A 55,251-nucleotide genomic window follows, 5' to 3' on the forward strand; every position below is an offset into this window, starting at 1 on the left:
CCAAGTCTTCAGAAAGTGTTGTCTGCTCACTTGTTTCCACTGTTTGGGCATGTGCAGTATGAATAATGACTCCAGAAAATAATACAAGTAACAGTGTAAAAACCAAAAATTTAGGCATCAATGATCGAAGCAATTCTTACTACTTGATAAATAATTCGCAGTAATACCATGTATAGATATTAAAGATGTGGTGACTATACTTGAAATTTAGACACTATTCTTTGAGATTATTCTTCATCAAGTATGGTCCATGACAATCCGTATAGTTGCTCCCAAGATTCAGATTTATTTTCATTTGACATGTTTAGCATTGGTAAAATTTGCTTAAAACGCTAATGAACAAATGATCCATGCCATAATTTTTTGGTTTGAAGTTATATTGCCGTCTTGGATTTCCCACTTAAAATCAAATGGGATTCGCCTCTGTTAGTTTTGTATCCACCAGATGAGTCACTTGTCTCAAATGCCCTCAAATAGGCAGGATCTATGCCAGTCTGACCTTCATTTTTGTCATTTTTGAGTTTTCTATTACTTATCAAAAACATCACAATTCCACCAATTACTGCAAAGCCTGCCATTCCATACATTACAGTTGCAGGAAACTCATCAGTGTCAGGTTTCTGATTAACTAATGATTTCAAGCTTGTCTCAAACACATCATATCCATCAATTTCATTAGAATCAACATATCCTTCAAAGGAAATTGATGCGTCATCACGTGATTCTACAATTTTAATTTTGTATTGCTCATCAAGATTTTTTTCTTCATTCCATAGTCTATCACCACAAAATCCTACTCCAATACTACACTCACCCATGGTGTAATGTGTAATTACATATTTTCCAGTATACTTGTATTCTACTGCACCAGAAATGATTGCAGTGTTATCAAAAAGAGAATGCCATTTAGATAGTTGAAGTTTCTGAATTCCACTTGCATCAATTAATGGAATTTCTAATATTGAGACATCATAGAGTTTTTTTGAAACATCAGGAACCATTACATCTATTGCAGATTTTGGATTATTGATATCAAATGAACCATAATCAGTTTCAAGAATCATTGGTTCCTCAATTGATATTCCACGCCAATTTGCATCAATAGTTCTTTTTTCAAATGATTCTTTTAGAATATGGTTAGTGATGGTTGGGATTAACTCTACTTTGTATTCAATTACTGCAGAATTCTCATTTCCTTGCAATTTTGCTTGATAGTTTATCTTAGCATCAGTAACTATTGCATTACTTGGAATTTCTTTTAGGTTTTGATTTAATTGATGTAATAATTTATCCATTCCAGGTGTATTACTATCTGCTACAAAAGACACAGCATGTGTTTTTCCTCGTAACAATTCGGAGATTTGACCTCCATTAGGATATTCAATGTATATAATTCTCAAAAACTGGAAAGATGGTTCTACTAATTCATCATCAAAAAAGATGGCAGCATCAAGTTGTGCAGCTGATGCATATGGAATCATCCCAGCAAACAAAATAAATACAAAAATGACTTTTTTCATACATATGTATCCATAGAAATGGATATATTCATTATTATCAAATACATAGAATATGACGGATATATCCACAGCCGCAAGCACTTCAATGGATATATTCAGAGCTGTAGTTGAGCACGGGCCGCTTACACTGTATTCTGCAAATACAAAGACACGAATGTCAATAGGTACAATTCACAGACACTTCAAGCAGTTAGAAAAATTAGGAAAAATTCGGGTTTATGATACAAACAAAAAAGGTAGAAAGAAGATAGAATATGGTCCTACAATTTACGGGATGGTTAGCTTTTACAAACAAGACAAAGAATTTGCAGAAAAGATTGAAAACTATTATCTATTATGGATTGAAAATAAGGAATTCCAAAAAGAGTTAGAATCAGAAGGATTTGATGTATCAATTAATAATTTAAAAAAATCAAAACATGTCTTTAGAAAATATATGGATTATTTTAGTGCTGTAGAAGAGCAGATTGAAAAAATAAAAAACGGTGATGATATCATTTCACGAAATCTTCAAATTATTTTTAGCTCAATGATGCTATCATCTAATCCACATTATGAAAAACTTTGGAAGGAATTGTATGCAGAACTTCCAGGAATGCAAAAAAGCTTGGAGGATCATATGAATACAATGATAAAATCATATAGAGAGTTTAAAAAATCTCTTAAAAAATAATCTCATTTGAAAATGAAAAAAGTATTGCAATAATAATCAGTGTTGTTGGCACAAGATACAAAAATGGATTGATTTTATTTTTCTTGTTTTGATATGCCAGATATAATATAATGCCTATAGAAATTGCCATGATTATATTTAGAACATCATTTACATCATTAATCACACTACACTGACGCAATCCCAACATACAATAAAACATCAAAAATGAAAAATTCCATATGGAATGAAACAAAATTGCAAACCATCCTTTTTTGCTAATCCATGTACGTACACTAAAAAAAATATGAGGAATGGTTAGTAAAAATCCCCCATATGCAAGAGTTTCAAATGAGAAAACACCTGAGCTAAAAAGATGAGTAACAGACCAAACAACTCCAGTTCCCAAAAGGATCAGTGGATTTCCAGTCAAATAATACGGAATGCCAAAGAATACAGATTCCTCCAGCAATCCCGAGCTTAGTGCAAGTGAGATTGAGACTGGAAATGAAGGTATTTCATAATCTGAAATTACACTAGTTGCAAAAAAAGAGCCCAAATACATCAGAATCAGGCTTAATCCATGATAGAATAGACCCATTTTGAAGAGATAAAACACATTTGTTTTTTGGAATGGTTTTAGCCATGATCGGGGATTAAGATCATGAATTTCTGGAATCATTAAATTTGGATTGAATTTCTACAATAAATCCGCTCTTAATTACACTTGATTAAGCATTGGATATATTTTCAAATGAATCTTCAGAGATATTTTTCTGAAATGTACCAATGACTCTGTTAAAAACAACAAATGAAATTGCAGCACCAATTCCTGCAAGAGCAATCATTGTAATGGTGAAATCAGCTCCTGTGAAATCAAGAATACTAGAGTATGGATCAAGATAAGGAGTTCCAGAACCTGCAGCAGGATTTGAAACTACTGAATCGACTTTAGTTTTTGCCATATACAATGACTCATCTATTGTATTGACTAGTCCGGTTCCAGAAATTTTTACAGGTAAAGCAAATTCAGAATACCAATTCTTAATTGGATCAAGAAGACGGCTTTCAGCTGAAACCATTACCAATGATAAGGCAGTTATTGTTGAAACTAGTCCCATTCCAAAGAATTTTGAAATTGAATTAAAGGAGCGTACAAGAAGTTTGCTTTGCTTTGTTTTTTCAGTAATCTTGGAAGGAGTAATTATTATCGCAAGTTTTGATGCTTTGTAATAGTTCATGTCTCGTGCTTTGGAATTTTTTTCAGTTTTTGAAATTTTGATTAAATCAATATGTTGCATTTTATCCAAATAGTATTTTACAAGTTGTAGTGACATGCCAGTTTGTTGAGCAATTTCATTTGCAGTCATCTCACTGTGAAACAATAAATTCAAAATTTCAATACTTGAATCATTAGAGATAATCTTTGCAAGAACTTTTAGCTTATCATCATCAATTGAGAAAACATTTACAGCATTGACTGTATCTAAAGTTTCATCATTCATAGATGCTATATTATACGGCATCATAGTATGTAAGGATTAGTAAAATAATAATTTCATCAAACCCTTTATGCAATTTTCACGTATTGTATTCAATGAGTGAAAAGAAAACAATCATCGCAGCAGGAGTAATCTTGAGTATTTTGATAGTACCTTCTGCCAGCCTTGCATCGGCACAGTATGTTCCACATGATGGAAAAACTGGGCTTGATGACCTAATGAGACTCTCAGAAGAGAGAGTCCGAATAGCAAATGAGAATCCCCATACAGGCTCTGGAACACCAATGTTTGCAGTAGATGGAGTTCTGGGAGCTCTACTCTTGTCAACAGGAGTATTTGGGGGAATTGCCTCAGCATTCTTTGTAAAGGGTCGCAAGGGAAAATATGCTGCAATGGGAAGAGGATAGAATATTCTCTTTTCATTTTTATTTACAATCCAAAAATTTATTTTTAATATTTCAACATCATGGCATACCACAAGTTTGAGGGTACCAAGAAATAACTCCAAAACAATTCAGAATTATGCATACTGCAAGTAAGTTCAAGTACGTCCAAATGTCAAATTCAGTTAAAGGAGAGCACCTACACTCTCCTCTAACTGAAAATAAAATTAATCCTGATTTGATGGGACTCTCATGTATATTTTCAATTAATTCCTTGGATGATTATGCTTAATCAATTAAAAAAAGATGAATCAGTAATGATTTATGATAATCTAAAAGAAATGAAAAAAGACATTCCATCTAATGTTTCTAAAATAAAATCAAATATTTTGGCACCTACACATAGACTGGTAAAACCAATTGACTTTGCAATAATCAGCATAATCATTTTCTTGGCATTAGCAGTAATGTTTGTACCATCAGTATTTGGTTATTCTCAAGATGAAATTGACAGAAACGGGATTAAAAAAATCACAGCAAATAACTTGGGTCAGGATACAACCAGAGTGACATTTGACTTTTGTCATAACAAGTATAGTATGAACTCTGTTGGAGCACTTGTAACATCAAATCTAGATAGTGTTCCAGTACCAATAGATGTAGGCAATATCAAATACAAACAATGTGTTACATATGGAACAAGGATCCTGTCTGACTCCAATTCGATAAAAGTGACATTGTTCAAACATGTTGAAATTGACTCGCTTGTATTATCATTTAACCAAAAAATTCATGACTTGAATAATAAATTAGCTCAAACCCAACAAAAAATCACATCATATGACAAGCTAGGTAAATCAACAGATGCTCTAATCAAAAATGCAAATTTGTTAGAAAAACAGATAAAATCTGCACAAATCAGTCTTAAAATGCTGATTATGATGAAGAATAGTCAATGACTATGATGTTTTTATTTTAAAAAACATAATAAAAAACACTATACAGGTTCAGATAATTTTTTGATATGACTAGTACTATTTTGTACTGCCAAATTTACAGCTCTTTGAATGTCAGCCTTGTATGCTTCAATATTTTTAACATCTTTTTTCATTACCTCACATTCTTCTACTATTGGCAGGACTTGGAAATTCTTAAACTGCTCATACGTCATGATGCATGAATAATATTTTGTTTCGTCCTTGAACCTATATTTTATTTTAAATGCCAGATTAGTATTAGATGAAAATTGAACTATTTAACAGAATTATAAAAAATGATAATTTGCGATCAATGTGACAATTTTTATTTATTTAAAAACAAAACGTTTGGGCATTAATGCAATTCCAATTATTATCAAAAGCCTATCTTTCATTTTCTTCTCCAAGTGTAGATAAAAGCCCCAGTAGCACAGATTAGTATTAATGCAGATAGGATTAGAAATATCGGAATATGATTATTACAATCATCAATTGCATAATCTAAAATGTAGTAGACCCTGCAATCATTTTCAATTTTTACGCAAACACCGTCTTTGAGAATTACATCATCACTCTCACAAAGTGCCTTTGCTTGTTCTGATTTTTCTTCAGAAAGTGGTTGAGAGTAGACTGTTCTATCCAAACTTACTCCGCTGTTTGTTCTTGTATCCCATTTACAGGTATCAAGATCTATCAAGTGAGTGTCGTTGAGAAATCTTAATTGTCCAACATAGTCAAGTGGTCCATGTCTTTCACAATGCTTTAAGATAAATTCCAATCTTTGAGGATCGTCAGGATTTGACAAGCTGATGTCTCTTAGGGGATTTGCCAGAGGCTCATCATAACAGTTGTATTTCCAATCAGTAGGGATTTGATTTTTCACTGCTTCCCTGCAGTCAAAACTAGGATTTGCAGCATCTAGGGATTTTGGAGGAAACCACTTGTCACACATTGAGTCATTTCGATAATCCTCCAAGCTTGAAATTCTATAGTCGTCTTTCCACTGCAGCATTCTGTAATGAGTCTGACCTTTCCAATCAAAGGCAGTGCATATTATTGTTGGATGATCATAGCCTTCATCGTTGTTTGACCAATTTCTATCAGTTTGAGTCCATCCCTTGTAGTTTGTATCAATGTTTCCATAGATTGAATCCATGATTAACTCCTCTGTTAGAGGAACATGGGATACACGGAAGCTATCAAAGCATGGTTGCGGAAGAATCGTTGCAGTACATCCTGCATGGGCATATTGTGTATCAGAACTATTCGCAATAACAAAAGACAGTGCAAGGATTCCAGATATTATCAAAAACCTAGTTCTCATTTTCTATTCCTCTTGTTCACTAAACATTTCATACTGTATGAAATCCATAATTAATCATTGAAAAGTTCTTCTGATGTTTTATGTTTGAATTGTTTTCTTTATTTTTATTTTTAAAATGATGAGAAACAGAGTTGAGAATAGAATTATTTTTTGAATCACACAATGTAGAAAAATAAGAAGAAAGGAGTTCAGATAATACTAAGCTCTTCTTTTTCTAACTGTTCGTCTTGCTGCTTTGCCATATGCTGCTTTTGTAATGGCTTTGCCTTTCTTGGCAGGTTTCTTGGATAATTTTCTTGGACCTTTACCACTTAGGGTAACTGTTCGTCTTGCTGCTCTGCCATATGCTGCTTTTGTAACGGCTTTGCCTTTCTTGGCAGCAACGGTTCTTCTTGGCTTTGGTTTATTTTTTGATGTTTTGACAGTTCTCTTAGCAGCACGCTTCCATGCGGGTTTTGCCCCACTAGTTGTTTTAGTTGTCTTCTTTGCAGTTCTAGTTGCTTTCTTTGCAGTTCTAGTTGCAGCTTTCTTGACTTTTTTCTTTATTTTTTTAATTGCCAATATGAGATATTATTTCTGATATGCTTTAAGTTAGGACTAATAAATAAAATTGAGGATTTGTAAATAAAATGAACCCAGATCAATTCTATTTTGTAACGTTTCTGAAATTTACTTGTTATTTTCCTATAATATCAACGATAACACCACTATAGAAACAGCTGCAATAACATAGAATCCATAAAACGCCTTTTTGTGGCGAGGTATTGCAAGTTTTACTTTTTGTTTTAGTACTAAATTCATGATATTATCTCCATTAGTGTAAAGCGAGAACATTGTGAAAAAAATTCACATAGTTCTGGTCTAGGGAAATGTTGTTCTCGCATGACATTATATTGTGATTTAACATGATATAGTATAGTAAGCTGTTAAGCTTACTGGTAATCTTCAAGAGAGAGGATATTCTATGTATCACAATATCAAATCATAATCATGAAAACACAACAAACCCGAATTTGGGACAAAATGGTTCATGCTCCATTCAAAAAGGTCGTAAAGTTTGATCTTATCTGTATGGGAATAGGGGTAGTGATAGGAATCGGAGCAGGTGCATATCTTGTTGCTAGCGGTTTATTAGGCTAGTAACAATTTTTTATTTTCTCAGAGTACAAACAAAAAAAGATTTGGAAATATCAAACATCATACATTATTAATGAAGAAAAATTGAGGGGTATAATTGAGCACTAGTCAAAAAAAGAAAACAGATACAATGTCATTTAGGTTGGATAGTGAAATTCTTGATAAAATTAGAAAAGAATCAGAATCACAAGGAATAAGTCTGAATGTTTTGGCAAACAAAATTTTTTCGAGATATGTTGATTGGGATATGTTTGAGCCTAAAGTAGGCATGGTTCCTATAGCAAAACCCATTGTTAGTGCACTGTTTGAAAAACTTTCAAAACAGGAAACAATTGAGCTTGCAAAACAAATTGGTCAAAGCATAGTATCAGATATTGCCACATTCATGAAGGGTTCTATGGACATAGATTCATTTGTTTCATGGTTTGTAACCAGAATGAAAATATCAGATTTTGAGATTAATCATTCTGTAAAAGATTCAAAACATAGTTACATCATAAAACATGATTTAGGATACAACTGGTCATTGTATCACAAAACAGTGTTGGAATTAATTTTCAATGATGCATTTGAGAGAAAAATTGATTTGAACATAAAAGACAGGATGATGGAGTTATCCTTTGAAAAATAATCACACAGATTTTACAGTCCCAGTCATCCAAGGATGAAGCATGCAATAGTATTCATACAAACCTATTTCTTCAAATGTCTGCTCAAATGTATCTCCAGGCATCATCATTCCTGAATCAAATAAGTCATCATTACTGGTAACAGTATGAACTGAGATGTCTTTGTTAGTCCATGTAATACTATCACCAGCTTGAATCTGCGTAATCTTTGGATAGTATGACTTGTTTGAAGACTTTACTGCAGAGCCTTCTTCTACTTCACAAATGGTGGTCTCAACTATATGTGACTCATCGGTATTTAGATTTGCAACTATAGTGTGTTCTTCATGACTGGATTTGCTTGCAATAGTTTTTGTTACTTTTGCAGTTTTGTCAGATAGTTGCAATTTTGTAAGGAGTTCTTTTTGCCAATTCCACATATCAACAGATTTAGTCTTTGCAATAGTTTCTCCATCTACTGCAGAAGCAGAAGCATCCCTAACGTCAAAGTATGCCATGGTTCCCTTTTCTTCAGGAACTCCATGTAGATGGAAGAGATATCTTCCTGGTTCTTTCCATTTTGCCTCAAATATTGCAGCATTACCAGGTCCAACTTCCCACGTCTGAGTTTTTATTGGTTCATTTTCCCATATTCCTGATACTATTGTATCAAAGATTGTTCCGTGAATATGAAACCCAAACGCAGGAATTGCACCCATGTCAACATAGTACAGTCTTACCAATTCGTTAGTATTGGCAGGTAAGGGATTCATCCAATATTGATCAGCGTAACCATTAAAGAAAACATAATCAGGAGTCCATGTCTCTTGATCTTCCAAATCATATTCTCCTTTGACTAGTACGTATTCTCGTGCAGGCTCCAATCCTTCCTTAGGATCTATAATGAATACACCATACAAGCCATTTCTAACATGTTCAGAGACTGGCATGACATGACAATGATACATGAAGACACCTGCTGGTTCTGCAATAAAGTCATAGGTATATGATTCTCCTGGAAGAACTTCTTGGAACACTCCATCATTTTTTTCATTATGATCACCATGAAAATGCATAGTATGAGGAAGTTTTCCATTGTTGATGAAATTGACAATAACTCTGTCACCTTCAGTTGCACGTAATGTAGGACCCGGAATTGTTCCGTTATATGTCCAAGCTTCAACTCGTATACCTGGAGAAATCTCCAATGTTGTATCCTCAGCAACTACAGTAAATGTACGTGTTATGGGGGAATGATGGACAGAAGTGTCTTGAGCAAATGATTGTAAAGGAAACTCAGCATTTAAGAAAAAAACCCCAAGTGTTATTCCAAGTGAGATAGCTCCTATAAACATAACAGTTGTTCTGTCCACGCGATGTTATACCAAATGTTGGTTTTAATTATGAGGTTTATTTTGCAATCATTTGCAAACACTACAATACACTGATCTTATGTATGATAATTTTCTTCAGTTCATCTTGGCACCAAGATGTAAAGGATATTGTGTTTGTTTTAAGGTAAAAAGATTTGATGGAGGAGTAAAATATCAAAATGGGTTAAAGTGGTGTTCTATATGCACACGATTTATTCAAACAGATTTGATTCGTTGTTCTTGTTGTAATACAAAATTACGAGTAAGGGCTAAAAATCGAATTTATCAAAAAGTAAGTCATAGATTTTAAGAATGTATTCTGCAAATACTTGAGAAGGTTTGTGTCATTTTTTTAATTTTCAAAAGAAGGATTCGGCAATTTTGATTATTTCTTCTTCACCCAAACTACTCTTTATTCGAATTTGCTCTTCATCAAGAAAAATCTCCAATCTGTTAAATGATTGTTGTTTTCCATCTTTCCAAGAATACTCCTTAATCATAACTGCAGGTTGATCTGAAATGGTAAGCGTTTTTGATTGTGGATGCTCTGAATTTTCTTGTGCTTTTTCAAACTTGTCATAGTTTGGATCTTCAATCCAACCATTCCATGCCTCATCATAATAATCAATTACCAGACCACCATCGGAGAAAAATTCTCTATCAAATGCAGAATTATGAGTGTCAGGAAACTTTGAGCGTTGCTCATCAGTGAAATAAACAAGATGCACATACGCGTTTGTATTGTGCACTCCGCATTCAAAAGAGTATCCCTCTGGCAGATACTTTGGAAACTTTGGATAGACTTTCACGGTTCCATAAAGGGAGGTCACATCATTTTCTGTCATGCATCGAGGATATGGTTTTACAGTAACACTTCCTTGAAGATCAAACGGTTTTACAACATATGAGATTGGTTCGTTATTCTTGTCATCATATGGAGAGAAATAATACGAGAAAAACTTGCCTGGAGGAATTACTGTTTCAAATTCATTTAGTGTTTTTGCAAATCTATTTTCATGAACATCTCCATCATCTGCATCAATAAAATTCACTACAGGATCATTTGAATAAAGAATCACGTCTTCATCCAAGTTATTGTGAAACAGAACTGTGCTGTTAAATCCACCATAAAATACTGTGATGTGTTGATTCTCTATGTGTGGAAATCCAGAATTTTGGGTGAAATTTACATTAACAAAATTCCCATCAGATATTTGATTTTGAAATGATATCCTCAACATGTATTGCTTGTCTTCATATTCAAAAAAACAATCAAATTGGTACTGTGCATCAGGCATTGAAGCAATATTGTCTGAAAAGACAGTTTTTGTCTCATTAAAGTTGTATTTTGTTAAAAGGTCCAATGCCACTTCTTTTTTTACAGTCATCCCATATCCAGTATACACGCCTGGAGGGTAGATTTGCGGAGAATCATGAAATTCCTCCTCAGAAGCACTTTTCAAATCGTCTAGAAAATCATCTGGGAATTTTTCTACTTCTTGTGAAGAAAGTTGAAAGCAATCTTGGTTTGGATGATTCTCTACTGTTTTGTATACTGACATACCCACACTTCTTACAAGTAGATCATCATAATCTACCAAATATTGGAATGTTTGTTTTTGAGTATCAGTAGAGTTCCATATGCCATAGACTGTAAATAAGGCAATTCCGATAATTGTAAAAGATAGTAAAAGTCTAGTTTTCATTTTCTACTCCACAGAAACGTATTCTATCTTCTCGCCGCAAAAAGGACAGTAATCAATCGGTGTAAGAGTCTCTTTTTCTACAATACAGAATTTTCCAATTTTACTGCTCCAAGCTTTTACAATTGAAACGTATCTCTTTAGTTTCTCACAGCAAAAATCTAATTCATTTTCATTTTTAAATTCAGTAAAGAAAACATATTCAAATGCATGAACCTCTTTGTGTACATATACTTGCATTAGTCAAACTTGACATATGATACTCATAAAGAGTCCGAATAATTTACAGCAGTACCAATAGTTAATTTTTTGTTAGTCGGGTCAAAAGCTGACCCGACTATGAAGTACTATGGTCTGGTAAACTCGGATGAAACGACTCCTCATCGGTATGACTATAGTTAGAACAATTTTACTTATAATTATCACTGAGAAATCATTCATACAAATTCTCAGTATTCCCTTAATACTAAATTGCCAACCAAGAATAGAAACTGTCACCAGACAACTAATCGTTGTTGGTCTCAAGTTTCAATTATATTATTTTAGAACAAGTTTTGAAAGCCAGATTGATTATTCTTCACCTTTTACAATTCGACTGTCTTAGTTGATACTCCAGAAAAAGGTAAGTCTGGATATTTTGAATACAATTACCTTTGTTACACAATACTAAATAAGATACCAAAAAGAAGTCAAGCTAAATGCCAGAATCAGAATCTATCCCAGATGTTCTAAAGTATCGAGTTTCACAGTACATGAAAAGGACAATCACAATCATGCATGAATCAACACTCATACCTTCTGCCTGTACACAGATGCAAAAACAGCATTCTGATGAGATTATTGTAACAAATTCTGTGGGAGATCCTGTAGGGATTGTAACTGATGAAGACATTCTAAGAAAGGTAGGAGAGCAACATGCCCGTTCATCAAGAACAAAACTAGAAGATGTCATGTCGTTTCCTCTAGTTTCAATATCCCACAATTCATCATTAAAAGATGCACTAGATAAGATGAGAGAAAACAAAATCAGAAAACTTGCAGTAATATCAGACTCTAACAAAGTAATCGGACTAATATTTCAGCATACCATTGTAGAGTTGATTCATGGCTCCATTGAAAGAAACAAAAAACCAATTTCATCTGTAAGATCAATTTTATGGAATCTGGGATCTGTAACACAGTTTGCAGGATTACTCATGTTAATTCCAGCACTTGTATCCACCTTCATGTTTGAGGTTCAGGTAGCATCTGGAATATTTATGATGGCAACAACACTGCTGGCATTGGGATTTTTATTAAACTCGTATGGTGAAAAACATCCACTTAGCTTGCAAGCAATGACCATACTTGTATTTTCAAGCTTTGTAATTCTGGTTATTGTTGGAACCATACCATACATGTACATCTCTCCGTATGGTGAGATGGGTTTTGTAGAAGAGTTTTCAAACAGTCTTTTTTCAAGCTCGGCGGCATTTACAACAGCTGGCATATCTCTGTTTGCTACACCTGAAGATTTACCACAAAGCTTTACCTTCTTTCGTGGCTTCACGCAGTTTGTAGGGGGCCTTAGCTTCATCTATTTGATAATGACTGCATTTTATCCTGAAAGCAAACTGCACAACATGAGAGGTTTCATTTCAGGTACAACACCTAATCTACGAGAATTGTTTGTGACAATTACCATAGTTTTTTCCATTTATGTCGTAATGATTGCAGGTTTGTTTTGGGTGTTTGGATCAGATAACATGCTGGATAACTTTTCGCTTGCATTTAGCACTCTTTCCACTGGAGGGTTTTTACCAAATTCCAACATGTTCTCAGAGCTTCAGATTGGTGGCGAAATAGTACTGGTAATAGGCATGATACTTGGCACGTTACCATTTGGGTTTCATTACGGATTGGTAAGGACAAAGTTTCTTTCAGTAAAAACGGGACGAGAAGTCACGGTATACCTCCTGATGCTTTTAGGTGCAATAATTCTGTTTTCTGTTTTGTATGGTACAGATCCAATGAGCAACGTGATAACTGTCGTTGCAACAAGTACAACAGCAGGTTTTCAGGTAGTGGATATGAGTGTGCTTGATGCAACACCCAAAATATTTCTCACATTACTTATGATAATTGGAGGATGTGGATTTTCCACAGCAGGAGGAATCAAGATATTTCGTATACTGAATATGTATGATCTTAGAAAGTTACTCAGACCAAGTGGTTGGAAGAAGGGGTTTGCAGAGGACAAAAACGAGCTTGCAACAACCCTTCTGATATTTGCATTGTTTCCAACACTTCCGCTTGTAGGTGCGTTGTATCTGTCAAGTGAAGGATATGACTTCTATGATTCTTACTTTGAGACTATTGGTGCAATAACTACTGCAGGTCTAGGCTCTGGAATACTTGGAATTGATCTTGATCCATTAGGAAAGATAATTGCAAGTTTTCTGATGATACTTGGTAGATTGGAGATAATTCTTGTCATATTCATGTTTGTTCCAAAATTGATAAGACAAAAACAGTGACAGATAATGTATTTTTGTAAATTTCATTCAAAGTAGGAACTCTACAGATTCAAACTGGTAGAGTTACGGGGAATGAAATTTATAAAATTAGTTTAACATTCTAATGAATATGAGTATCTCTAATACTTGATTGAGTATTGTCGCAGTTTCGTATTTTAATTTAGACTTTAAAAGGGACTATAGATTTTAGTTCAAGACTCTAACACTAATCTATTAAGATTCGATTTTTGAGATTTGATTATAATCTAGAATGATCTAGCATAATCTATGTCTACAATTTCAGCCAATGTGACAAAAAAGGAACTAGATGCAATTAGTGAATATGCAAACACATGTGGTGAAACGATGTCTAATCTTATCTGGAAATGTGTGATTTCTGAATCTGTTTTTAGAATGTATTATGGAGATGCAAAAGACTACAATTTTGAAATACAAACACCTTATGGGGTTTCAGGAGAGAGAAAGCAAAATTGTATTAGAGACATACAATAAAGTAAGAAGAATTTTAGGATTGCCTGAAAATAAAAACATCTAAAAAGATCATATGTTCATTATTTAGTAAAATATGATCTAAATTTGAGTATTTTTCGATATGTTTATTTTAAGAATAAATTTGTAAAAAGGTATGGGAGATGCCAAAATAAAGGTCAATCTAAAAGAAGGAACTGTGGAACTTGAAGGTTCTGAAGAATTCGTTAAAAGTTATTGGGAAAAAATTTCAAACTCACTAAAAAATATGCCCGTAGTTCATTCCACAGAACCACTACCAACAATTAAACCCAAACAAAATTCATCCCCAAAGAAAAAATCAAAACAAAAACAGAAAAAAATTAATCTTTCATTAATTCCATTAGATCTTAAAGAAAAAGATAATCGACCTTCATTTTCTAAATTCTTTGAAGAAAAATGTCCAAAATCCAATCAAGAAATTGTCACTGTGATTGCTTATTACCTTAAACATTACCTAAACATACCCGTTTTGAAATATGGTCATGCCTTATTCTGTTACAATGAAATAAAAAAACCAAAGCCTCTCAATATTGTTCAGCTTTTTAGAGATACAGTATTTTACAAGAAATGGTTAACAACTGGAAAAGAAGTTGGAACTGTTGAATTATCAATTGCAGGAGAAAATCTTGTAGAACATGATCTTCCAGCAAAAGAAGTTAAAAAGAAATAAGAAAATTTCCTAAATATATGTAAATTATAGAAAAACAATACTATGGCAAATTTTACAACAACATTAAAAAATATTGGAAAGGATGATCTATCTAGTTTTCCAGACATAATGATTTTTGAAAAAGACATGGACAAAGCATTATGGGTACTTTGGGTTTTACAAGAAAAATATGGTTTTGATGATGATTATTTTACCTCAGAACAAATATCTGAAGTTCTTAAAAAAAGAAAAATCCCTTTATCGCCTAAAGCTGTAGCTCTTGCATTACGTAAAGCAAATGCTAAAAGTTTCATCGACAAAAAAACTGAGGAAAAAACTAATTATTACATGCTTATGCGTCCGGGAAAAGAACATCTAGAATTATTTGGGAATGATCAAAACTTGAAAATGGTGTTTATTGAAAAATCAACTCCACATACGGCTCGTAAAAAAATTGAAGAAATCCTCTCACAAACTAAAGGTGAAATTAAAATTGTGGATCGATATTATGGTCAAAAATCTCTAGACACAATTCAAAAATTTGGAAAAAGTCGTACAATAAAATTTTTGACAGCAGATCCAGGAACAGGTGAAACACAGCAAAAATTTTCTCGGGATTTAATTCATTTTACAAGAGAATTCAAAAATGTCCATGTTAGAAAGATAAACAATGGTAAAGAACTTCATGATAGATATATCATAACTGGTGATTCTTTGATTCTTTTAGGTCATGGAATAAAAGATATTGGTGGTACTGAATCATTTGTGATTTTTTTCAAAGGATCCGAAGTATCTGATATCAAATCCATGTTAGAAACCAAATTCAATCAAAGATGGACAACTGCAAACACATTCTAAGAAAAATTTAAAGATACTAGAATCAATTTTGTAGTGTGGATAAAATTGATATTTTAGAAAATCGCATATCTGAATTAGAAAATCGTGTTACTGAATTAGAGAAAATCCCTGAAACACATACTGGATTAAACACAGTAACTGAATTTCCTAAAGATTTAATTAAAAAAATTGATAAAACGCCTACTAAAAATTTAGTTTTAATTTTGTTAAAAATTGAACCTAATCAATCAATATCGGAAATGACTAAAAAATTGTTAGATCTTGGTTGGATGCAAGATACTTTTTTTAAAAAAAATTTTGGTACGTCTTTAGCAAATAAAGGATTAATAAGAAAATCTGGAAATGATGAATCAAAAAAAGATCGATTTAGCCTGACAGATAAAGGAAAAATAATTGCAGATGAATTATTTTTAAAATATCAGTCTTGACAATAATTTCTGAATCTCTTTTTTGAGTTTATATACGCACGGAAACCATCCGATAAGAATCGTTATGGGTTTAAACCTAGAATGATTTGAATCACGTGATCTTCTTATTTAGAATCTTATTTTTGAACCGTTATAAGCACTCAGACGGTCAGTTTAGTTTTGATTAAAGTTTGAATCTCTCATAGAGATTTGTAATATTGGTTCAATTCCCCAATAAGATCATGACGTATGTCACACGTACGTAAATTGGACATACCAGTTACTTATTGTAATTTTAATGGTAGGGGGATTGTAGTGTTTTTTGACAATACAACATCACAACACAACAAAAAACACTATAAGAAAATCGTTGTTGTGTTGTGATTTAGGTATAAAATTTTGTTAAAATACAACAAAATCACAACACCAACTGGTTGGTACTTACGCCTAAAATACAACAAAACTGGTTGGATTTGTGGTGGGCTTTTACTGAATTTTATTCCTAAAATCTAACCAACCAAGTTACCTATACTATCGGATTGGGTTGACATGTTGGAATATGAAAAATCAAATGAATTTGGTTGTGTTTTGTAGAAATAAGGAACTAGCATATCCAATTTTTGCGTCATGTAACACACATACATCTCAAGATTTGTTTTTCTTGATGAATTTTTCATCCATTTCATCAAGCCGTTCAATTAGTGACTCGTTTTCCTTATCATAGATCTGCTCAATCTTTTTGATGAATTGTTTGTTGTATTCATCCAGTTTTTGCTGAATTATGTCATTCATGTTCTCCTTAAGATCATCAACTTCTTTTTTGAGGCTATTTCTTTCGTCTAGTTTTGCTTGAAGTTCTGATTTCTCTTCTGAAAGCCTGAGATTTTCTGCTTGCAGTTTCAGTTCTTCAGAGATTGTCAGTGCTGGAACTGCATTAACATACTCTTCAATCAACTCACCAACATGCGACTTAAAATAATTCTTGTCTAATTGGATTAGTCCACCATGTCCCATCATAGTCTCCTTGAGAATTAGAGATGCCAATACAGATGTGCTTGAGAGTGATTTTTTGTTTGCCTTGTTGAAGAATCTCCTAAAGCCATTAAATGCAGGTACTTTATGTCGCCTCATTCCGTTTGGCAGTGGTGGACGAATTCCAGACTCTTTTAGAACACGCTCCAATCTCTTACGTAATCCCATCTCAGATAATTCCCGTACAAATGGACCGCTCTTTTTGAAGAAAGGATCTTCAGGTTTTGGCTCATGACCAATTTCTAAAATCCATTGTTGTTTGTACTGTTGTATAGCATTCCAGCATTCAGGGGTTGTAAAGGCAACATATTCAGAACTAGAGTTTGCATATATCCTAATCATGGCAGCTGCAATTGGTGCCTTTTGAGAGACAGACTCTGTAACGTCTTGTTCTTCCCAGACAAATCTGTCTTCATGTAGATAGATTGGAACAATATGTTTCCATTGAAATGTAAATGCTCCAGCCCTGATTCCAGAGGATGTTGCAAGCAAAACAAGAACCTTGTCCATGATTTTACAGTTGCGCAACATCTTTTGGATTTCAGCATAAGTATATTCACGAGTCTCATCTCTTCCTTCAATTTCAGGAAATGTTGAACGGATTCTCTTCCATGATAAATTGACACGGTTCATCTCAAGTAATTTCTGGATGGGAACAAAATAGTTCTTCAATGATACGGGATTAATGTAATTGGAATCAGTTTTTGCAAGGTTTGCACGTTCCTTGAACTTTTCACCAAGCTTCATCATAACATCTTCTGCCCAATCAGGATCTTGTTTTGCTCTGTTTACAAATTCTGCAGCCCTTACCTCAAAGTCTGCATCAGAGAATTGTCGTTTGACACCTTGTTTCTTTGCTTTAGGTTCAGATTCTTTTCTTTTTACAAGTTCAGGATCACCTTTTAGAATTGGTTTGAAAAACTCACACAAAACTTTGCGAAGTTTTCTGTCATAATCAGTTTTTGTGGCTTCTGCTCTTAATGATGAGTAGAATAATGTAAGTGGGTCATTTTTTGTTCTGGTAATTTCGTCTGGGTGTATTTCCACGATACTAGTATAGAATTAAAGTGCAGATAAAGGACACGATTGTCTAAATACCAAAGATACTTTATATTTGGTAAATTAAGAATTTTACTGTTTGGCAAGTTATAAGGGAGCATATTCAAATGAGCAATCACTTAATTTTGTTATTCCAATTATAGTGATATTATTTTTAGGAATCATCTACATTATGACTCAAAGAGCAGATTCTGGATTTGTCAGTTTTATCTTAATTGGAGCAGCAGCAATTACAATGTTTTATTGGGTTAGGGTTTTAAAGAAAATGACAAAGGATCAAAAACCATCATACACTCAATCAAGAGAACAAGAAACAAAGAATTGGGTTTATGACTTGATTAAAGGAGAGGGAGAGTTTGTATTTGTGGCCGAAGTTCCTGGACCCGAGGATAAAATTTCTGTAAGATTAATTGATGGTATGTTATACATTCGTGGTACTGCTGGATTTTCAAAAGAGGTTCCAATTGAAGGTGCAAATAATATGCAAATTTTTGATTTCAAATATAGAAATGGTGTTTTAACACTACGAATAAAATAATCAGAGACTTTTTGCTAGTTCCAATTTTTGTGGTAAATATTTCTCTGTGATATTTGTCAAACCATACTTTGAAAAGGCTTCCAGTTCAGCTTTTCTTTTTAATCTCAAAAACACATCTAGCTCTTTTTTCCAAATTCCATCTTCATATCTTGGATCTTTTTGAAGATCATAACATCTCTTAATGTCCGATTCAGTCATTGGAATTGTTGGGAGTTTGTATTTTTCAATATCAGTAGCCCAAACACCTACCCATTTTGCATCTGGAACAGTTAGCTCTCTTAAATGTGCAGCATTTGCAGAACCAGATTTTATTACCATGGCAATATGTTCTCCATACACATCCCCATCAGTTAAAACAATTACAGGCAATCCCATCTCATCATGTAATCTTTTCAATAATGTTCTAGTTGAACGAGGAGCTTGACCACCAGTATTGATAATTATAGATTTGAATTTTTTATCAATTTGTTCTTCTACAAATCGAGTAAATAATCCACCTTTTTCAATTGCAATTACAATTTCAGCACTAGTATCAACTAATTCAGCAGTAGTCAAACTTGGACCAATGGAATAACCATCAGGGTGATTTGAAAGATTCATTGTTTTACCTTCATAACCTGGAATAGTATATTCAATATTCAAATCACCAAAAATAGAGCTTCTCTCTTCAGGAAAAATATGAAAATCTTCTCTGGGTTTTGAAGTTACAGCCTCTAAATCCACAATAATATTATCAGATTCAGATTGGTCCTCAAATTCAATAGCAAATGCCTGAGATGAATAATAGACATCTCTTAAAGTGGAGGATTTTTTTTCTTGTGTTAATCGATTTGCAAAAAATGCCAACCACATTAATTGAGTAAAGGAACGTAGTTGTGACGAGTTTCTTGAGCTACGTAAAGCAGCATTATTTCCCAAAATGTATTGTCTAAGTTTTTTATCATAAACAATGTTACTTACGGATCTGCTTGGAATTGAAAATTTGGGAAATTGGCCATGATCTAAATCATCATAAATTTTTGCGCCATGACTTTTAAGCATCTCAAGAATACTTTTTTGTTTTTCGTCTGCCTTCTTACTTCGTTCTTTGATTTTATTCGTTTTCAACTTTTGTCTCCTTTACAGTTTTTGAAGTTTCTACTGGCATTTCTTCATCAATTAGTTTCTTGTAATTAGGTTCTTTCTTTTTTCCTGCAAGCTCAGTACAAAATTGTGCAATTAACGGGATATATTTTGCATACAAATTGGCTCGTTTTTTTGCCATTTCAGCTTGTCCTCTTTTTGACATATATGCTGCTAATTTTCTTGACAAGAATTGTAATGCTAATCTAAGCTCTCTTTCAATTTCAGGTCTGTCAGCAACATTTTCTTTTCCTGCAGTTTTGTATGGAATTCTAGTTGAGCAAATATGAGATACAATGATGAATGGAGGATCGCCTTTGACTTTGTAGCGACCCCAATCAGTATCATTTACAACTTTTAGAACAACATCACTACCCTCATCATATAACAATGGGATTCTATTTGCATATCGGTATACATGAGGCCCTCCAGTTTTGATGTCTCCGCCATAGGCAATTCCCATTTCAACAATAAATGGAAATCCTGAGTATGCTGAGGCAGGACGCTGGACTACAGCAGTAAAATCAGGATTAAAGAATTTTTTAATGCCTTTTTCAAGTGGTGCTTCGCCCAATGGAGCAAGACAACTAGGATCAGGTGCTAGAAAATCTTCAAATTTTTGCAAAGAATCACTAAGTTGAACTAGTTCCTGATTAGACATTGTGCCCATTCTTTTTTCTGGCTTAAATCCTGAAAACTCTGCAAATTTATTTGCAGTTGTAGGTCCAATTCGTTGAAATCTTTTTGTTAAGAAAGTAGTTAATGGTTCACCCTGAACAGTATTTGTTAATTGTTTATAGTATTGACTTTCAGGATCCATATCAATGGATTTTGATTGAGACTCACCAAAATCCCAGTAATGTAATTTTTTGTTTGGAATATCTAAATCTTCTATTGTGATTTTACTTAATTTCTCAAAATCCATTTTAAGAAATGACATCAAGGCAATAACAACTCGAACTTGACGTGGTAAAGTTTTCCATTTTTTTCTTGCTTTTTCCATTATTGCAGTAAAGCTTAGATTTTTTTTTGATAGACCCAAATCCTTTCTAACTTTTTCAATCATTGCATCATCAATTGTTGGTATTTCAAATTGGGATTCAACAATCATTCTTCGGATTCTTTCAACATCGATTCCATGTGGATGTGGTCTAATTATTGTAGGAGCTGGTGGGATATCTTTAACAAATCGCGGATGTTGAAATTTTTCTCCTTTAGGATCATCAAATGTAATTGATGCATAAGGAGTAATTAACGAAGTTTCATAAACGTAATCACGAATTTTATTTCCAGCTTTTGAGTAATCTCCTTCTAAACAAATACTTACTGAAAGACCATGTTTTGAAGTCTCTTTTGTAGTATGTTTTACAATTACAGGTTTGTTTTTTTGAATGTCTAGCAATAATTCAAACTCATCTTGGAGTTTTCCATCAACTGAACTTTTAACAATTACAGGTTTGTTAGTTGTAATTTGGCCATACAGTATTGCCATAGTTGCACCAAGTCCAAACATTCCCCTTGCTTGTTTTAAGCCAAATTTTGAACCATAAAGAACTGTACCAAATGCAAGTGGAATATGTTTTGAATCTACACCCGGACCGTTATCTTTTACAGTCAAAATATAGGGCTTAGGATCAGGTTTTTCAGGCTCAACAGCCTTGATTGTCAAATGAACATCAGGAAGAATTCCCTTTTGGTCACATGCATCTAAAGCATTTTCAACAAATTCTCTAACAGCTGTATAAAGTGAGCGAGTTGGATTACTAAAGCCCGCTAAATCACGATTACTATAAAAAAACTCACTAGGAGAAATTTGATTAAATTTTTCTTTAATCAAAGACATCTTGATCTTCCCATAATTTCATTTTTTCTTGTTTAGCTTTTCTATTTGCAGTTTCCAATTTATCATAAACAGCACCATGCATACTTCCACTTGATATTGAAGAAATTGCATCAACTGCTAAACGTAATTTACTAGCATCACCAATAATTGAAACAGTTTTTCCATAAACTGAGATATGAGTACCACTTAGATTTTCCATATTTCTTCTTGCTCTCCCACCTTCTCCAATAATTCTCCCTTTTATCCTTTCAACATTTGCATTAGATTTTCCTGCAAACTCTCTAAGATCTATTACATGCAACGCATTTTCTCCTTTCAACAAAGTCAAAGCATTTTCAGGTGAAAATCCTCTACCAATTGCTGTAACTATTTCCATAGCTTTGAATGGTTGAATTTTTTCAACATCACCTTGAGATTTAATAAGGACTTCACCTGTGTCACCATCAACATCTAATGAAACATGACATAACTTTTCAATGTTAGATTTTACTACTCCTGATTTTCCAATTAAGACAGCAATTCGATCATTTGGAATGCGAAGTAGTTTTTCAAAGCTCATTTAGTTATCTCCTCAAATAATTTATCTGGATCTTCAACAGATATTCCCCTTTTATTGAAGAATTTTGTAATGTTCTTAATATCTCTTTTAAGAAATTCCTGTGAATTTGGATGTCTAAGATCAACTGCTGAACCCATATCAAAAACAATCAAGCCATTTTTAGTTTTGAAAATGTTATACTCAGAGTAATCACCATGTACAAGTTGTGCTTTGTGATAGAGATCTTTGATTATAGAGATTGCCTGCTTATAATCATCTTCATTAACCTCAGAATTAAGTAATTGTTTTGCAGGAGAGCCATTTTCACCAACAAATTCCATTGCAAGCACATTTTTAACAAGATACAATGGTTTTGGAACAGGAATTCCTAAATCATAACACTGAATTAAGTTTCGAAATTCTTTTTTTGCCCATAAATAAACAAGGTTTTTTGTTCCTTTTTTTAAATTAGAAAATCTAGGATCTCCAAGAATGTAGGGTTCACGTTTTTTAAAATTAGATGTACTTACAAGATAAATTTTTAATGCAACATTATTATCATTTTCATCAACTGCCCAAAAGAGTACTGATTCTTTTCCAGCACTAACTGAACCATTAACATATGCAATAATATGATCAGTAATCATTTTGTATAGTGTCATAACAGTTGGTTTATCTAAAACTTCATTGATGACTTTGCCTTTTTTGAAACCATCTTCCAAATGCTTTCTCTTTGATTTTGAAATTAATTTATCATCTAATCTAGATTCAAGTTTTTTACTTAAACTATCAGTCATTAGCTAATCATACATCCACTAGATAAAAGAGGTTTCTTTATGAAAAAAATTGTATGAGATGAAAAAATAGATTTATTCAAAATATTACATTTTAAAAACAATTAGAAATGGAACACCAGAAATGGTCTTAACCCCAGCTTCAGAACCAATTCCAAGTTGCAAACATAGGGAAATGGTTTCTTTCCCAACCATATTAATAATTGAGGAGTTCTTTAACAAAGATTTAGCTTCTTCTTTTTCAACAAATTTTTCTCCATAATAGCTTTCACTAATATGCATATTCAATTCATCTTGGACAATATTTTTTCCTAAAAGATTAGCATCACAAATATTGAGCATTACATTTTTTTGATAATCAGTAACTCTTACTGAAAATTGCATTACGCATATTTACCTTTGAGAGTAGACTTTGCACCACATGCTTCACAAATCAAAAAGGAAATTCGATTTTCTTTTAGAATTTTAGTATCTGGACTTTTACATGTAGAACATTCAAGATAATCTTTAACATAAATTTGAAATAACCTAGTAAAATCATCAGGTGCACGTCTTCCAATAAACATAGCCTTATCTCCAAGTCTTTCAGCTGGCACAGCAAATTCTTTTGATAGGTATTGAAGAACTTTATCTGGATCTCTACGTAAAACCTTTGGGAATTCTGAAAAATTTCTCAAGAAGGTTTTCTGTCCTTCCCACATTACGTCAACTACGGGTAACTCGAATCTAGTAGAGGTTTCCTTTTCAGTACCTCCAAGTTTATCCTCAATGCGTTTAAGCAGATTTTCATATTCTGTTTTGGTCAATGAAAAACAGTACATACTAGACCCTATATGGGTTTTGAAAAAGAGAAATCGTGTGGACTTTTGTTCTTAACTATTCCATCTTGCCAATACGGAAGACATTAGTTCCACATGTAGGACATGTACCTTTTACGGCAGGACGTCCATTCTTTAGTTTAGTTTCTTTGGGATCTTTGATATCCCTTTTTGCTCTGCATTTTACGCAATATGCTTGAACCATTCTAGAATTTGTCAAACTTTGTGGTATTTAGGAAGAGGCTGTGAAAATTATTTAACTATAGACTAGATGAACGTAAATTTTTTTAGGCTTCAAAAAGCAAAAATTCTTAATAATTTCAAGGAATTCCTTGATTTTATTAAATAATTATATTTAGAATTCTTTAATGAGAGATTTTTTCTATTATTTGAGAAACAACCAATAATTATTATAGAAATTATCAATTATAAACTCCTTTTTTGTTACATTCAAAATGGCATCAAAAAAAGGAATTATAATCACGGCCATAATTTTAGCTGGAATTACTGGAGCTAGTTTTCTATTATGGGTAGTTCCTCAAGATTACGAAACAACGTTTGTGGTTACTGATTATGGAGACTACCTTGATGAAGTAAAAAATATTCATGAAGTTTTACAAGAATCAATAGATATTGAATTTAAGAATTTAAAAAATGGCAAGATATCGCCTGAAGAATACATAGCAATTACTGAAGTAACATCTTCACAAGTAACTGCTCAAATTAGTGAGTTCATTACTTCAAAACCACCAGAGCAATGGCAATCAAGCTACATTAACTATATGGAGGGAATGAAAAAATTCAATTCCTATATAGGAGAAACCAAAGTTTTAGCAAAATTAATCGAAAATGGTGGTTCTGAAGAGGAAATTTCCAAAGTAATGGAAAAAATTGAATTATTAAAAAAGGAATCACTTGAACTAGTAAAAAATTCTGATGAGTTAAGACCATAGCCTCAAAGCCGAATTATACTAACTTCAATAGTTGGAAATCGTTAAAAAGCAATTCTGCAATTAAAAGTTAAATGTCTCAGCATGCAGATAAGGTAGAAAAAGACGTTAGTGTTTCTGCCTCAAATAGATTACTAGTAATTTGTATTGATAGAGATAACGATGTTGGGGAAAAAGCTGGCATACTTACACCGGTTATAGGTAGAGATGCATGCATTGAGGCAGCTCAAAGATTGGCTCTAGAAGATCCAGAAGATGCGGATTCTAATTCAATTTTTTCAGCAATTAAAACATATGAGGATTTAATCAGTAAAGGATACCAAGTGGAAGTGGTAACTATTGCAGGAGTTAAAAGTAAAGGAGTTCAAGCAGATGAAAAAATACTAGCAGAAACAAGAAAAGTTCTAGAAAAATTTTCTGCAAACGGTGCCGTAATTGTTTCTGACGGAGAAGACGATGAAAGTGTCATTCCAGTAATTCAAAATGTACTTCCTGTTGTGTCAGTACAAAGAGTTGTGATGAAAGTAAGTAGAAGTGTAGAGTATTCATATGCAGTTTTTGGGAAATATCTTAAAATGATTGCTTATGATTCAAAATATTCAAAATTCTTTTTGGGTGTTCCAGGTATTTTATTATTAATTGGTGGAGTTGCAACAATATTTGGTTATTCAGCAGAAATTTTTGCTGTTCTTGTAAGCGTGTTAGGAGGTGCATTTTTGATCAGAGCATTTGACATCGATAGAGCATTATCAAATTGGTCAAAACCGACACCGATGGGTTTTATCCGGATTTTTACAATGGTTACAGGTATATTGTTGATACTTTCTTCATTTCCAGCTGGATGGAGTGGAATTGATGTAGATTTACTTGAATCAGAAGTAGAAATACTTGGAAAAATTTCTGATAAAATAATTATCGGACAATTTGTTGCAGGAGCATTACCAATTCTATGGATTGGTTTAGGAGCAATATTTGCAGGCACTTTACTTAGTAATTGGATTGGAGGTATACCTAGACAGATAAGTGATATTCTAAGAATTATTGTATTAATTGCACTATATCCTACGGTTGCGCAATTTACCAACATAATGATTTTCGATGAGAGTTCTTTTACTTTGATTCCACCTCTCCTAGGAGGTTTAGCAGCAACACTGGTATCAGCCACAATTCTCTTTAAGAAATATAGAAAACATAAAGAACAAGAGATGGTTTCAGACTAGAATTAACCTCTAGTATAATATAACAACAATTTTTTTAAAAAACACTGATATCTTCTATTTGATGTAATATCAGAGGTGATAAAACATTAGTAAAATAAAAGATGTGATTTTTCAGGTATCTGGCCTATACAAGATCTATGGAAAAAGATTAGAGAGTGAAATTAGAAATGGAGATATTCCAAATCATGTTGCACTAATTTTAGATGGTAATAGAAGATGGGCAAAAAGACACCTAACAATTCCAAAAACAGGTCATTGGAAAGGGGCTGATGCAGTTGAAAATCTTCTAGACTGGTGTGAAGAATTCGATATTAAGATCATTACATTATATGCATTATCAGCTGAGAATTTAGATAGAAATGATGAAGAGTTAGAATATCTTTATGATTTAATTCATCAAAGATTAGAGAAACTATACAATGATCCTAGAATTCATAGAAATAAAATGAGAGTAAAGGCAATTGGTAGAATTGAATTACTTCCAGAACACATCAAAGAAATTTTAAGCAAACTAGATGATGCAACAAAGAATTATGATAATCATTTTCTGAATATTGCTTTAGCTTATGGAGGACAGTATGAGTTAGTTGATGCTGTAAAAAAAATTGGAGAGAAGATTAAAGATGGCTCACTTGATGTAAAGGATATTAATAAAAAAGAAATAGAATCCAATCTCTACACATCCCATTTACCACAATCATCACCTGATATGATTTTACGAACATCTGGTGAAAAAAGATTAAGTGGATTTCTAATGTGGCAGAGTGTGTATAGTGAATTAGTTTTTATGGATATTTTCTGGCCAGAGTTTAGAAAAATTGATTTGATGAGAGCAATTAGAACATTTCAAGAAAGAAAAAGAAGATTAGGGAAATGATAGAAGAAACTTCTGCAGGAATTGTATTGTTTAGAAAAGAGGAAAATGAAAATTTATTTTTACTTTTGCATTATCCTTCTGGGCATTGGGATTTTGTTAAAGGGAAAATGGAAAAAGGAGAATCAACTCGTGAAACTGCAATTAGAGAAACTAAAGAGGAAACAGGGATCACAGATATAGAGTTTATCGATGATTTTGAAGAATGGATTGAATATAATTTTCAATATCAAGGCGAATTAGTTCAGAAAAAAGTAGTGTTTTTCTTGGCAGAAACAAAGACCAAGGAAATTAAAATTTCACACGAGCATCTTAATTATACATGGATGAATTATAATACATCAATGGAAAAAACAACTTTTGATAATGCAAAAAATGTATTAACCAAAGCACAAATGCTACTTACTAAAACTTTGTAATTGAAGTTCCTTTGCAATATTAATTGGTTTTTTAGAATTAAGAATACTTCTACCAACAATCAAATAATCAGTACCAGATGTTAAGACATTTTTTGCATTACCACCTTGAGTTCCAACTCCAGGAGAAAAAATATTCAATTTTTTTCCAGCTTTTTTATTGCAATATTCAATAATTTTGGGGAAAGTTGCCCCTACTACAATACCATCAACTTTAGCAGTTAACGCCCAATCTAAAAATAATTCATAGAGTTTCTGCTTTTTTTGTAGTTTTACCTCCATATCATAGGACAGTCTAGCCTCAGGGGCACTCATATGACATAGTGTAATTACTCCCTTCTCTTTTTTATGAGCAGATTTTACTAAATTTTTCAAACTATCCAATCCCATTATTGGATTAGCAATAACAGCATCAAATCCTAAACGCCATAGATTCTCTATTGTTACATTATTTGTATTTCCAATATCATTTAGTTTAATATCTGCAATTGTTTGTAAACCAAATTTATGAGCAAAAGTATTGATCTTGAGTATTTCTTTTCCACTCAATGGAAGTAATAAATGGAAATTTAATTTAATCCCACACAAAAAAGGATGTAAATCTTGAATATTTTTGATAGTTTTTGCTTGTAAATTTTTTACTGAAGAATCATAATCATTAGCAAGAATTACTTTCCCATTAGATTTTGAGATCTGAGAAAGTCTAGTTTTGAAGATAGTCATAAGCAACTAATGGATGAGTGTCTTTTAATTTTATTATTTTGATGTAAGAATATCCATGCTCTGATGGATTTTCCACAAATGTTGGTTGAAGCCCATTAATTGTTGAAAATTTCATGAATGGTTTTTGAGGATCAGAATCCAAAACCACATGACAGAAATATGATGTTCCTTCTTCATTAAAATTCATAAAAACTCCAAGCAACCATTTATCATTACGTGGGAATAAAAATAATGGAAATGGTGTTTCTTCAAAACCCCATGTGAGTTTTGCAAGACTAGACATATCTTCCAATTCAATTGGTTGGTATCTATCTAAAGTTCCATTACCTGGCCTCAAGGTTTTTGGTAGTGATTTTATTCGTACAATTGGAGAATATAGTTTACTTGCATCTGAAGTAGAATCAACAATTTCAGATTCCTCTTTACCACCTTTAAGTCCATAGCAAAGATAATGTCCATTGTGTTCTAATGGAGTATAGTACACAATGGGTTTTTCTTTTAGAACATCCATTTGCACAGACAATATTTTTTGTCCATTATGATCATGTAAAAATGAAACACGTGGTGCACGCTCAAGTGCACAAACGAGCCTAGAAAATTCAAGAGTAGAATTTACTTGAATATAGCGTGGTAATTTATCATTAGTTGAATTAGTTACTGTATCCACAGAGATTTTCTACAGAATATCAAATTAAACTTATCCAAAAGTTTGGAGCCTAGCTTCTTCTATCAATAACATCATTGATTGATGGACCGGTTCCAATAATTGTTACAGGCGTGTTTAATTTATTTTCAATGTTTTTGATAAACGATTTTGCATCATCTGATAATTCATCATAAGATGTTTTGCCTGCACAATCTGTAAAGAGAACATCCAATTTTGTAATTGAAATTTGTGTGGCTCCATTAAGCATGATTGCACGCCTAGCTAAATCAAAATCAAAATCAGCAGCACGCCTTTGTCTACCTGTAACGGTTCCAAATTCAGACCAACCTTTCTTTTCTGCTTCTTCCAAAGAAAGTTCTTTATCTAGAGGACCAGTCCCAACACGGGTAACGTAAGATTTGAAAACCACTATTACTTCATCAACTTTAGTTGGACCAAGCCCAACATCAGCACATATTCCTGATGCAGTAACATCTTTTGAGGTTACAAAAGGATAAGTCCCATGCCATAAGGATAGAAAAGTTCCTTGAGTGCCTTCAATTAGTACATTTTGATTCGCGTCAAGCGCAGAATTGATTTCCTGTGGAACGTCAACAATTAGAGAAGATAGAGAATCAAAATCTTTAGCCAGTTTTAAAACCCGCATGGCTCTATCAGAATTTGCGGGACCAGTTCCAGAGCCTGTACTTCCAATCTTTTCTTTGAGTTCACCTTTAGAATCTCGTTCTAGATGAGTTTTTTCAATAATTCCACAATTTTTATCAATAAAAGAACGTCCTGATGTTTTAAAATCCTGAATTTCTTTTTCTAATACTTCAGGATTAATCACAACTCCCGGACCAATCATAACTTTAGCATTTGGATTGAGAAATCCACTCGGAAGCATTCTTACCTTGTAAACTTTATCACCATCTCTAATTGTATGACCTGCATTTGGTCCAGCCCCTCCTCTAACTATTATTGTGGGATTATCTTTAATTGCCAAATATGAAATAATTTTACCTTTCCCCTCATCTCCAAAAAATCCCCCAACAACTACAGTGGATGTCATAATGTTGAGCTTTAATTTCGTTTATTTAAGCTAAAGTGTTTGCACATGATTTTATATTCAACAAAAAATCTTTTAGATCGATGGTGGGAGAAAATTTTGCTGGAAATATCATAGTTAATTTGGCTAATCTTCCAGATTTTCTGAGAAATCCAATATTAAAAAAAAGAATGATGGAATTTTTTGGTCTTACTGAACCAGAAAAAAAAGAAATCATCAATAATGCATTAGAGGCAGGACCAACAATTCCGTTTCCAAATTTTTCAAAGCTTTTCAAAACATGGCTTAAAATTTTAACAACTCTTACTGAAGAACAAAGAGAAGGATTATTTTCTGCATATATCTTAGAAATTGCAAAAAATCCACAAAAACTAATCACTTTTAATTTGGATGGAATATTAGAACTATTTTTATCGTTAGAAGAAAATGAAAAGGAAACTCTTTCCAACACAATTAAAAAAATTATTAACAGTTTAGATGCAGAAGAAAAGAGAAAAATCTTGATAGTTATACCAGATAATGCTAAAAAACACTTAAAATTTTAATTCTTTGGGGGCTCGTCAGGTTTTCTATTATCTTCATTTGTGTAATCAATGATTTCACCTTCAGGAGATAATACACCCACAAAGATTTTTTCATGTTTTTTCAATAGTTTTCGATGATCTGGCATTGACATGTCCAGTTTCATTTCATTCATTACCATAATTTGATATTCTTTCCATTCTGTCCAACATTTGTTACAAGTAGGATATTTCTCTGCAACAACGCCTAATTGTTCAGTATCTGGAATAGAATTCTTACATTTGGTACATATTCTACTCATAGAAATCAGCAGATTAGAACTCCTTTTATCTTTTTTTGAATCTAAAGTAATAATAATTATCATAAACACATGTATTCATGAAGATCAAATGCCCAAAATGTAAAGAAGATGCAGAATTGGCAATGGATTTTTCACTGGTAAAATGTGGAACTTGTGATTTGGAGATGAGTTATGGTGAATATGTTAAATTCGTAGCACATAATGAAAGTAGATATTCAGACATTCTAGGTGATTATACGGGTAGTACTGAAGGTCAAACAGCAGGATCATTAGATGAATGGGATTAACTAGATGGTTAAAAGATTCATCAGATTAAAATAATTAGAATCAAAAGTTTCTAAACATCATTGGAATTTTTGTTAGAAAATATACTTAATCTAATTGGATTTTTGGTAGGATTAGCAATTGGTATAATGTCATTAATTGGTTTTAGAAATACTGGCAGTCCAACTTTGTTTAGATTAACTATAGCATTTTTTTCAATTAGTTTAGGATTTTTTGTAATTTGGGCAGGATATACAGTAGAAGACTTTGTAATAAAATCTGGAAGTATAGAAAGATGGATACAAACATTAGGAATTGGGATTCAAACTGTTGGTTACTTTTTCATTGCATTTTCACATAGCATTAAATCATTTTTTCCAAAATCAAGATATTTTAGATCAGTTGGAGTATTGCCACTATTCCTAGTTTCATCGGTTCAGTTAGAACATATCTTTAGATCTGTTTCATTTATTTTGTTAGCTTATGGTGCAATTGAAACAATGTTATCATATTTTGAAAATAAAAACAAAGGTGCAATTTCTGTTTCAGTGGGACTTGGATTATTGGCATTAGGAGAATTTTTAGGATGGTACTCTTTTGTTTTCCCAGAATCAATCCTATATTCAGTATCAATGACAATTAAAATTGGAGGATTGATAGCATTGTTCATCCCTGTAAGCAAAGTTCCTCTAACTAAGATAAAATTTGATGATGATTTTGAATAAATCTTGTTAGGCTCAATATTTTGAGAAATCAATGATTTGTCAAATTCTTTTGTCTTTTTGGTATATTGGAAAATATCAATGTCCTCTCATAGAAATTAGAAACATAATCTATTGAGGATTAATGGTAGAATATAGAACTCACATGAAAATTATTGGTGATATTCTGGCAACAACCAGAGATGATCTTCAAGATGAGGATGGAGCTACAGTTACATATCTAATTCGAAAAGCCAATATCTCTCATTCAAGAATTTCAAGAATATTGAAAACTCTTGTTTCACAAGGTCTGTTAGAACAAATTGATTCTCAAGGTTCAAACAAATATAGAATCAGTCAAACAGGCAGAGAATTTCTTCAAGCATATTATACATTTACAAACTTTGCAGACAATTTTGGATTAAGTATCTAATCTTCTGTATCAAATTCATCTAGATCATCGTCAAAATCATCTTCAAAATCAGTATTTCCATAATCTGTGGAAGATTCAGACATGATATATTTTAGAAATTTAGTATTAAAAATCTATCAAATGTAAATGGTAATTAAACAAAACAAAGAGAAAAAGGTTATTGAGAGTTTCATGTGATAAAGAAGGAATAGAAAAGGCTGCAAAAATTATCAATGAGGGCGGAGTTGTTGTCTTTCCAACAGATACAGTGTATGGAATTGGTTGTGATCCATACAACATAGAATCAGTGAAGAAAATTTATGAAATAAAATCTAGAGATTTTTCAAAACCATTACCGGTTTTAGTGTATTCAAAAGAGATTGCTGAAAGAATAGCCATCTTTGATGAAGTGACAAAAAAAATTGTAGAGAGATTTTGGCCAGGACAATTAACTGTAATTGTAACAATAAAAGATTTGGAATTAAAAAAATCATTAAATCTTTTGAATAAAATTGCATTAAGAGTACCAAATCACAAGTGCACTTTGGATTTATTAAAAAAATGTAATTTTTTGGTCGGAACTAGTGCAAATGTTTCAGGTGATAAACCATTTACAAATCCTAATGATTGTTTGAAGAATCTTAATAATTACGATATATTTGTGGATGGAGGAGTAATTTCTAGTAAATCAGAATCCACAATAATAGAGATTGTAAACGATGAGATCAAAATCATACGGAAAGGTTCTTTGAGTTATGAGGAATTAACAAAAATATGAATTTGATAATTACATGTGCCAGGCATTTAGAACCTGAAACAGTTGATGAGATTAGTAATATTTTAGAAGAAATGGGGGATGCAGAACCCAAGATCACCATAACAAAAATGTCAGGAATTGTTACGGCTGAAACAAAACTAGAACCAGTTGAAATTGTAAGGAAAATTAGAGAAAGGATTCTAGATGAACCTTGGAGTCTTAGATATAGCCTTAGAATAATACCCATTCAAAGAATAGTTGAAACTAAAATTGAAAGTATAGAAGCAACTGTAGAAGAGATGTCAAACAATATTGCAGAAGATGAAACATACAGAATATCAATAGAAAAGAGAAATTCAGATATTTCTAGTCAAGAACTAATTAAAAAAATTGCCAGTAAGCTAAAAAATAAAGTATCACTAGAATTTCCAGATAAGATAATTCTTCTTGAAATTTTAGGAAATACCTGTGGAATTTCTATATTAAAAAAATTAGATATACTAAGTACTGAAAAAACAAAAAGAAGTATTTCAGAGTAAAACAGTTGCTTTTTCTATCAAGATATCCTCTAAAGGGTATTTGGAATAAATTGATTCAAGTTGTTTTTTTGGAATTTTAAAATGTTTTTTAACAAAATTTGAATTGTTTTTTACAAATAAACTAGTTGAAAGAGGCAATAATTCTTTAGAAATAATATCAAGGGATTTTTTATTTCCAATTATTATTAAGACAAAATTATTTTTTGGTTTTATTCCAGCTATTCTAATTGCATCTGAAATTTGATTACTTAATGCAAAACGCATTAAAATATCTGTTTCAATTTTTTTTGAAAGTAATAAATCATTTTTTTTATATTCAAATGACAAACTTAAAATTTTTTTAAGATGATATTTATTTAAAACAAAATTACTTGAAACAGCTTGAAATGTAATTTTTGGATATTGTTTTCGTAAATTTAAAAGAAAATTTTCATCAGAAGATTTTTGTCCTTTAATTTCTAGAATTCGAAGTTGTTTTTTGGATATTTCTAATGAAACGATTTTATTTGAACCACCATGAATTACAGGAATAATACTTACAATATCATTATTTTTTATGACAGTTGATTTTCCTTCCATTGCAGAGGAATCAACACCATTAATTGCAATTAAAATATTTTCAATATCAAATTTTGGAGTATTTTTTGGTTTTTCCATCAATAGCAAATCAATTAGTTCTTGAATAGAAATATCAGATTTGGCAATTTCTAATTTTTCAGATAAAAAAAGTTTTTTTGCTCCACCCACAAGTTTTACGGTTATCATAATTATCTAAATGAAAAAATTGAAAATTAAGTTTTAATTTTCTACTCAGACTTGTTTTCTAGAGTTTCTGATGGTTCTTCAGTTGATGATTCTTGAATTACGGTTTCAGATGTAACATCTTCAGAGGTTTCTTCAATTTCAGGAGTTTCAGATTCAGTTTCTTTTACTATTTCTTCTTCAGTTTCTGATGCCAGTATTTGTGATTGTTTTATTTTTTCTTCACGAATCTCTTTTTTGATAAATTTAGTAATATATCCTGCAATCTCGTTTTTAAGACCTTTAGAACGTATGATAGAAATTTGATCTAAGATTTTTTTGTTATCAGCAAAATCTTCACCAAATTTTGATTTGTGTGTATCAAGTACTTCATATGAAAGACGCTTAATTCTGTCCACAATTTTTTATTGAAATAGGGTATTTTATACCTATATTCCCAGATAGGAATTAGAGTTTTTTTCAAGCATTAAAGCTGTTTCATCAAATGACTTTTCAAGAATTTTTGACGCACAAAATATTACACTTGGAATAAAGACGGTTTGTCCGGATTTCATCTCAAAACATCTAGAAAATCTAACAGGTCCATCAGTTTCTACTAAAATTTTGGATTCATCAGATTTTGAAAGTAATGTTTGTTTGTCATTTGCATAAATCATTACTGGTCCAAACGAAACAAAAAATCCCATATCCATTGCCTTTTGTAGTTGTTTTTTGTTTCCATCAAACCAATGTAAAAGAGCATGCTTAGTACTAAAGGAAGTCATTATTTGGAGAATATCATCCAAACTTTTTCGTGAATGAATAGAAACAGGTTTTTCAAATTTTTCTGCACAACTCAAGAGAGATTCAAAAATGTGTAATTGACGTTTTGAATCTTCATCAGTTTTTGTATAAGTAGGATCAAGTCCTATTTCACCTACACCAGATATTATTTCATGATTTTCTTCAATTAGCGTAGTTACAGATTCAAGATTATCATCAGCACATTCAGGATGGATACCTAGGAATGGTAAAACTAGTTCACTTTTTTTTGCTAGTTGTAATGTTTGGAGGGAATTTTTATGATCCATTGAAACACAACAGGCTTTAATTTTTAAAATTTTCATTTCATTTAAAATAAATTGCATGTAGGGCAAATATTCTGGATCTGACAAATGAATATGAGAATCAAAATACCATGTCATTTCTTTATCAATTCTTAAAATAGTCTGTATAAATCGATTCCTTAGTGATATTTTTTCACTCATTATCTTTTTTCGGAAAAAAATAAAATCAATTTTATGAAATCTTCTGAACTTGGATTATCTGCCATGTATAGAATATTGAAAAAAGCAGGTGCGGAGAGAGTAAGTGATGAATCAGCTGATGAATTAAGAAGAATAATAGAAGAAATTGGAAATGCTATTGCAAAAAGTGCAGTTGACATGGCTAATCATGCAGGAAGAAAAACAGTCAAAGGGGAAGATGTAAAGTTGGCTTCAAAACCATTTAACAAATTCTAATCTAAAGAGTTTAATTGTTCATTTTGTGTTTTTTAAAACGGTACTCTGGCAGAACGGTTATGCGTGAGCCTGCAAAGCTTATACAAGGGGGTTCGACTCCCTCGGGTACCTTATTTTACAATCACTTGTCCTTTCATCCAAGGATGTAAAGTACAAAAATAATCATAGGTACCAATGTCATCAAATACTACAGTGTATGATTCAAAGGGATCAAGATATCCACTATCAAAGAGTTCACTTGGGGAATCATAAAATCCAGATGTGACACTGTGAAAAGCTGAATCTTCATTTATCCATGTTACTTGTTTTCCTTTTTTAATTTCTATAACTGATGGGACATAACATTTATCAATTTTCTCACACCCAGGCCTTGAAACTTTTGTAGGCATGATTACATCACCTTTGATCATCATATCTGAATCATCAGAAATTTCTTTTATTGAATAATATGAAAGAATGATTCCAATTATCAAGAGTATTGCAATACCTATTATTCCAAGTCCAATTATTTTTTTAATCAAATCAAATCACATCCAAAGGGAGTTATAACATAATTACCTAATTGTCTAAATATATAGCATATTAGAAAAATAGTGTCTCAAAATAAAAATGGATTATTAGAATACATTCCAGGTTCTCACACTCTGTTAATTCAAAAAAATTCTAGCACACCATTAGAAGGATTTGCAGAGAATATCAGGGGCAGTATCCACGAATATGCTGAAAATTCAAAAAGTGAGGTTGAAAAAGGGAATAATTTTCTACAGTGGGTGTTAACGAGAGTTTTTGAAGCAACAGAGGATGATGCAGCTGATGCAATTGTTGATGGCGCAAATGATCTTGGAATTGATGCATATCTTCCAGTAGATTTCTCAGATAATACAATTAGACTATTTCAATCAAAATACGGTACATCACATTCACTGGATGCAATTGCAAAATTCAAAGAAGACGCCAAAAGATTACTATCCAAAGACGTAACAAAAATGAGACCTGAACTTGCTCAACTTGTAACAAAAATTAAAGAAAAAAATCTAAAAATAAAGTGTTGTTACGTTACTGATCAAAAAGTCGAATACAATGACGACTTGGTCGAAGTGATTGATGAGGAGAAAATAATTCAAAAATTATGGGATAGGATAAAAAAACCAGCCGCAGGAAAAAAATCATCGATAAAACTTGAACGTATGTTAAGACATGAAAATACAATATTAGGAATTTTGAAATTAAGAGAACTAACTGATTTTGTTAGTAAGAATAGGGATTATGTTTTTGAATCAAATATTCGTCAGTGGATGCAGTTTAAAACAACAGTCAACAAAGGGTTACGTGAAACACTACAAGGAAATCCTGGTAAATTTTTCTATTACAATAACGGGATAACAATTGTAGTTAGTGATTTTGCAGAATTAGGAGAGAATTTGATTGAGCTTCATGCTCCACAAATTGTTAATGGTGCACAGACATCAAACTCAATTCTTGATCACTCAAAGAGAACCAAAAACATGGAAGGTTCTATGACTGTAACAATTATCAAAGCAGATGATGAGCAAGAACAAAACAACATTACAAAATATAGAAATTCTCAAAATTCGGTAAGAGGGAAAGATCTGGTATCCTTGATGGATTTTCACAAATCAATAAAGTCACAGTTAAAAAATTGTGGCTATTTTTATGAAATTCAAGCAGGATCCTTTGATACAAAATCTAAATCAAAACAATCTGAATATGAGGGAGATTCAACATACAATAACTATCTTCCAGATAATCATAAGAAAGTAATTGTTGCTAAAGATGCAATTCAATCCCTTGTTGCAGGAATTGAGCAAAGACCAACTGAAGCTTATAGTTCCCCTGCCCAGTTTCTACCAAGAGGAAGTAAGTATGACGATATCTTTAATGATAATCTAAAAGATGATTATAGAATATTACTTTATCCTTATCTTGTAAAAGAATTTGCAAAAAAATCATTAAAGTATGGAAAACAAGGCGGTCACAAAACCAAAAGGTATGCTACACTGTTTTTTGTTGCAGTGTATTTTAGAATACTACATAAGAAAATTCTTGAATCAAAGGGAGATTTTAAGACAGATGTGAGAAAATTAGAGCCTATTTTTCGTAGTTTCAAACTAAATTCAAGGATTTTAAAGATAACAGATGTCATAGTGACTAAATTTCTCGAAGACACAGTAGTTGATGATGAAATAGAATTGGCAAATACAAAACATAATTTCTTCTCCCAACATGTTTGGAATGATTCAATGTTACGGGTAATAGATAAGAAAATCAGGCAAGAAGAAGAAGAAATTCTTGCATTAAAAAAATTAGCAAATAGTTTATTTTAATTTCAAGGGTAGTAGTCCAACCAAGTAAAAATCTTGCAGGAGGTTTACATTGGTCAGACTACTACCTAAAAATGGTATAAATTGGTGATATTTAACATAATTTTTTTAAGCACAATATAATCCAGAATGTTTTTTATATCGATTAAAAAGAGCTAAACCACATTGGGAATAAAAGAAAAATGTGCAATTTGTAGTGAAAAAATTGACTTGAGATATAATCCAATGGAAGAATGGGGAATTGATGGCTCTCTTTGTGGTAAATGTTATTCAAAAAAAATCAACGAACATTATCCAGGAGATCACATTAGAGTGAACAAACATTTGGATTAGATTTATTCTGATTTTGAATATTTATTTGTATTAAAACAATTCCAAGCTAGAACGTCATCTTTTACATCTTTTTCATCTAAAAATGCTATATCAGAAATTGTTTTTTTCCTTTTTAAAAGATTGATTTGAAAACTTGAAAATTCTCTGCAGTCACAATTGTTGTAAAGACAGACATCATTATCACCCTCATCATGATCTTCAGCTTCGTGACCGCAATTACATATAGAATCTTTTTTAACATCACCAAGGGATTTTTTTGTATATACTCCCAATCTTAGATATGCTTCCCCACCGTGACCTTTCTTAAATCGTTCATAGTTTTCAGATTTGGGCAATATTTTGTAAAATGACATGTTGGAATCAGGTTTTTGAGAATCAGCTCCCATGATAAACCAATAATTATCGCCAGTTTCTACAAATCTAATTTTAATAGAATGATCTAACCAAAAATGGATCGTGTCATGCCACAAAGATGCAGAGTGTTTTCTATCTGTCAGTAGAGGAACTACGTTCATTCTAAGATCATAGTATCTGTAGGCTACCCCTACAAAGTCATCATACCAAGGAATTGAAGTTGATGATGACATTGCTGAAAAATCAGCCCAGAGCTTATTTATCTGATCTGAATTAATGGTAATACCCTTATATCTGAGTTTGAGAATAACCTATACATGGTTTCCTATAGGACTAGTATGCAAATAGTTGCAGATCTGCTTACTGCCACACAACAATCTGGCCAAGAAGGCATCAAGACTACATCTCTTCTTACAAAGGCAAACTTATCACATTCAAGATTATCCAAATTCCTAGAAAACTTGACAGGAGCAGGATTAATCAATAAAATTGAATTTGATGGAAAAAATACTTTTGTGATCACTGCAAAAGGTAGACAATATTTGGATTCTTATGTAAATTTCTCCAGTATTGCTGAATCATTTGGATTAGAACTTTAAAATCTATTTTCTTGCTCTTCGCTTAGCATTTGCTTTTTGACGTTCTTGTTTATCCTTGTAAGCAGTGTAAATAAAAATAATTATTATTCCTGCAATTGCAGCATAAAATAGTGGGATAATTGGTGGATCTCTAATTTCTCCCGAAGATGGTTCAACAAAAGCAATTGGAATAGTCACAACCATAAAAATCAAAATCACAAGAAGGTATTTGTCCATAAATGGATTAATTTACAAAACCATATATCTTTTTGATTTTACAATTTGATACTAGAAAAAATATGGCAAAAATGCTAGAAATGTTAGGATTAATCCTAGTTGCAATAATGACATTAGGTTTTGTTGGAGTATTACAACCAACTGTTAGTGCTGGATTGTCCCCATTATTTTGGATATGCGCAGGAGGGACTCTAGCAATTATCATGTATCGGAAGATGAAACGAAAACAAGAAGAGAAAGATTAGATCGTTTCAGAAAAAGTTATCAAGTGATCAACTACGTATCAACCGACAGATCTATAAAGGAGAATTCAACGTATTTTATGAGGGGAGCATGGCAGAACAAAATAAACAATGGTGGGAAGGTTTAGGAAAAGAATTAGAAGTAGATATTGAAGCCCTAGATGAATCACGCTCTTAGAAATTTTTTAATTATTATCAAATATTTTACAAAACAAAGCCCTGGATGGGGTACGAACCCACGACCTAACGCTTACGAGGCGTTCGCTCTACCAGGCTGAGCTACCAAGGCACTTTTGGATAAATCCATCAGAGTTAATAAAAAGCCTTTCCGAGTTGGAACAATTGAAGAAAACTATTTCTGGAATTAGAGGAATTTTTGGCGAAGATCTCAATCTTAAAGACGTATTACAATTTTGTAATAATTTTTCATCTCTAATTAAATCAAAAAAATGTGCAATCGGTATGGATACCAGACCATCAGGTGCCATGATAAAAGATACGGCAAGTGCAGCATTGATGAAAAATGGAATTGACGTATTTAATTTAGGATTAGCTCCAACCCCAGTAATTTTTAGAGAATCAAGATTTTATCAAGCAGGAATTGTGATTTCATCATCGCACAACCCAATAGAATGGAATGGGATGAAATTCATAATTGATGGACGTGGAATTAATGAAAATGAATTACCAGAGATTTTAAAAAATCAAGAAATTAGTATTTCAGAATTTGGAACTGAGAAGAATATTTCAACATCATACATTGAGGATGCAAAAAAAATAATCGGAGATATTGAAAATAAACCTAAAATTGCAGTAGATATTGGGGGTGGGGCTGCAAAGGATTTTGCCCCAAAACTACTAACTGAGATAGGGTGTCAAGTACAAACCATTAATGAAAATCTAGATAATTCCTCAAGAGGGCCAGATCCAACTACAGATGGGTTATCAGAATTGATTTTAGCATCCACAAAAAACGAAATTGGATTTGCTTTTGACTTGGATGGAGATCGTTTAGTGGTAGTTAGAAATGGCAAAAAACAGATACCAGATGTAACATTAGGATTAGGTGTTGCAAAATCTCTTGAATTAGGTTACAAGAATTTTGTTCTAAGTATTGATACTAGTGTGTCCATTGAAAAATTCATCAAAGAAAGTGGTGGTACTGTAAATAGATCTAAAGTAGGTGAAGCAAATGTGATAGATATGATGCTGCAAACTAAAGCTCAAGCAGGTGGAGAAGGGAGTAGTGGTGGTTTTATTTTACCAGAGTTTAATTTTTGTAGAGATGGAATACTAACCAGTGGTTTAATTTCTTCAATGCTTGGAAATTCAAATTTTAAAGAAATTTTAGACTTTATGGAAAGATATCAACAAATCAGAGAAAAAATTGAAGTTGATTCAGAGTTTCATGACAAAGTCATTGAAGATATCAGGGATAAATTTTCAAAAGAATATTCAGATGCGGATACTTTAGATGGAATAAAAGGAATAATTGACGAGGATAGCTGGGTGTTAATTAGAAAATCAAATACTGAAGATATTATCAGAGTTTCAGCAGAATCAAATGATAAAGTAAAGTGTGAGAATATAATCAAAGACACATTAGAACTGGTGAAACAAAGTTATGAAAAAATTAGATGAAGAATCAATAATTAAAATAATTCAAGGGAAATTAGGAAATAAAAAATTTGTCTCTGAAGATGTGGAGATTTTTAATTTAGGCAAAACCAAAATTGTTTCAAAAATGGACACCCTAGTAGAAAGTACAGATATTCCCCCTCAAATGAAACTAAGAAATGCTGCAAGAAAGAGTATTGTAGCATGTGTAAGTGATTTTGCTGCAAAAGGGGTTTGTCCTCAATATGGAATCATATCAATAAATTTGCCAAACTCAATTACACGCTCAAAAATTGATCAAATTTCGAATGGATTCAAATCGGCATGTGATGAATATGGTATTAAAATTCTTGGAGGAGATACTAATGCGGGAAAGGAATTTGTGTTTAATGTTTGCATTTTTGGAAAATCGGATTCCATAATCAGAAGAAATGGTTCAAAAAAAGGAGATTTGGTGTTTGTCACTGGTCCGTTTGGATATACATCTGCTGGATTAAGCATATTGCTAGAGAAAAAGAAGATTCACGGGAAATTTGCTAAAAAGGCAATTGATTCAGTCCTTTATCCCAAAGCCAAACTGAGGTTTGGATTAAAGAATAAAAAATATTTCTCATCATCTATGGATTCCAGTGATGGTCTATCCACGACATTAAATGAGTTATCAAAGCAAAGTAAAACTAAATTCATAATAAACAACATCCCTGCAAAAAAAGAATTAGAAGACTATGCAAATTCACAAAAAACTGATTTGAAAAAATTAGTATTTCATGGAGGAGAAGAGTATGATTTTGTATTTACGATAAACCCAAAATACCGAACCATAATTCTAAAAAATGCCAAATTACTAGGAACAGAGATTATTGAAGTCGGTTATGTAACTAATGGTAGTGGAGTGTATATTGTAGAGAATGACAAATTGGTAAAATTAAAAGATCTAGGCTGGAAACATTTTAGATAATTATTCCCCATGAGGAAATTCTCGTTCAACATTATTTACAATATTAAATATAGAATCTGCAGGAAGAACTGAAACACATTCTTTAATCCATTTATCATCAAGATACATCAATTGATTAAATTCTTTTTCTGGTAGCTCATCTGGATTTGAATTAGGATACATGGAATGAAGTTTATAACCTTCATTTGCAATTTGTTGGCATTTTTGTTCTAATGGCGATAAACCAGATTCATTAGTTGGAGTCAAAAATGAAAATGCTATGGATCCTAACAAAACAGATGCAATTGCTATACCAATTACCATAAAAATAATCGATGTCATTAATTCAAACCAAACAATCACGTATATGAAGAATCATCAATTTTTTCTCCAAATACCCACTTAACGAAGGCTGAAAAAATCAATGTTTTTTAAACCCTTTAAGGTCTGAGTAGACATTGTCAGAAACTGAAGCAAAAGTTGAGGAAGTTCCAGTTGAGGAAGAGGAAATAGTCGAGGAAGTAAAATCTGAGGCTGAAGTAGAATCAAAAGCTCAACCAGAGACCAAAAAAGAGGGTCCTGATAAATGGGGAATTGCCCATATTTACAGTAGTTACAATAATACTATTATCCACATGACAGATCTAACCGGTGCAGAAACTGTTGCCATTAGTTCTGGCGGAATTCATGTTAATGCAGATAGATACGAATCATCACCATTTGCAGCAATGAAGGCAGCAAATGCAGTTGTTGAATCTGCAAGAACAAAGGGATTCACTGGATTTCACATCAGAGTTCGTGCTGTTGGAGGAGTTGGTTCTAGAGTTCCAGGACCTGGTGCACAAGCAGCAATTAGAGCACTAGCAAGAGGCGGATTTAAAATTGGAAGAATCGATGATGTCACACCTATTCCTCACGATACCACCAGAAAGAAAGGTGGAAAACGAGGAAGAAGAGTCTAGTCAGATATTTTTATTTTCAAGTCACAACCTTTAGATGCAAAATAATCTCCAATGAAATTTGCAAATTTAGTTGGATGATCATTTTCTTTGTATTTTGAGATCATGTCAGAAAACTTTTCTTCAATTCCTTGTTGTAAATTTGGTTTAAATGCTAGCTTGAAAAATGTCCATCCAAACTTTGAGGTTGGTTCACTTAGAACATAGCCATTATATCCACCAACTAAACTTTCCATATGTGATAGTGCTTTTTTTATAGATAGTAAATCATTGACATAATTTTTGCTACCAACTTCTAAAACGATATTCACTTTTTAATCACTTTCTTCAGAGTGGGCACTTAGTTTATCACTTAATGATACGAATTTTCCGTCTTGTTCAACATTGATTTTAGTTTGCATTCTTACATTAAGACCAATTGATCTAAACAGAGTAAGTAACTTTCCACCATCAATTACTTCATTTATTTCACCAGATTTAATTAATTCAGATAATTTCATTATAATCATTTTTGTTTCATTAGGAAATTGCGATTCAGCATTTTCTAAAACCTCTAATCCTCTAAATCCCAATTTACTTACTAGAAAATCTCTTGGATTGGCTTGGGGTTTTTTTTGATTTTCTTTAGAGGGTTCAATCTTCTTTCTTGTAGAGATATTTTTTTGCATCTCTGCTAATCTTTTTGCTTTAAGTCTTTCAAGTTCAGAATCTTCTTCGCTCAACCTTTTATCACACCTATTGGAATCAATTTAGCAACTTTGGTAGCAATTCCCAGATTATGAGAGACATTTACTACTGCATCAACGTCTTTGTATGCCTGAGGAGTCTCTTCGACAACACCATCACGGGTCAATGCTTTGATAAATATGCCCTTATCATTTAGGGATTTTTTAACATCATTTTCAGTATAATCTCGTCTTGCTTTTGAGCGAGACATGGTTCTTCCTGCCCCATGAGCAGTTGAGCCAAAACTCAAATCCATTGAATTTGGCTGCCCAAGTAAAATCCAGCTTGCAGTACCCATTGAGCCTGGAACCAGTACTGGTTGCCCTAAATCACGATATCTTGATGGAATTTCATCACGATTAGCAGGAAATGCTCTTGTTGCTCCTTTTCTATGAACCACAAGCTTCCTTTCCACACCACCTACTTTGTGTTTTTCAACTTTGGCAATATTATGTGCAACATCATAAACTAAATTCATTTCAAGATCTGATTCTGATTTATCAAAGACTCGCTCAAAGGATTTCCTAGTCCAATGAGTGATCATTTGTCTATTACTCCATGCAAAATTTAGTGCAGAAAACATTGCTTTTCTATATGATTCACCTTCTTCTGAAGTATTTGGAACACATGCAAGTTCTCTATCGGGTAAGTTAATGTTGTATTTTTCCATGGACTGCTCTGATACTCTAAGATAATCACTACACACCTGATGTCCAAATCCTCTAGAACCACAGTGAATCAAAACTGTAATGGTTCCTTCTTCAATTCCCATTCTTTTAGCTGCAACTTCGTCATGAATTTCTGCAACTTTCTGTACTTCTAGAAAATGATTTCCTGAACCCAGACTACCAAGTTGGGGGGCTCCTCGTTTTCTTGCTTTATCAGAAACTTTGTTAGGATCAGCATTTGCAATTTTACCATTCTCTTCACAAACATCTGAATCATCAGTTGAACCATATCCATGATCAATTGCCCAGTTGACTCCTCTAACCAATACTTCATCAAGCTCAGAATGACTAAGCTTTACTGCACCCTTAGAGCCAACACCAGAAGGAATTGAGCTAAAAAGATCAGTAACTAGTTCTTTTAGTTTTAAGCGAACTTCATCCTCAGTTAAATTTGAGCGAAGCAATCGAACTCCACAATTAATGTCATATCCAACACCACCTGGACTTATCATTCCTTCCTCAGCATCCATTGCAGCTACTCCACCTACAGGAAATCCATAACCCTCATGGCCATCAGGCAAAACTACACTATGTCCAACTATACCAGGAATTGAGGAGACATTTCGTGCCTGCATAATAGTTCTATCAGTAAGCATTTTCTGCAATAATGGCTCATCAGCATAAATCCGAACAGGTACTTTCATTCCCAAATTAGAATCAGCTTCAATTTGGTATTGATTTTCTCCAATTTTCTTTGGAGTAATATTGGACATAAGTATCGGTAAAATTTACTTTCAATCCAATTTAAATCATCAGAAGAGTGAAGAGAATAATTTTAAATTAATTAAAAAATTATCAATAAATATGTTAGATGAAGCAACAATCACACAAAAAGCAAATCAGTTACTTGCAGAATTAAGAGCCAAACCTGATTGGGAAATTGATGAAAAAAATTTCAAACAAGGTTACTTTAAAGCTCTAGAGTGGGTTTTACAAGATACAGGAATCAAGCAAAAATAAAATAAAATTATTGTTGTGTTTTGATTTTTGATAATCAAAGATAATTTTAAGTTCAATGAAAAGAGAGAATTATTATGAGTAGTGATCCATTTTGTCACTGTGGTTCTTGTGGTCATGAAAAAGTTGATGAATGCTACACAAAACAATGTGGTTGCTGTCTAACAGATCATCAAGGCTCATTTGCTAAAAATAGATAATTAGAACCATACATGAGATCAGTGATCTAATTTATCTATTATAAAATAATTCATTATACATGGCTAGAGGTAAATTAACTCAAAAAGAAATTGATGAGCAAAATGAACAGCAAAAAATCAGAGCAAGTGCATCAAGGGCCGCACGAAGAAGTGGAAAACCTGTTAAAAAAGAAGGCAAGGTAAGTAAAGCCAGAGCAAAAACAAAAGAACCAAGATCCCAAAAGAAAGTAGCTACTGTAAGAAAATCACGTTATTAACTAATAGATTATTTTACTATCAGAACTGGCTTTTTAGATTTGTGCAAGACATAATTAGAGGTACTTCCAAGAAAGATTTCTTTTGCAGCCCCCATTCCTCTAGAGCCAATCACAATTAGATCAAAATTTTGTTTTTCAGCAATTTCAACAATTCTTTTTTCATCATCACCATAAGACACTCTATCATAAAACAAAATTCCTTTTTTTGCTGCAATTAACTTTGATTTTTTCATAATTTTTTGAGCATATTCTAAAAGTACTTTTTCAACTGGAGAAATCGGATCATTAGGATTTGGTTTTGTAATACCTAACACATACAATCCTGTAATACTTGCTTGGCATTGCCTTGCCATATGAATTGCAACATCAAGACCACGGTAGGAATTTGAAGAACCATCTAAAGGAACAAGAATTTTTTTAATTTTTATTGCCACAAAGTAATTTGGATAATTTTTCTTTTAAAGTAAATTGAGATTATCTGGCATGATTTTCAACTTTGATATTCTAGAAGACTATCAAATATCAAATCAAACATTATACAATAAAATGAAAGATGCTAAAAGTATCACAATTGGTGACATTATGACAAAATCAGTAATTTCAGTAGATTCCTCAATTACAGTAAATGAAGCAGCAAAAATGATGGAAGATGCTAAAGTAGGAGCTGTAATTATAATGGAAAATAATGAACCTGTTGGGATAGTTACTGACAGAGATTTTTCAGTTAAAGTTGCAGCACATGCATATCAAATCACAACACCAATAAAAAAAATAATGTCATCACCAGTTCTCACAATTAATTCTGATGAAACAATTAGAACTGCAGCAGATCTTATGCATGAAGAGGGCGTTAGAAAATTACCTGTCATGCAAAATGGAGATGTAGTTGGGATAATTACTGCAACAGATATTGTTAATTTGTTAGCTGTGAGTCCTGAAGAAGATATTCGAAATATGTATTTTCATTCTGTAGCAAAAATATACACAAATTATAGCCCATATAATTAGGAAATATTATGGTAATACCAATAATTGTATTGTTAGGAATTCCAATTTTACTTGGAATTGTATACATTCCACCTTTTGAGCTATCCAAAGAGGTCCAAGAAGAGGTTATATCAGAAGAGCCTGATCTAAGTTTTCTATATTATATTTTATTGGGAATTTGGACATTATATTTAATCAAAATTCTTTTTCAAGTAAAAAAAGGAACTTTCAAGATAACTCAGAGATATTAGAATGAACACTGCGCCATATTGGAGAAAAAATATTTGTTCAGATTGCAAGCGGGTAAAATGTCAAAAAGGTTGCAATTGTGATTGTCATCAATTAAGAGACAGAATAGATTAAGTTCTGATAACAGGAGTAGATTTATTTTCGATGTATTATGACTAGATGTATTGGCAATTTTACCTATTGATAATGGGCGTTATGGCACTAAAGAAATGATGGTAATCTTTAGCGAACAAAAGAAAATAGATTATCAATTAGAGATTGAAGGTGCTGCTGCTATTTCTCAAAGCGAAATAGGAATGATTTCAAAAAGTATAGGCAAAGAAATCAACAGAGCGGCAACATCTGGAAAAATTACAGCTAAAAGAATCAAAGAGTTAGAGGCAAAAAGTGATCACGATACTGCAGCACTAGTTGAATCACTTAGTGAAAAATGCTCAAAAAATGCAAGGCCTTGGATTCACTATGGTCTAACAAGCAATGACTTAGTAGACACAAGCAATTCAATGCAGATGCGAGATGCACTGCAAATTATAGAACCAAAAGTTGCAAAGATGGCATCAATTCTTGCAAAAAAAGCTGCAAAATATTCAAAGATTCCAGCGGTTGGTAGAACACATGGTCAGCATGCAAGTATCATATCATTTGGATTAAAGTTTGCAAATTGGGCAGCAGAGATGGCAAAACATGTTGAGAGGATTGAAGGAATTAAAAAAAGAATTTTGATTTGTAAAACATTGGGGGTTGTTGGTACAGGTTCTCTAATGGGTGCAAAATCACTTGAAGTTCAAAGAAGAGCAGCTAAACGACTAAAATTATACCCAGCAGAAGTTACAACTCAGATTGTTCCAAGAGAAAGATATGCAGAATATGTATTTGAGTTGGCATTAATAGGTGCAACTTTGGAGAAAATTGCAGTAGAGATTAGGAATTTGCAGAGAACAGAAATTGGAGAAGTTGCAGAGCAATTCAAGAAAGGGCAAATGGGAAGCAGTGCAGTTCCAGTAAAGAGAAACCCTATCAAAAGTGAGCGAGTATCATCATTATCCAAACTAGTTAGAAGTCAAGTTGCAGTAGCATTTGAGAATATTCCATTATGGCATGAACGAGATTTATCAAATTCTGCAAATGAGAGATTTGTACTCCCAACAGTGTCCATTCTAGTTGATGAGATGCTTGAAACTATGACTAGAATTGTTTCAAATTTGATGGTAAATGAGAAAAGAATTGTAGATAATCTGTACATCACAAAGGGGCAAATCTTTGCGGAATTTGTACTTGAGGCACTGATCAAAAAAGGAGTACCAAGATTTGTTGCATACAAAGATGTTCAACGAGTTGCATTTGAGGCAAATGATAAAGGAATACAATACATTGATGCAATCAAAAATGACAAGGCATTTACTTCAAAATTAACTGATAAAGAAATTGATTCTATTTTTTCACCAGAGAAACACCTTGGTGCATCACCTGCAATCATTAGTAATGTAGAGAAATCAGTTAAAAAAATAGTTAGTAAATTTATCTAGTTTTTAGTAATGCTTTGTGGATTTTAGAACCATATTGTAACGCCTTTTTTCGCTTAGTACAAGAAATTTCAGGTACTTGAATTTCACTTGCTAATTTTCTAATAATGTGTTTACGATACAAATCTTCAGAATCATGGATTTTCTCTGAGATGGGAATAGTTTTTGCATATTCTATAAAATTAGTAGAAAGTAATGGCTGTAGTATTTTTATTCCAAATTCAGACGCAATTAGATTTACAGCCTTCATCATTTTTAGTTCATTATCTAATTTAGTATTCATTACATCAATTATTTCAGATTCCCCACCAGAGAATGCCTCTCTATATGCATTATATCCACAAAATAATTCATCAATTCCATTTGCTGTTACTACAGTATCAAGATTCAAACTGCTTGCTAGTTTAGAGACATAATAAAACGCAATACAATTTTCATTCCATGAAAGATTCTCAGTCTTTATTGTTTCGTGAATCTTTTTAGCGATAACAGGAAAAGTTTTAGGATCAATTTCTAAAACATGATGAGGGTATTTCAGAAAGGAGTTTACTTCTTTAGCAAATAAGATATCATGAGAGTCAACAAAACCAATAGTCAACAGAGTAATATCAAAATTCATCTCTGAGCAAATTTTTGAAATCAAAGTGCTATCAACACCTCCAGAAAAAGCAATTCCAATTTTCTTATTACTAACAGTTTCAGAAATGGAATTTTTAATATTATCAAGTAATTTTTTATTCATTTCATTCATTGTAGTTCAAAATTAGTTCCTATAGAAGGGTAATGAATCAATCTTTTAATTTAAGATTATTTCTAAAATAATATGATGAGATTATCAGAAAACGACATTATTGAAGAACTAAAGAATTTACCAGGATGGAGCGTAATCAATGAAAAACTACACAAAGAATTTCAATTTGAGAGCTTCAATCAAGCTTTTGGTTTTATGACCAGAGCTGCTATGGAGATTGAAAAAATGAACCACCATCCAGAGTGGTATAATGTGTATAACAGACTAACTATCGAATTAACCACTCATGACGCTGGAGGCATTACAAAAAATGATGTCAATCTAGCCAAAATTCTAAATTCATTAGAATAGAGAATATTGTAGAATTTCAGGCACATTCATTACAGAATTTATATTATATCCATAGTCAGATGACTTCACATGGCCACAAGTCCAACAATTCTAGATTCAGATTTTAAATATATCGATAAGAATGGAAATTTACTCAAAACCCGTACTGAATTAACAGTGGCTCAGATGCTTACATTTCTAGAAGAAGAGTATCAATACAATCACAAGATTACATTAAAGAGTGGCAATCAAGTTACAGTGGATTTTAAAACAGAAAAGGGACTAATCGAAGTTATCGATAATGATGAGGATATTGAAAAATACAAACAGATCAAAGAAGACTTTCCTGAATACAAAGTAATGGCAATAGGTCATGCAAAATATGTTGCACAAATCAAGGAATTACAAGATATTGTATTTTATGATAAAACACCACAAACAGGGTCAATATTTTTAGAAGATGCATCATTTTCATTTGATTATGCACACATCTTACCTTTAGTGGAGAAATGCTCTATCCTACATGGACATACGTCATCTGTGATGGTTGAATTGGTAGGACAAATGAAAGATAACTTACTTTTAGATTTTGGTGAAGCCAAAAAAATTATCAAAGAAGTTGTAAATATTTTTGATCATAAATTTTTCATTAATAGAAAATATCTAAGAAAAGAAGACGATTCGCATTATCAGATTCAGTTTGAAGGTCCAAAGGGAATGTTTGATCTACAGGTTCCAAAAAACACAACATACCTATTGGAAGGAGAAGCGACTGTTGAGAATCTTTCAAGTGAAATTATCAAACTATTAGCACCAAAAATGCCATCAAATGTTGAGGCAGTTGGAGTTTACATCTATGAAGGTTACAATAAAGGCTCTCATATTATTTCAAATATTTCACGATAGTTAAGAAATGGACCCAAAGATATCAGAAAAGGCATGGAATCCAGAGTTAGAGAAAGAAATTCTAAAGAAATGGCAAGAAGAGAAAATTTATGATTTCACACCTTCTGATGATAATTATACCATAGATACACCACCACCTTATCCATCAGGAAGACCATGGCATATTGGTGCAGCAGCACATTATTCTCAGATTGATATGATTGCACGAACAGCAAGAATGGCTGGAAAAAATGTCTATTTCCCTATAGGAATTGACAGGAATGGACTTCCAGTGGAATTGTACACTGAAAAAAAACACAATATCAGAATGAGGGAAACAGAGAGAGGAGAATTTCTAAAGTTATGCAGAGAGGCACTTGATGATTTAGAAGCTGAAATGATTCTCATTATGAAAAATTTGGGAATTAGTGGTGATTTTACAAACTATTACAGAACAGATTCAGAAGAATATAGAGCACTGACTCAATCAACTTTCATTAATTTATGGAAGAAAGGACAGGTGTATCTTGCAAATAGACCTAATAACTATGATTGGGTTTCAGGAACAACAATTGCAGATGCTGAAATTACTTACGAAGATTTGGCAACAAAGCTTGTCTATATGAAATTTAAAATCAAAGACACAGACAAGGAAATAATTATTGCAAGTACAAGACCAGAATTACTTTGTGCATGCAGAACAATAATTGTAAATCCTGAAGATGAAAGATATTCTCAATATATTGGAAAAAAAATCATAGTCCCAATTACAAATGCTGAAGTGGAATTAAGAACCCACCATTCAGCTCAACAAGAATTTGGATCAGGTGCTGTAATGGTTTGTAGTTATGGTGATCAAAATGATGTTGCATTATTTAGAGAATTAGAGTTAGAAGAGATTGTTGCAATTGGTTTAGATGGAAAAATGACTGAAGTTGCTGGAGAATATGCAGGATTAAAACCAAAACAAGCAAGAACCAAAATTATTGAAGATCTTGAAAAAAATGGATTTGTTGAGAAAATTGAAGACATTAATCATAGGACTCCTGTTTCAGAAAGAAGTAAAATTCCAATTGAAATTATTCCAATGGAGGAATACTATCTAAAACAAAAAGAATCAATTGAAAAAATGCGAAAACTGGGAGCTGAAATTAAATTCCATCCTGCAATGCACAAACAAATTCTAATGAATTGGCTTGAATCAATCAATATTGACTGGCCAATTTCTAGAAGAAGATACTATGGTACTGAAATCCCTATATGGTATTGTAAAAATTGCTCAGAAGCACATGTTCCTGAGCCTGGAAAATACTATAGACCATGGGAAGAGAAATGCCCTATCAAACAATGCACAAAGTGTAATTCTGAGGAATTTGTTGGAGAAGAACGAACTTTTGATACATGGATGGATTCCAGTGTATCCCCACTTTTTGTAAGTAAATATAACAAAGATGAAGAGTTTTTCAAAAAAGTATATCCTACATCAATTAGACCACAAGCAAAAGACATTGTTAGAACTTGGTTATACTACACACTTCTCAGATGTGAGCAGTTAACAGGAGAAAAACCGTGGGATGAGGCATGGATTATGGGATATGGATTAGACGAAAAAGGAATGAAGATGAGTAAGAGTAAAGGAAATGCGATTGATCCATTACCAGTAATTGAAAAATTGGGTGCTGACACATTTAGATTTTGGAGTGCAAGCGAGATTAATCATGGTTATGATTTTAGATGTAACGAACAAAAAATTGAATCAACAAAGAAATTCTTGAGCAAGTTGTGGAATGTATCAAGATTTTTGTCTAGCTTTCCAGTAATAAAATCAGGAACTCCTAATGCGTCAGATAAATGGATTTTATCGGAATTGGATAATCTAGTAAAAGAATGCACGAGAGGATACAATGAATACAACTTCTTTATTCCCGCAATTGCAATTAGGGAATTCACTTGGAATGTCTTTGCAGCACATTATATCGAGATGGTAAAAGCTAGAGCCTATGGAATTGGTTTTTCTGATGAAGAAAGAGATGGTGCAATATTTACATTACACAAAGTATTGGCAACTATTCTAAAATTGTTAGCACCAATAACACCGTTTATCACTGAATATCTTTGGGGGATTTTGTATTCAAAAGAAAGTATTCACAAACAAAAACAGGTAGTATCAGAAGATCTTGAAAACAAAAGTGAGATAACAAAAGAGATTACAGAATTTAATTCCAAAGTTTGGAATGAGAAAAAGACTCAGAATCTATCTTTAAAGGATTCAATTAAAATTGAGATTCCTGTAAGCCTAGAATCATTCAAAAAAGACCTAAAATCTATGCACAATTTAGCAGATTAAACAGTCATTATTCCATTAGTAATCAAATATTGAATACCCTGAACGAATGTTTCATCATCGATTTGGTTTGATGCCCACCATTCAGCGTTACTTTTTATCCAAGAAGGAATTTCTTTACCAGAAGATTCTCCAGATTCAGTCTCGGGAATAGTCATAATTCCATTATTAATCAAATATTGAATACCCTGAACGAATGTTTCATCATCGATTTGGTTTGATGCCCACCATTCAGCGTTACTTTTTATCCAAGAAGGAATTTCTATTTCTGGCTCTACAATAAAGGGATTAAGTGCTGTAGTTCCAATTATATCAATTATTGAATCTCCTCCAAAAAACGGAATTACGAGAGTTCTAGAAGTTGAAGAAGTTTCTTTTTCAACATAATCAGTTTCAAAACCATCAACTAAAACGAAAAAAATATCATCTGATGTTTCAAATTTTGCATCTAAGAGAATTCTAGGAATTGTAATTTCAAAAGTTCCATCAGAAGTGGCATCCATTGTAATAATTAATTCTATAAAATCAGGATCTAAATACATTGATTCAACAATGCCATTTTCAATTTCATAAGCAACATCAAATGAATGAACTAAGATCGATCCTGTATCAGCAAAAGAAAGTTGTGGATTTGTTGGCATTAATAATATTGAAAAAAGTAATCCTAGAAAAAACAGAGAATTTTTAGTATTCATATTTAATTCCCAGATATACTAACATCTTCGTTTAATTCAACGGAAATGTCTGAGCTAGAATTTTCATCTGCAGTATCATTTGGAATTTCATCTTGAGATGAAATGATCTTTGTTAGAGTTGCATCACCTTCAAGAAACCACAGGTGTGAAATTTTACTTTGTGGTCCAAGAAGTGAAACTTGAGTTGAGCCATCAATTTCGTTAATTGGAGAATCAGAATTTAAGTAAATTTTAAGCGTAGAATGTACTTCTTCCATTAAATTATCTTCTAAAAATGCAATAATGACAAGTGAATCTTTAGTTCCAGAATCACCTGAAGATATGGCTCTGGCCTTTCCAAATCCACAATTGTAAGGAACATCATCAACTAAAATTTCACATTCTTGTAATTCCAATTTTAAATTTGATTTACTTTTATCAAAAGTCTTGAAAGTCATAAAACCAGTAAGCAAAGATGATTCAGAATCATTTCCAATAGAAGTTGCATCTACAGAATCAAAAACAAGTTCAAAGGATTCATCAATCATTGTTTTACCCATTTTTTTACCTAAATAGTCCCCACTGTTGATTTTTTCAAGAATTTTTTGAGTTCTTGTATCCAATTTTTCGGATTTTTCTAGCAGTTTTTCGCGGATTTTTTCAGAATGGTTTTCAATTTTACTTTCCAATTTATCAGAAAGTGCTGAGAATTTCTCAACATCGTTAGCTTGATTTAATTCAATATTATTTTGATATTTTTCTTTAATTTTTTCTAATTTCTGCTTATAGTCATTAGCTTTCTCTATTAATTTCTCCTCTAATCTTTTTCTATCAGATTCAAGCTTTGCTTTCTTGTCTTCCAATCTTTGTAATTTTTCTTCAGCTCGTTGCTTTTTCTCTTCTAGTTTATCTTCAACTCGTTGCTTTTTCTCTTCTAGTTTATCTTCAACTCGTTGCTTTTTCTCTTCTAGTTTATCTTCAACTCGTTGTTTTTTCTCTTCTAGTTTATCTTCAACTCGTTGTTTTTTCTCTTCTAGTTTATCTTCAACTCGTTGTTTTTTCTCTTCTAGTTTATCTTCAACTCGTTGTTTTTTCTCTTCAACTTTTTCAATTTGTTTTTCAAATTTATCAAAATCATCTTTATCAGTAGTATTTTGAGCAAATGATTCATCTATTGAAAAAATTCCAAAAGATCCACCTAGTAATATAGATGCCATTATACCAAAAAATACAAATTTTTTGTCCATTTTGAAAACTTGGCTGAATAATAGTTAAAAAGATTACTTAGTAATGATATGTCTTAATTTATTTTTGATTTTACTAGATTGACAAAATATTTGTGTAGTGATGTATCAGTTGTAAGCTCGGGATGAAAAGCAGTACCAATTACATTTCCTTTTTTTACTGCAATAATTCGATCATTTAGTTTTGATAATATTTCAACATCAGAGCCAACATCAGAGACAGATGGAGCTCTGATAAAAACACCGTTAAATTTTGGAATGTTTATAGAATCTAAT

The 55,251-nt window shown here is 32.4% G+C and carries 74 protein-coding genes, 1 tRNA gene and 1 pseudogene (2 of these 76 only partly in view); 38 read left to right on the top strand and 38 right to left on the bottom strand.

From position 1 onward, the window contains the following. On the bottom strand, positions 1–118 hold the beginning of the coding sequence (locus K5790_RS05860; protein ID WP_297593529.1) for a hypothetical protein. Its footprint begins 1,310 nt before the window's first position; only the first 118 of its 1,428 coding nucleotides appear in the window; it begins with the start codon at positions 116–118; its stop codon lies beyond the left edge, outside the window. A gap of 256 nt (positions 119–374) precedes the next feature. After that, on the bottom strand, positions 375–1,520 hold the full coding sequence (locus K5790_RS05865) for a hypothetical protein (protein ID WP_297593267.1): 1,146 nt from the start codon (positions 1,518–1,520) through the stop codon (positions 375–377). Between the two features lie 52 nt (positions 1,521–1,572). Here K5790_RS05865 and K5790_RS05870 point away from each other — a divergent pair, with 52 nt between their 5' ends. Further along, a complete protein-coding gene (locus K5790_RS05870) occupies positions 1,573–2,193 on the top strand; it encodes a helix-turn-helix domain-containing protein (RefSeq protein WP_297593269.1) in 621 nt (206 codons plus the stop codon). Here the strand turns inward: K5790_RS05870 and K5790_RS05875 are convergent. Together K5790_RS05875 and K5790_RS05880 are read right to left on the bottom strand one after the other, a co-directional pair. Further along, the gene (locus tag K5790_RS05875) at positions 2,183–2,854 is read right to left on the bottom strand and encodes a CAAX protease (RefSeq protein ID WP_297593270.1); all 672 of its coding nucleotides are present in this window, start codon (positions 2,852–2,854) and stop codon (positions 2,183–2,185) included. The two genes, K5790_RS05870 and K5790_RS05875, sit on opposite strands and share 11 nt — an antisense overlap. Positions 2,855–2,903: 49 nt before the next feature. Beyond that, positions 2,904–3,677 (bottom strand): winged helix-turn-helix domain-containing protein, encoded by a 774-nt coding sequence (locus K5790_RS05880; RefSeq protein WP_297593271.1) that lies wholly within the window; start codon positions 3,675–3,677, stop codon positions 2,904–2,906. A gap of 92 nt (positions 3,678–3,769) precedes the next feature. Between K5790_RS05880 and K5790_RS05885 the strand changes: the two genes are divergently transcribed. Both K5790_RS05885 and K5790_RS05890 read left to right on the top strand, forming a co-directional pair. After that, positions 3,770–4,081: a hypothetical protein gene (locus K5790_RS05885; protein WP_297593272.1), complete on the top strand. Its 312-nt coding sequence runs from the start codon at positions 3,770–3,772 to the stop codon at positions 4,079–4,081. Between the two features lie 260 nt (positions 4,082–4,341). Then, a complete protein-coding gene (locus K5790_RS05890) occupies positions 4,342–5,016 on the top strand; it encodes a hypothetical protein (protein ID WP_297593273.1) in 675 nt (224 codons plus the stop codon). Between the two features lie 38 nt (positions 5,017–5,054). On the opposite strand, the gene K5790_RS05895 is transcribed toward K5790_RS05890, so the two are convergent. The 3 genes from K5790_RS05895 to K5790_RS05905 form a co-directional block, all read right to left on the bottom strand. Then, positions 5,055–5,312 carry a hypothetical protein gene (locus K5790_RS05895; protein ID WP_367182868.1) on the bottom strand — a complete coding sequence of 86 codons (258 nt, stop codon included), beginning with the start codon at positions 5,310–5,312 and terminating at the stop codon, positions 5,055–5,057. A gap of 113 nt (positions 5,313–5,425) precedes the next feature. Further along, positions 5,426–6,358 (bottom strand): hypothetical protein, encoded by a 933-nt coding sequence (locus tag K5790_RS05900; RefSeq protein ID WP_297593274.1) that lies wholly within the window; start codon positions 6,356–6,358, stop codon positions 5,426–5,428. Between the two features lie 198 nt (positions 6,359–6,556). Beyond that, on the bottom strand, positions 6,557–6,919 hold the full coding sequence (locus tag K5790_RS05905) for a hypothetical protein (RefSeq protein WP_297593275.1): 363 nt from the start codon (positions 6,917–6,919) through the stop codon (positions 6,557–6,559). A 429-nt stretch (positions 6,920–7,348) separates the two neighbouring features. Here K5790_RS05905 and K5790_RS05910 point away from each other — a divergent pair, with 429 nt between their 5' ends. Both K5790_RS05910 and K5790_RS05915 read left to right on the top strand, forming a co-directional pair. Further along, on the top strand, positions 7,349–7,498 hold the full coding sequence (locus K5790_RS05910; protein WP_297593276.1) for a hypothetical protein: 150 nt from the start codon (positions 7,349–7,351) through the stop codon (positions 7,496–7,498). 94 nt (positions 7,499–7,592) lie between these two features. Further along, a complete protein-coding gene (locus K5790_RS05915) occupies positions 7,593–8,126 on the top strand; it encodes a hypothetical protein (RefSeq protein ID WP_297593277.1) in 534 nt (177 codons plus the stop codon). On the opposite strand, the gene K5790_RS05920 is transcribed toward K5790_RS05915, so the two are convergent. The 3 genes from K5790_RS05920 to K5790_RS05930 all read right to left on the bottom strand — a co-directional run bounded on the left by K5790_RS05920 (position 8,127) and on the right by K5790_RS05930 (position 11,419). After that, a complete protein-coding gene (locus tag K5790_RS05920; RefSeq protein ID WP_297593278.1) occupies positions 8,127–9,476 on the bottom strand; it encodes a multicopper oxidase domain-containing protein in 1,350 nt (449 codons plus the stop codon). A gap of 359 nt (positions 9,477–9,835) precedes the next feature. Continuing rightward, the gene (locus tag K5790_RS05925; protein ID WP_297593279.1) at positions 9,836–11,182 is read right to left on the bottom strand and encodes a hypothetical protein; all 1,347 of its coding nucleotides are present in this window, start codon (positions 11,180–11,182) and stop codon (positions 9,836–9,838) included. Positions 11,183–11,185: 3 nt separating this feature from the next. After that, the gene (locus K5790_RS05930; RefSeq protein WP_297593280.1) at positions 11,186–11,419 is read right to left on the bottom strand and encodes a hypothetical protein; all 234 of its coding nucleotides are present in this window, start codon (positions 11,417–11,419) and stop codon (positions 11,186–11,188) included. Between the two features lie 458 nt (positions 11,420–11,877). On the opposite strand from K5790_RS05930, the gene K5790_RS05935 reads away from it, so the two are divergent. The 5 genes from K5790_RS05935 to K5790_RS05955 all read left to right on the top strand — a co-directional run bounded on the left by K5790_RS05935 (position 11,878) and on the right by K5790_RS05955 (position 16,140). Next, positions 11,878–13,695, top strand: a complete 1,818-nt coding sequence (locus tag K5790_RS05935) for a potassium transporter TrkG (RefSeq protein ID WP_297593282.1) — start codon at positions 11,878–11,880, stop codon at positions 13,693–13,695. A 267-nt stretch (positions 13,696–13,962) separates the two neighbouring features. Continuing rightward, on the top strand, positions 13,963–14,187 hold the full coding sequence (locus tag K5790_RS05940; protein WP_297593283.1) for a hypothetical protein: 225 nt from the start codon (positions 13,963–13,965) through the stop codon (positions 14,185–14,187). A 133-nt stretch (positions 14,188–14,320) separates the two neighbouring features. Then, positions 14,321–14,875, top strand: coding sequence for a hypothetical protein (locus K5790_RS05945; RefSeq protein ID WP_297593284.1), 555 nt, complete (start codon positions 14,321–14,323; stop codon positions 14,873–14,875). Positions 14,876–14,917: 42 nt separating this feature from the next. Continuing rightward, entirely contained in the window at positions 14,918–15,712 is a 795-nt protein-coding gene (locus tag K5790_RS05950) for a hypothetical protein (RefSeq protein WP_297593285.1), read from the top strand. A 35-nt stretch (positions 15,713–15,747) separates the two neighbouring features. Next, complete coding sequence (locus K5790_RS05955; protein ID WP_297593286.1) at positions 15,748–16,140, top strand: hypothetical protein; 393 nt, start codon at positions 15,748–15,750, stop codon at positions 16,138–16,140. Between the two features lie 624 nt (positions 16,141–16,764). Here the strand turns inward: K5790_RS05955 and K5790_RS05960 are convergent. Next, positions 16,765–18,198: an integrase gene (locus tag K5790_RS05960; protein WP_297593288.1), complete on the bottom strand. Its 1,434-nt coding sequence runs from the start codon at positions 18,196–18,198 to the stop codon at positions 16,765–16,767. A 91-nt stretch (positions 18,199–18,289) separates the two neighbouring features. Between K5790_RS05960 and K5790_RS05965 the strand changes: the two genes are divergently transcribed. Beyond that, positions 18,290–18,748 carry an Hsp20/alpha crystallin family protein gene (locus K5790_RS05965; protein ID WP_297593290.1) on the top strand — a complete coding sequence of 153 codons (459 nt, stop codon included), beginning with the start codon at positions 18,290–18,292 and terminating at the stop codon, positions 18,746–18,748. On the opposite strand, the gene K5790_RS05970 is transcribed toward K5790_RS05965, so the two are convergent. The 7 genes from K5790_RS05970 to K5790_RS06000 all read right to left on the bottom strand — a co-directional run bounded on the left by K5790_RS05970 (position 18,749) and on the right by K5790_RS06000 (position 24,068). Further along, on the bottom strand, positions 18,749–19,855 hold the full coding sequence (locus K5790_RS05970) for a DNA topoisomerase IV subunit A (protein WP_297593293.1): 1,107 nt from the start codon (positions 19,853–19,855) through the stop codon (positions 18,749–18,751). After that, complete coding sequence (locus K5790_RS05975; protein WP_297593295.1) at positions 19,842–21,713, bottom strand: DNA topoisomerase VI subunit B; 1,872 nt, start codon at positions 21,711–21,713, stop codon at positions 19,842–19,844. Before K5790_RS05975 ends, K5790_RS05970 begins: the two co-directional genes overlap by 14 nt. Continuing rightward, positions 21,700–22,272: a pre-rRNA-processing protein PNO1 gene (locus K5790_RS05980; protein WP_297593297.1), complete on the bottom strand. Its 573-nt coding sequence runs from the start codon at positions 22,270–22,272 to the stop codon at positions 21,700–21,702. Before K5790_RS05980 ends, K5790_RS05975 begins: the two co-directional genes overlap by 14 nt. Then, positions 22,269–23,048, bottom strand: a complete 780-nt coding sequence (locus tag K5790_RS05985) for a serine protein kinase RIO (protein ID WP_297593299.1) — start codon at positions 23,046–23,048, stop codon at positions 22,269–22,271. The genes K5790_RS05980 and K5790_RS05985 overlap by 4 nt, the downstream gene beginning before the upstream one ends. 84 nt (positions 23,049–23,132) lie before the next feature. Beyond that, the gene (locus K5790_RS05990; protein WP_297593301.1) at positions 23,133–23,429 is read right to left on the bottom strand and encodes a DUF424 domain-containing protein; all 297 of its coding nucleotides are present in this window, start codon (positions 23,427–23,429) and stop codon (positions 23,133–23,135) included. After that, complete coding sequence (locus tag K5790_RS05995) at positions 23,429–23,851, bottom strand: translation initiation factor IF-2 (protein ID WP_297593303.1); 423 nt, start codon at positions 23,849–23,851, stop codon at positions 23,429–23,431. The genes K5790_RS05990 and K5790_RS05995 overlap by 1 nt, the downstream gene beginning before the upstream one ends. Positions 23,852–23,921: 70 nt before the next feature. Continuing rightward, the gene (locus tag K5790_RS06000) at positions 23,922–24,068 is read right to left on the bottom strand and encodes a DUF5679 domain-containing protein (RefSeq protein WP_297593533.1); all 147 of its coding nucleotides are present in this window, start codon (positions 24,066–24,068) and stop codon (positions 23,922–23,924) included. Positions 24,069–24,318: 250 nt separating this feature from the next. On the opposite strand from K5790_RS06000, the gene K5790_RS06005 reads away from it, so the two are divergent. The 4 genes from K5790_RS06005 to K5790_RS06020 all read left to right on the top strand — a co-directional run bounded on the left by K5790_RS06005 (position 24,319) and on the right by K5790_RS06020 (position 27,326). Next, complete coding sequence (locus K5790_RS06005) at positions 24,319–24,816, top strand: hypothetical protein (RefSeq protein WP_297593305.1); 498 nt, start codon at positions 24,319–24,321, stop codon at positions 24,814–24,816. A 71-nt stretch (positions 24,817–24,887) separates the two neighbouring features. After that, entirely contained in the window at positions 24,888–26,033 is a 1,146-nt protein-coding gene (locus tag K5790_RS06010) for a DUF373 family protein (RefSeq protein WP_297593307.1), read from the top strand. Positions 26,034–26,166: 133 nt separating this feature from the next. Beyond that, the gene (gene uppS / locus K5790_RS06015) at positions 26,167–26,910 is read left to right on the top strand and encodes a polyprenyl diphosphate synthase (RefSeq protein ID WP_367182869.1); all 744 of its coding nucleotides are present in this window, start codon (positions 26,167–26,169) and stop codon (positions 26,908–26,910) included. Beyond that, a complete protein-coding gene (locus tag K5790_RS06020; RefSeq protein ID WP_297593310.1) occupies positions 26,907–27,326 on the top strand; it encodes an NUDIX domain-containing protein in 420 nt (139 codons plus the stop codon). Before uppS ends, K5790_RS06020 begins: the two co-directional genes overlap by 4 nt. On the opposite strand, the gene K5790_RS06025 is transcribed toward K5790_RS06020, so the two are convergent. Genes K5790_RS06025 through K5790_RS06035 form a run of 3 tightly spaced genes read right to left on the bottom strand, consistent with a single transcriptional unit; the run spans position 27,306 to position 29,764 of the window. Beyond that, complete coding sequence (locus K5790_RS06025) at positions 27,306–28,046, bottom strand: orotidine 5'-phosphate decarboxylase (protein ID WP_297593312.1); 741 nt, start codon at positions 28,044–28,046, stop codon at positions 27,306–27,308. The two genes, K5790_RS06020 and K5790_RS06025, sit on opposite strands and share 21 nt — an antisense overlap. Continuing rightward, entirely contained in the window at positions 28,027–28,713 is a 687-nt protein-coding gene (locus K5790_RS06030; RefSeq protein ID WP_297593314.1) for a hypothetical protein, read from the bottom strand. The genes K5790_RS06025 and K5790_RS06030 overlap by 20 nt, the downstream gene beginning before the upstream one ends. 49 nt (positions 28,714–28,762) lie before the next feature. Continuing rightward, positions 28,763–29,764, bottom strand: a complete 1,002-nt coding sequence (locus tag K5790_RS06035; protein ID WP_297593316.1) for an adenylosuccinate synthetase — start codon at positions 29,762–29,764, stop codon at positions 28,763–28,765. 80 nt (positions 29,765–29,844) lie between these two features. Between K5790_RS06035 and K5790_RS06040 the strand changes: the two genes are divergently transcribed. Then, complete coding sequence (locus K5790_RS06040; RefSeq protein WP_297593318.1) at positions 29,845–30,306, top strand: hypothetical protein; 462 nt, start codon at positions 29,845–29,847, stop codon at positions 30,304–30,306. On the opposite strand, the gene K5790_RS06045 is transcribed toward K5790_RS06040, so the two are convergent. Beyond that, on the bottom strand, positions 30,303–30,584 hold the full coding sequence (locus K5790_RS06045; protein ID WP_297593320.1) for a Fe(2+)-trafficking protein: 282 nt from the start codon (positions 30,582–30,584) through the stop codon (positions 30,303–30,305). The two genes, K5790_RS06040 and K5790_RS06045, sit on opposite strands and share 4 nt — an antisense overlap. Positions 30,585–30,661: 77 nt before the next feature. Between K5790_RS06045 and K5790_RS06050 the strand changes: the two genes are divergently transcribed. The 5 genes from K5790_RS06050 to K5790_RS06070 all read left to right on the top strand — a co-directional run bounded on the left by K5790_RS06050 (position 30,662) and on the right by K5790_RS06070 (position 33,257). Next, positions 30,662–30,871, top strand: a complete 210-nt coding sequence (locus K5790_RS06050; protein WP_297593322.1) for a hypothetical protein — start codon at positions 30,662–30,664, stop codon at positions 30,869–30,871. Between the two features lie 60 nt (positions 30,872–30,931). Then, the gene (locus K5790_RS06055) at positions 30,932–31,573 is read left to right on the top strand and encodes a hypothetical protein (RefSeq protein ID WP_297593324.1); all 642 of its coding nucleotides are present in this window, start codon (positions 30,932–30,934) and stop codon (positions 31,571–31,573) included. Between the two features lie 121 nt (positions 31,574–31,694). Next, positions 31,695–31,982 (top strand): winged helix-turn-helix domain-containing protein, encoded by a 288-nt coding sequence (locus K5790_RS06060; protein ID WP_297593326.1) that lies wholly within the window; start codon positions 31,695–31,697, stop codon positions 31,980–31,982. A gap of 160 nt (positions 31,983–32,142) precedes the next feature. Further along, the gene (locus tag K5790_RS06065) at positions 32,143–32,739 is read left to right on the top strand and encodes an L-threonylcarbamoyladenylate synthase (RefSeq protein WP_297593328.1); all 597 of its coding nucleotides are present in this window, start codon (positions 32,143–32,145) and stop codon (positions 32,737–32,739) included. Beyond that, positions 32,736–33,257, top strand: coding sequence for a THUMP domain-containing protein (locus tag K5790_RS06070; RefSeq protein ID WP_297593330.1), 522 nt, complete (start codon positions 32,736–32,738; stop codon positions 33,255–33,257). Before K5790_RS06065 ends, K5790_RS06070 begins: the two co-directional genes overlap by 4 nt. On the opposite strand, the gene cgi121 is transcribed toward K5790_RS06070, so the two are convergent. From cgi121 to K5790_RS06085, 3 genes are read right to left on the bottom strand one after another with little or no spacing between them, the layout of a single operon-like run. Continuing rightward, the gene (gene cgi121, locus K5790_RS06075) at positions 33,249–34,022 is read right to left on the bottom strand and encodes a KEOPS complex subunit Cgi121 (RefSeq protein ID WP_297593331.1); all 774 of its coding nucleotides are present in this window, start codon (positions 34,020–34,022) and stop codon (positions 33,249–33,251) included. The two genes, K5790_RS06070 and cgi121, sit on opposite strands and share 9 nt — an antisense overlap. A gap of 41 nt (positions 34,023–34,063) precedes the next feature. Beyond that, entirely contained in the window at positions 34,064–34,417 is a 354-nt protein-coding gene (locus tag K5790_RS06080; RefSeq protein WP_297593333.1) for a hypothetical protein, read from the bottom strand. A gap of 30 nt (positions 34,418–34,447) precedes the next feature. Beyond that, positions 34,448–35,203 carry a TatD family hydrolase gene (locus K5790_RS06085; RefSeq protein WP_297593535.1) on the bottom strand — a complete coding sequence of 252 codons (756 nt, stop codon included), beginning with the start codon at positions 35,201–35,203 and terminating at the stop codon, positions 34,448–34,450. A 96-nt stretch (positions 35,204–35,299) separates the two neighbouring features. On the opposite strand from K5790_RS06085, the gene K5790_RS06090 reads away from it, so the two are divergent. Further along, positions 35,300–35,521, top strand: coding sequence for a histone family protein (locus tag K5790_RS06090; protein WP_297593334.1), 222 nt, complete (start codon positions 35,300–35,302; stop codon positions 35,519–35,521). A 110-nt stretch (positions 35,522–35,631) separates the two neighbouring features. On the opposite strand, the gene K5790_RS06095 is transcribed toward K5790_RS06090, so the two are convergent. After that, a complete protein-coding gene (locus K5790_RS06095) occupies positions 35,632–36,042 on the bottom strand; it encodes a plastocyanin/azurin family copper-binding protein (protein ID WP_297593335.1) in 411 nt (136 codons plus the stop codon). A 72-nt stretch (positions 36,043–36,114) separates the two neighbouring features. Here K5790_RS06095 and K5790_RS06100 point away from each other — a divergent pair, with 72 nt between their 5' ends. Both K5790_RS06100 and K5790_RS06105 read left to right on the top strand, forming a co-directional pair. Continuing rightward, on the top strand, positions 36,115–37,866 hold the full coding sequence (locus K5790_RS06100; RefSeq protein ID WP_297593336.1) for an AIPR family protein: 1,752 nt from the start codon (positions 36,115–36,117) through the stop codon (positions 37,864–37,866). A 162-nt stretch (positions 37,867–38,028) separates the two neighbouring features. Then, on the top strand, positions 38,029–38,196 hold the full coding sequence (locus K5790_RS06105) for a hypothetical protein (protein WP_297593337.1): 168 nt from the start codon (positions 38,029–38,031) through the stop codon (positions 38,194–38,196). 2 nt (positions 38,197–38,198) lie between these two features. Here K5790_RS06105 and K5790_RS06110 read toward each other — a convergent pair whose 3' ends face one another. Further along, the gene (locus K5790_RS06110; protein WP_297593338.1) at positions 38,199–38,783 is read right to left on the bottom strand and encodes a hypothetical protein; all 585 of its coding nucleotides are present in this window, start codon (positions 38,781–38,783) and stop codon (positions 38,199–38,201) included. A 105-nt stretch (positions 38,784–38,888) separates the two neighbouring features. Here K5790_RS06110 and K5790_RS06115 point away from each other — a divergent pair, with 105 nt between their 5' ends. Then, a complete protein-coding gene (locus K5790_RS06115; protein WP_367182870.1) occupies positions 38,889–39,149 on the top strand; it encodes a winged helix-turn-helix domain-containing protein in 261 nt (86 codons plus the stop codon). Positions 39,150–39,152: 3 nt separating this feature from the next. Here the strand turns inward: K5790_RS06115 and K5790_RS06120 are convergent, their stop codons facing one another. Beyond that, positions 39,153–39,365 (bottom strand): hypothetical protein, encoded by a 213-nt coding sequence (locus tag K5790_RS06120; protein ID WP_297593342.1) that lies wholly within the window; start codon positions 39,363–39,365, stop codon positions 39,153–39,155. Between the two features lie 62 nt (positions 39,366–39,427). Between K5790_RS06120 and K5790_RS06125 the strand changes: the two genes are divergently transcribed. Beyond that, positions 39,428–39,610: a hypothetical protein gene (locus K5790_RS06125; protein ID WP_297593344.1), complete on the top strand. Its 183-nt coding sequence runs from the start codon at positions 39,428–39,430 to the stop codon at positions 39,608–39,610. Positions 39,611–39,822: 212 nt separating this feature from the next. Here K5790_RS06125 and K5790_RS06130 read toward each other — a convergent pair. Then, a tRNA-Thr gene (locus tag K5790_RS06130) sits at positions 39,823–39,896 on the bottom strand. 53 nt (positions 39,897–39,949) lie between these two features. On the opposite strand from K5790_RS06130, the gene K5790_RS06135 reads away from it, so the two are divergent. Further along, positions 39,950–41,248: a phosphomannomutase gene (locus K5790_RS06135; protein ID WP_297593346.1), complete on the top strand. Its 1,299-nt coding sequence runs from the start codon at positions 39,950–39,952 to the stop codon at positions 41,246–41,248. Further along, on the top strand, positions 41,232–42,182 hold the full coding sequence (thiL, locus tag K5790_RS06140; RefSeq protein ID WP_297593348.1) for a thiamine-phosphate kinase: 951 nt from the start codon (positions 41,232–41,234) through the stop codon (positions 42,180–42,182). The genes K5790_RS06135 and thiL overlap by 17 nt, the downstream gene beginning before the upstream one ends. Here thiL and K5790_RS06145 read toward each other — a convergent pair whose 3' ends face one another. Then, a complete protein-coding gene (locus K5790_RS06145) occupies positions 42,183–42,503 on the bottom strand; it encodes a hypothetical protein (protein WP_297593350.1) in 321 nt (106 codons plus the stop codon). A gap of 116 nt (positions 42,504–42,619) precedes the next feature. On the opposite strand from K5790_RS06145, the gene K5790_RS06150 reads away from it, so the two are divergent. After that, complete coding sequence (locus K5790_RS06150; RefSeq protein WP_297593352.1) at positions 42,620–43,123, top strand: 30S ribosomal protein S11; 504 nt, start codon at positions 42,620–42,622, stop codon at positions 43,121–43,123. Here K5790_RS06150 and K5790_RS06155 read toward each other — a convergent pair. From K5790_RS06155 to K5790_RS06165, 3 genes are read right to left on the bottom strand one after another with little or no spacing between them, the layout of a single operon-like run. Then, a complete protein-coding gene (locus tag K5790_RS06155; protein ID WP_297593354.1) occupies positions 43,120–43,431 on the bottom strand; it encodes a hypothetical protein in 312 nt (103 codons plus the stop codon). The two genes, K5790_RS06150 and K5790_RS06155, sit on opposite strands and share 4 nt — an antisense overlap. A 3-nt stretch (positions 43,432–43,434) precedes the next feature. Next, positions 43,435–43,842 carry a DNA-binding protein gene (locus tag K5790_RS06160; protein ID WP_297593356.1) on the bottom strand — a complete coding sequence of 136 codons (408 nt, stop codon included), beginning with the start codon at positions 43,840–43,842 and terminating at the stop codon, positions 43,435–43,437. After that, positions 43,839–45,287, bottom strand: a complete 1,449-nt coding sequence (locus K5790_RS06165; protein ID WP_297593358.1) for an RtcB family protein — start codon at positions 45,285–45,287, stop codon at positions 43,839–43,841. Before K5790_RS06165 ends, K5790_RS06160 begins: the two co-directional genes overlap by 4 nt. A gap of 91 nt (positions 45,288–45,378) precedes the next feature. Here K5790_RS06165 and K5790_RS06170 point away from each other — a divergent pair, with 91 nt between their 5' ends. From K5790_RS06170 to K5790_RS06180, 3 genes are all read left to right on the top strand, one after another. Then, the gene (locus tag K5790_RS06170; protein ID WP_297593360.1) at positions 45,379–45,534 is read left to right on the top strand and encodes a hypothetical protein; all 156 of its coding nucleotides are present in this window, start codon (positions 45,379–45,381) and stop codon (positions 45,532–45,534) included. A 74-nt stretch (positions 45,535–45,608) separates the two neighbouring features. Further along, the gene (locus tag K5790_RS06175; protein ID WP_297593362.1) at positions 45,609–45,731 is read left to right on the top strand and encodes a hypothetical protein; all 123 of its coding nucleotides are present in this window, start codon (positions 45,609–45,611) and stop codon (positions 45,729–45,731) included. A 59-nt stretch (positions 45,732–45,790) separates the two neighbouring features. Further along, complete coding sequence (locus K5790_RS06180) at positions 45,791–45,988, top strand: hypothetical protein (RefSeq protein WP_297593364.1); 198 nt, start codon at positions 45,791–45,793, stop codon at positions 45,986–45,988. Between the two features lie 8 nt (positions 45,989–45,996). Here the strand turns inward: K5790_RS06180 and K5790_RS06185 are convergent, their stop codons facing one another. Further along, the gene (locus K5790_RS06185) at positions 45,997–46,422 is read right to left on the bottom strand and encodes a universal stress protein (protein WP_297593366.1); all 426 of its coding nucleotides are present in this window, start codon (positions 46,420–46,422) and stop codon (positions 45,997–45,999) included. Between the two features lie 112 nt (positions 46,423–46,534). Between K5790_RS06185 and K5790_RS06190 the strand changes: the two genes are divergently transcribed. From K5790_RS06190 to purB, 3 genes are all read left to right on the top strand, one after another. Beyond that, positions 46,535–46,996 (top strand): CBS domain-containing protein, encoded by a 462-nt coding sequence (locus tag K5790_RS06190; RefSeq protein ID WP_367182871.1) that lies wholly within the window; start codon positions 46,535–46,537, stop codon positions 46,994–46,996. A gap of 8 nt (positions 46,997–47,004) precedes the next feature. Then, complete coding sequence (locus K5790_RS06195; protein ID WP_297593369.1) at positions 47,005–47,226, top strand: hypothetical protein; 222 nt, start codon at positions 47,005–47,007, stop codon at positions 47,224–47,226. Positions 47,227–47,388: 162 nt separating this feature from the next. Next, complete coding sequence (purB, locus tag K5790_RS06200; protein ID WP_297593370.1) at positions 47,389–48,750, top strand: adenylosuccinate lyase; 1,362 nt, start codon at positions 47,389–47,391, stop codon at positions 48,748–48,750. On the opposite strand, the gene K5790_RS06205 is transcribed toward purB, so the two are convergent. Next, positions 48,743–49,498: an asparagine synthase C-terminal domain-containing protein gene (locus K5790_RS06205; RefSeq protein WP_297593371.1), complete on the bottom strand. Its 756-nt coding sequence runs from the start codon at positions 49,496–49,498 to the stop codon at positions 48,743–48,745. The two genes, purB and K5790_RS06205, sit on opposite strands and share 8 nt — an antisense overlap. Positions 49,499–49,570: 72 nt before the next feature. On the opposite strand from K5790_RS06205, the gene K5790_RS06210 reads away from it, so the two are divergent. From K5790_RS06210 to K5790_RS06220, 3 genes are all read left to right on the top strand, one after another. Beyond that, the gene (locus K5790_RS06210; RefSeq protein WP_297593373.1) at positions 49,571–49,849 is read left to right on the top strand and encodes a 4a-hydroxytetrahydrobiopterin dehydratase; all 279 of its coding nucleotides are present in this window, start codon (positions 49,571–49,573) and stop codon (positions 49,847–49,849) included. 69 nt (positions 49,850–49,918) lie between these two features. Next, positions 49,919–50,734: a 6-carboxytetrahydropterin synthase gene (locus tag K5790_RS06215; protein WP_297593375.1), complete on the top strand. Its 816-nt coding sequence runs from the start codon at positions 49,919–49,921 to the stop codon at positions 50,732–50,734. 7 nt (positions 50,735–50,741) lie between these two features. Further along, complete coding sequence (locus K5790_RS06220; protein ID WP_297593376.1) at positions 50,742–53,060, top strand: valine--tRNA ligase; 2,319 nt, start codon at positions 50,742–50,744, stop codon at positions 53,058–53,060. On the opposite strand, the pseudogene K5790_RS06225 reads toward K5790_RS06220, so the two are convergent. From K5790_RS06225 to pdxT, 3 genes and pseudogenes are all read right to left on the bottom strand, one after another. After that, positions 53,057–53,332 (bottom strand): annotated as a pseudogene (locus tag K5790_RS06225) (peptidase); the annotation flags it as partial. The gene K5790_RS06220 and the pseudogene K5790_RS06225 sit on opposite strands and share 4 nt — an antisense overlap. A gap of 422 nt (positions 53,333–53,754) precedes the next feature. Further along, positions 53,755–54,978: an apolipoprotein A1/A4/E family protein gene (locus K5790_RS06230; protein ID WP_297593378.1), complete on the bottom strand. Its 1,224-nt coding sequence runs from the start codon at positions 54,976–54,978 to the stop codon at positions 53,755–53,757. Positions 54,979–55,031: 53 nt separating this feature from the next. After that, on the bottom strand, positions 55,032–55,251 hold the 3' portion of the coding sequence (pdxT, locus tag K5790_RS06235) for a pyridoxal 5'-phosphate synthase glutaminase subunit PdxT (protein ID WP_297593380.1). 398 nt of this gene lie beyond the right edge of the window; 220 of the gene's 618 nt are visible here — the last part of the coding sequence; its start codon lies off the right edge, out of view; it ends in the stop codon at positions 55,032–55,034.

Origin of the sequence: Nitrosopumilus sp., from assembly GCF_025698945.1 — an archaeon.
Lineage (GTDB): Archaea > Thermoproteota > Nitrososphaeria > Nitrososphaerales > Nitrosopumilaceae > Nitrosopumilus.

Excerpts from the sequence above, each read along its gene's own strand:
- K5790_RS06085 (WP_297593535.1), bottom strand. The coding sequence starts at position 35,203 with ATGACATGGTATTTTGATTCTCATATTCATTTGTCAGATCCAGAATAT.
- K5790_RS06025 (WP_297593312.1), bottom strand. The coding sequence starts at position 28,046 with ATGACTATCTTCAAAACTAGACTTTCTCAGATCTCAAAATCTAATGGG.
- K5790_RS06175 (WP_297593362.1), top strand. The coding sequence starts at position 45,609 with ATGAGTAGTGATCCATTTTGTCACTGTGGTTCTTGTGGTCATGAAAAA.
- K5790_RS06050 (WP_297593322.1), top strand. The coding sequence starts at position 30,662 with ATGAAGATCAAATGCCCAAAATGTAAAGAAGATGCAGAATTGGCAATG.
- K5790_RS06210 (WP_297593373.1), top strand. The coding sequence starts at position 49,571 with ATGATGAGATTATCAGAAAACGACATTATTGAAGAACTAAAGAATTTA.
- cgi121 (WP_297593331.1), bottom strand. The coding sequence starts at position 34,022 with ATGATAACCGTAAAACTTGTGGGTGGAGCAAAAAAACTTTTTTTATCT.
- K5790_RS06115 (WP_367182870.1), top strand. The coding sequence starts at position 38,889 with ATGCAAATAGTTGCAGATCTGCTTACTGCCACACAACAATCTGGCCAA.
- K5790_RS06035 (WP_297593316.1), bottom strand. The coding sequence starts at position 29,764 with ATGACATCCACTGTAGTTGTTGGGGGATTTTTTGGAGATGAGGGGAAA.
- K5790_RS05870 (WP_297593269.1), top strand. The coding sequence starts at position 1,573 with ATGACGGATATATCCACAGCCGCAAGCACTTCAATGGATATATTCAGA.
- K5790_RS05880 (WP_297593271.1), bottom strand. The coding sequence starts at position 3,677 with ATGAATGATGAAACTTTAGATACAGTCAATGCTGTAAATGTTTTCTCA.
- K5790_RS06125 (WP_297593344.1), top strand. The coding sequence starts at position 39,428 with ATGGCAAAAATGCTAGAAATGTTAGGATTAATCCTAGTTGCAATAATG.
- K5790_RS05925 (WP_297593279.1), bottom strand. The coding sequence starts at position 11,182 with ATGAAAACTAGACTTTTACTATCTTTTACAATTATCGGAATTGCCTTA.
- K5790_RS06090 (WP_297593334.1), top strand. The coding sequence starts at position 35,300 with ATGAAATCTTCTGAACTTGGATTATCTGCCATGTATAGAATATTGAAA.
- K5790_RS06180 (WP_297593364.1), top strand. The coding sequence starts at position 45,791 with ATGGCTAGAGGTAAATTAACTCAAAAAGAAATTGATGAGCAAAATGAA.
- K5790_RS06165 (WP_297593358.1), bottom strand. The coding sequence starts at position 45,287 with ATGTCCAATATTACTCCAAAGAAAATTGGAGAAAATCAATACCAAATT.
- K5790_RS06040 (WP_297593318.1), top strand. The coding sequence starts at position 29,845 with ATGGTGGGAGAAAATTTTGCTGGAAATATCATAGTTAATTTGGCTAAT.
- K5790_RS05950 (WP_297593285.1), top strand. The coding sequence starts at position 14,918 with ATGGCAAATTTTACAACAACATTAAAAAATATTGGAAAGGATGATCTA.
- K5790_RS06205 (WP_297593371.1), bottom strand. The coding sequence starts at position 49,498 with ATGAATGAAATGAATAAAAAATTACTTGATAATATTAAAAATTCCATT.
- K5790_RS05865 (WP_297593267.1), bottom strand. The coding sequence starts at position 1,520 with ATGAAAAAAGTCATTTTTGTATTTATTTTGTTTGCTGGGATGATTCCA.
- K5790_RS05990 (WP_297593301.1), bottom strand. The coding sequence starts at position 23,429 with ATGCAATTTTCAGTAAGAGTTACTGATTATCAAAAAAATGTAATGCTC.
- K5790_RS05930 (WP_297593280.1), bottom strand. The coding sequence starts at position 11,419 with ATGCAAGTATATGTACACAAAGAGGTTCATGCATTTGAATATGTTTTC.
- K5790_RS06005 (WP_297593305.1), top strand. The coding sequence starts at position 24,319 with ATGGCATCAAAAAAAGGAATTATAATCACGGCCATAATTTTAGCTGGA.
- K5790_RS06070 (WP_297593330.1), top strand. The coding sequence starts at position 32,736 with ATGAATTTGATAATTACATGTGCCAGGCATTTAGAACCTGAAACAGTT.
- K5790_RS05900 (WP_297593274.1), bottom strand. The coding sequence starts at position 6,358 with ATGAGAACTAGGTTTTTGATAATATCTGGAATCCTTGCACTGTCTTTT.
- thiL (WP_297593348.1), top strand. The coding sequence starts at position 41,232 with ATGAAAAAATTAGATGAAGAATCAATAATTAAAATAATTCAAGGGAAA.
- K5790_RS06120 (WP_297593342.1), bottom strand. The coding sequence starts at position 39,365 with ATGGACAAATACCTTCTTGTGATTTTGATTTTTATGGTTGTGACTATT.
- K5790_RS06230 (WP_297593378.1), bottom strand. The coding sequence starts at position 54,978 with ATGGACAAAAAATTTGTATTTTTTGGTATAATGGCATCTATATTACTA.
- K5790_RS06170 (WP_297593360.1), top strand. The coding sequence starts at position 45,379 with ATGTTAGATGAAGCAACAATCACACAAAAAGCAAATCAGTTACTTGCA.
- K5790_RS05890 (WP_297593273.1), top strand. The coding sequence starts at position 4,342 with ATGCTTAATCAATTAAAAAAAGATGAATCAGTAATGATTTATGATAAT.
- K5790_RS06110 (WP_297593338.1), bottom strand. The coding sequence starts at position 38,783 with ATGTCATCATCAACTTCAATTCCTTGGTATGATGACTTTGTAGGGGTA.
- K5790_RS05975 (WP_297593295.1), bottom strand. The coding sequence starts at position 21,713 with ATGTCTTTGATTAAAGAAAAATTTAATCAAATTTCTCCTAGTGAGTTT.
- K5790_RS06145 (WP_297593350.1), bottom strand. The coding sequence starts at position 42,503 with ATGACATCGATTATTTTTATGGTAATTGGTATAGCAATTGCATCTGTT.
- K5790_RS05910 (WP_297593276.1), top strand. The coding sequence starts at position 7,349 with ATGAAAACACAACAAACCCGAATTTGGGACAAAATGGTTCATGCTCCA.
- K5790_RS06190 (WP_367182871.1), top strand. The coding sequence starts at position 46,535 with ATGAAAGATGCTAAAAGTATCACAATTGGTGACATTATGACAAAATCA.
- K5790_RS06020 (WP_297593310.1), top strand. The coding sequence starts at position 26,907 with ATGATAGAAGAAACTTCTGCAGGAATTGTATTGTTTAGAAAAGAGGAA.
- K5790_RS06010 (WP_297593307.1), top strand. The coding sequence starts at position 24,888 with ATGTCTCAGCATGCAGATAAGGTAGAAAAAGACGTTAGTGTTTCTGCC.
- K5790_RS06060 (WP_297593326.1), top strand. The coding sequence starts at position 31,695 with ATGGTAGAATATAGAACTCACATGAAAATTATTGGTGATATTCTGGCA.
- K5790_RS05980 (WP_297593297.1), bottom strand. The coding sequence starts at position 22,272 with ATGAGCTTTGAAAAACTACTTCGCATTCCAAATGATCGAATTGCTGTC.
- K5790_RS05945 (WP_297593284.1), top strand. The coding sequence starts at position 14,321 with ATGGGAGATGCCAAAATAAAGGTCAATCTAAAAGAAGGAACTGTGGAA.
- K5790_RS05875 (WP_297593270.1), bottom strand. The coding sequence starts at position 2,854 with ATGATTCCAGAAATTCATGATCTTAATCCCCGATCATGGCTAAAACCA.
- K5790_RS06215 (WP_297593375.1), top strand. The coding sequence starts at position 49,919 with ATGGCCACAAGTCCAACAATTCTAGATTCAGATTTTAAATATATCGAT.
- K5790_RS05985 (WP_297593299.1), bottom strand. The coding sequence starts at position 23,048 with ATGACTGATAGTTTAAGTAAAAAACTTGAATCTAGATTAGATGATAAA.
- K5790_RS06000 (WP_297593533.1), bottom strand. The coding sequence starts at position 24,068 with ATGGTTCAAGCATATTGCGTAAAATGCAGAGCAAAAAGGGATATCAAA.
- K5790_RS05885 (WP_297593272.1), top strand. The coding sequence starts at position 3,770 with ATGAGTGAAAAGAAAACAATCATCGCAGCAGGAGTAATCTTGAGTATT.
- K5790_RS06220 (WP_297593376.1), top strand. The coding sequence starts at position 50,742 with ATGGACCCAAAGATATCAGAAAAGGCATGGAATCCAGAGTTAGAGAAA.
- K5790_RS05940 (WP_297593283.1), top strand. The coding sequence starts at position 13,963 with ATGTCTACAATTTCAGCCAATGTGACAAAAAAGGAACTAGATGCAATT.
- K5790_RS06195 (WP_297593369.1), top strand. The coding sequence starts at position 47,005 with ATGGTAATACCAATAATTGTATTGTTAGGAATTCCAATTTTACTTGGA.
- K5790_RS05935 (WP_297593282.1), top strand. The coding sequence starts at position 11,878 with ATGCCAGAATCAGAATCTATCCCAGATGTTCTAAAGTATCGAGTTTCA.
- K5790_RS06045 (WP_297593320.1), bottom strand. The coding sequence starts at position 30,584 with ATGAGTAGAATATGTACCAAATGTAAGAATTCTATTCCAGATACTGAA.